This is a genomic window from Acinetobacter sp. UBA2581 (genome assembly GCF_002339435.1).
Classification (GTDB): Bacteria; Pseudomonadota; Gammaproteobacteria; order Pseudomonadales; family Moraxellaceae; genus Acinetobacter; species Acinetobacter variabilis.
Window position 1 is genome coordinate 1 of sequence record NZ_DDLD01000079.1, and the last position, 57,671, is coordinate 57,671.

52 protein-coding genes and 3 tRNA genes are annotated in these 57,671 nt (G+C 44.0%); 25 read left to right on the forward strand and 30 right to left on the reverse strand.

Translation table 11 applies throughout. The features are described 5' to 3' along the window. Positions 1-123: 123 nt before the first annotated feature. Together B3Q46_RS09560 and B3Q46_RS09565 are read right to left on the reverse strand one after the other, a co-directional pair. Positions 124-1,125, reverse strand: a complete 1,002-nt coding sequence (locus B3Q46_RS09560; RefSeq protein WP_175966661.1) for a hypothetical protein — start codon at positions 1,123-1,125, stop codon at positions 124-126. 225 nt (positions 1,126-1,350) lie between these two features. Next, on the reverse strand, positions 1,351-1,596 hold the full coding sequence (locus tag B3Q46_RS09565) for a SlyX family protein (RefSeq protein WP_005232320.1): 246 nt from the start codon (positions 1,594-1,596) through the stop codon (positions 1,351-1,353). 39 nt (positions 1,597-1,635) lie between these two features. On the opposite strand from B3Q46_RS09565, the gene B3Q46_RS09570 reads away from it, so the two are divergent. Together B3Q46_RS09570 and B3Q46_RS09575 are read left to right on the forward strand one after the other, a co-directional pair. Then, complete coding sequence (locus B3Q46_RS09570; RefSeq protein ID WP_034169862.1) at positions 1,636-3,543, forward strand: ATP-binding cassette domain-containing protein; 1,908 nt, start codon at positions 1,636-1,638, stop codon at positions 3,541-3,543. Positions 3,544-3,666: 123 nt separating this feature from the next. Next, positions 3,667-4,602 (forward strand): lauroyl acyltransferase, encoded by a 936-nt coding sequence (locus tag B3Q46_RS09575; protein ID WP_104427022.1) that lies wholly within the window; start codon positions 3,667-3,669, stop codon positions 4,600-4,602. 40 nt (positions 4,603-4,642) lie between these two features. On the opposite strand, the gene B3Q46_RS09580 is transcribed toward B3Q46_RS09575, so the two are convergent. Further along, positions 4,643-5,050 (reverse strand): GNAT family N-acetyltransferase, encoded by a 408-nt coding sequence (locus tag B3Q46_RS09580; protein WP_034169861.1) that lies wholly within the window; start codon positions 5,048-5,050, stop codon positions 4,643-4,645. A 336-nt stretch (positions 5,051-5,386) separates the two neighbouring features. After that, positions 5,387-6,517: an endonuclease/exonuclease/phosphatase family protein gene (locus B3Q46_RS09585; protein WP_034169860.1), complete on the reverse strand. Its 1,131-nt coding sequence runs from the start codon at positions 6,515-6,517 to the stop codon at positions 5,387-5,389. 188 nt (positions 6,518-6,705) lie between these two features. On the opposite strand from B3Q46_RS09585, the gene asd reads away from it, so the two are divergent. From asd to truA, 5 genes are all read left to right on the forward strand, one after another. Continuing rightward, positions 6,706-7,824 carry an aspartate-semialdehyde dehydrogenase gene (gene asd, locus B3Q46_RS09590; protein WP_034169859.1) on the forward strand — a complete coding sequence of 373 codons (1,119 nt, stop codon included), beginning with the start codon at positions 6,706-6,708 and terminating at the stop codon, positions 7,822-7,824. Positions 7,825-7,962: 138 nt separating this feature from the next. Further along, the gene (locus B3Q46_RS09595) at positions 7,963-9,567 is read left to right on the forward strand and encodes a hypothetical protein (RefSeq protein ID WP_286714998.1); all 1,605 of its coding nucleotides are present in this window, start codon (positions 7,963-7,965) and stop codon (positions 9,565-9,567) included. 65 nt (positions 9,568-9,632) lie between these two features. Continuing rightward, positions 9,633-10,961, forward strand: coding sequence for a fimbrial protein FimV (locus B3Q46_RS09600; protein WP_175966657.1), 1,329 nt, complete (start codon positions 9,633-9,635; stop codon positions 10,959-10,961). A gap of 46 nt (positions 10,962-11,007) precedes the next feature. Beyond that, positions 11,008-11,979, forward strand: a complete 972-nt coding sequence (locus B3Q46_RS09605) for an asparaginase domain-containing protein (RefSeq protein ID WP_104427023.1) — start codon at positions 11,008-11,010, stop codon at positions 11,977-11,979. 18 nt (positions 11,980-11,997) lie between these two features. Next, positions 11,998-12,795 carry a tRNA pseudouridine(38-40) synthase TruA gene (gene truA, locus B3Q46_RS09610; RefSeq protein WP_005232340.1) on the forward strand — a complete coding sequence of 266 codons (798 nt, stop codon included), beginning with the start codon at positions 11,998-12,000 and terminating at the stop codon, positions 12,793-12,795. Positions 12,796-12,921: 126 nt separating this feature from the next. Here the strand turns inward: truA and B3Q46_RS09615 are convergent, their stop codons facing one another. After that, entirely contained in the window at positions 12,922-13,929 is a 1,008-nt protein-coding gene (locus B3Q46_RS09615; protein ID WP_004781856.1) for an AraC family transcriptional regulator, read from the reverse strand. A 232-nt stretch (positions 13,930-14,161) separates the two neighbouring features. On the opposite strand from B3Q46_RS09615, the gene infA reads away from it, so the two are divergent. From infA to B3Q46_RS09635, 4 genes are all read left to right on the forward strand, one after another. Continuing rightward, a complete protein-coding gene (gene infA / locus B3Q46_RS09620; protein WP_001284370.1) occupies positions 14,162-14,383 on the forward strand; it encodes a translation initiation factor IF-1 in 222 nt (73 codons plus the stop codon). Positions 14,384-14,523: 140 nt separating this feature from the next. Next, positions 14,524-14,724 carry a hypothetical protein gene (locus B3Q46_RS09625; protein WP_005232343.1) on the forward strand — a complete coding sequence of 67 codons (201 nt, stop codon included), beginning with the start codon at positions 14,524-14,526 and terminating at the stop codon, positions 14,722-14,724. A gap of 32 nt (positions 14,725-14,756) precedes the next feature. Further along, positions 14,757-14,918, forward strand: coding sequence for a hypothetical protein (locus B3Q46_RS09630; protein ID WP_158651681.1), 162 nt, complete (start codon positions 14,757-14,759; stop codon positions 14,916-14,918). Between the two features lie 189 nt (positions 14,919-15,107). Beyond that, the gene (locus tag B3Q46_RS09635; protein ID WP_286715013.1) at positions 15,108-15,521 is read left to right on the forward strand and encodes a hypothetical protein; all 414 of its coding nucleotides are present in this window, start codon (positions 15,108-15,110) and stop codon (positions 15,519-15,521) included. A gap of 64 nt (positions 15,522-15,585) precedes the next feature. Here the strand turns inward: B3Q46_RS09635 and leuB are convergent, their stop codons facing one another. The 4 genes from leuB to leuC all read right to left on the reverse strand — a co-directional run bounded on the left by leuB (position 15,586) and on the right by leuC (position 19,463). Next, on the reverse strand, positions 15,586-16,665 hold the full coding sequence (leuB, locus tag B3Q46_RS09640) for a 3-isopropylmalate dehydrogenase (RefSeq protein ID WP_005232348.1): 1,080 nt from the start codon (positions 16,663-16,665) through the stop codon (positions 15,586-15,588). 41 nt (positions 16,666-16,706) lie between these two features. Beyond that, complete coding sequence (locus B3Q46_RS09645; protein ID WP_005232350.1) at positions 16,707-17,270, reverse strand: hypothetical protein; 564 nt, start codon at positions 17,268-17,270, stop codon at positions 16,707-16,709. Between the two features lie 87 nt (positions 17,271-17,357). Beyond that, positions 17,358-18,008, reverse strand: a complete 651-nt coding sequence (leuD, locus tag B3Q46_RS09650) for a 3-isopropylmalate dehydratase small subunit (RefSeq protein ID WP_005232352.1) — start codon at positions 18,006-18,008, stop codon at positions 17,358-17,360. Positions 18,009-18,029: 21 nt separating this feature from the next. Beyond that, on the reverse strand, positions 18,030-19,463 hold the full coding sequence (leuC, locus tag B3Q46_RS09655) for a 3-isopropylmalate dehydratase large subunit (RefSeq protein WP_005232354.1): 1,434 nt from the start codon (positions 19,461-19,463) through the stop codon (positions 18,030-18,032). A 262-nt stretch (positions 19,464-19,725) separates the two neighbouring features. Here leuC and B3Q46_RS09660 point away from each other — a divergent pair, with 262 nt between their 5' ends. The 3 genes from B3Q46_RS09660 to ovoA all read left to right on the forward strand — a co-directional run bounded on the left by B3Q46_RS09660 (position 19,726) and on the right by ovoA (position 23,358). Then, positions 19,726-19,962, forward strand: coding sequence for a DUF2061 domain-containing protein (locus B3Q46_RS09660; protein WP_286715020.1), 237 nt, complete (start codon positions 19,726-19,728; stop codon positions 19,960-19,962). A gap of 185 nt (positions 19,963-20,147) precedes the next feature. After that, entirely contained in the window at positions 20,148-21,017 is an 870-nt protein-coding gene (locus B3Q46_RS09665; protein WP_004781845.1) for a LysR family transcriptional regulator, read from the forward strand. A gap of 217 nt (positions 21,018-21,234) precedes the next feature. Next, complete coding sequence (gene ovoA, locus B3Q46_RS09670; protein ID WP_155757204.1) at positions 21,235-23,358, forward strand: 5-histidylcysteine sulfoxide synthase; 2,124 nt, start codon at positions 21,235-21,237, stop codon at positions 23,356-23,358. Positions 23,359-23,401: 43 nt separating this feature from the next. Here the strand turns inward: ovoA and B3Q46_RS09675 are convergent, their stop codons facing one another. Then, positions 23,402-23,653, reverse strand: a complete 252-nt coding sequence (locus tag B3Q46_RS09675) for a DUF2789 domain-containing protein (RefSeq protein ID WP_004781841.1) — start codon at positions 23,651-23,653, stop codon at positions 23,402-23,404. 156 nt (positions 23,654-23,809) lie between these two features. Beyond that, complete coding sequence (locus tag B3Q46_RS09680) at positions 23,810-24,460, reverse strand: HAD family hydrolase (protein ID WP_286715025.1); 651 nt, start codon at positions 24,458-24,460, stop codon at positions 23,810-23,812. Positions 24,461-24,642: 182 nt separating this feature from the next. On the opposite strand from B3Q46_RS09680, the gene B3Q46_RS09685 reads away from it, so the two are divergent. The 3 genes from B3Q46_RS09685 to B3Q46_RS09695 all read left to right on the forward strand — a co-directional run bounded on the left by B3Q46_RS09685 (position 24,643) and on the right by B3Q46_RS09695 (position 28,057). After that, the gene (locus tag B3Q46_RS09685) at positions 24,643-25,125 is read left to right on the forward strand and encodes an RNA pyrophosphohydrolase (RefSeq protein ID WP_004781838.1); all 483 of its coding nucleotides are present in this window, start codon (positions 24,643-24,645) and stop codon (positions 25,123-25,125) included. 91 nt (positions 25,126-25,216) lie between these two features. Next, positions 25,217-27,514 (forward strand): phosphoenolpyruvate--protein phosphotransferase, encoded by a 2,298-nt coding sequence (gene ptsP, locus B3Q46_RS09690; protein WP_004781837.1) that lies wholly within the window; start codon positions 25,217-25,219, stop codon positions 27,512-27,514. Between the two features lie 42 nt (positions 27,515-27,556). Continuing rightward, positions 27,557-28,057 carry a hypothetical protein gene (locus B3Q46_RS09695; protein ID WP_004781836.1) on the forward strand — a complete coding sequence of 167 codons (501 nt, stop codon included), beginning with the start codon at positions 27,557-27,559 and terminating at the stop codon, positions 28,055-28,057. Here the strand turns inward: B3Q46_RS09695 and B3Q46_RS09700 are convergent. After that, positions 28,054-28,230, reverse strand: coding sequence for a DUF7230 family protein (locus B3Q46_RS09700; RefSeq protein WP_004781833.1), 177 nt, complete (start codon positions 28,228-28,230; stop codon positions 28,054-28,056). The genes B3Q46_RS09695 and B3Q46_RS09700 overlap by 4 nt on opposite strands. A 637-nt stretch (positions 28,231-28,867) precedes the next feature. Between B3Q46_RS09700 and B3Q46_RS09705 the strand changes: the two genes are divergently transcribed. Further along, complete coding sequence (locus B3Q46_RS09705) at positions 28,868-30,388, forward strand: catalase (protein WP_004781832.1); 1,521 nt, start codon at positions 28,868-28,870, stop codon at positions 30,386-30,388. A 126-nt stretch (positions 30,389-30,514) separates the two neighbouring features. On the opposite strand, the gene B3Q46_RS09710 is transcribed toward B3Q46_RS09705, so the two are convergent. The 3 genes from B3Q46_RS09710 to B3Q46_RS09720 form a co-directional block, all read right to left on the reverse strand. Further along, positions 30,515-30,655 (reverse strand): hypothetical protein, encoded by a 141-nt coding sequence (locus B3Q46_RS09710; RefSeq protein ID WP_004781830.1) that lies wholly within the window; start codon positions 30,653-30,655, stop codon positions 30,515-30,517. Between the two features lie 81 nt (positions 30,656-30,736). Beyond that, complete coding sequence (locus B3Q46_RS09715) at positions 30,737-31,792, reverse strand: MBL fold metallo-hydrolase (RefSeq protein ID WP_286715032.1); 1,056 nt, start codon at positions 31,790-31,792, stop codon at positions 30,737-30,739. A 411-nt stretch (positions 31,793-32,203) separates the two neighbouring features. Further along, on the reverse strand, positions 32,204-33,142 hold the full coding sequence (locus B3Q46_RS09720) for a cation diffusion facilitator family transporter (RefSeq protein ID WP_004781824.1): 939 nt from the start codon (positions 33,140-33,142) through the stop codon (positions 32,204-32,206). A gap of 132 nt (positions 33,143-33,274) precedes the next feature. On the opposite strand from B3Q46_RS09720, the gene B3Q46_RS09725 reads away from it, so the two are divergent. Continuing rightward, positions 33,275-33,712: a GNAT family N-acetyltransferase gene (locus B3Q46_RS09725; protein WP_004781822.1), complete on the forward strand. Its 438-nt coding sequence runs from the start codon at positions 33,275-33,277 to the stop codon at positions 33,710-33,712. Between the two features lie 49 nt (positions 33,713-33,761). Here B3Q46_RS09725 and B3Q46_RS09730 read toward each other — a convergent pair whose 3' ends face one another. The 7 genes from B3Q46_RS09730 to hcaE all read right to left on the reverse strand — a co-directional run bounded on the left by B3Q46_RS09730 (position 33,762) and on the right by hcaE (position 40,310). Further along, positions 33,762-34,670, reverse strand: a complete 909-nt coding sequence (locus tag B3Q46_RS09730; RefSeq protein ID WP_004781821.1) for a DMT family transporter — start codon at positions 34,668-34,670, stop codon at positions 33,762-33,764. Between the two features lie 346 nt (positions 34,671-35,016). Continuing rightward, the gene (hcaD, locus tag B3Q46_RS09735; protein ID WP_286715037.1) at positions 35,017-36,246 is read right to left on the reverse strand and encodes a 3-phenylpropionate/cinnamic acid dioxygenase ferredoxin--NAD(+) reductase subunit; all 1,230 of its coding nucleotides are present in this window, start codon (positions 36,244-36,246) and stop codon (positions 35,017-35,019) included. A 4-nt stretch (positions 36,247-36,250) separates the two neighbouring features. Beyond that, the gene (locus B3Q46_RS09740; protein WP_004781819.1) at positions 36,251-37,216 is read right to left on the reverse strand and encodes a 3-carboxyethylcatechol 2,3-dioxygenase; all 966 of its coding nucleotides are present in this window, start codon (positions 37,214-37,216) and stop codon (positions 36,251-36,253) included. Between the two features lie 67 nt (positions 37,217-37,283). Next, positions 37,284-38,099, reverse strand: a complete 816-nt coding sequence (gene hcaB / locus B3Q46_RS09745) for a 3-phenylpropionate-dihydrodiol/cinnamic acid-dihydrodiol dehydrogenase (protein ID WP_004781818.1) — start codon at positions 38,097-38,099, stop codon at positions 37,284-37,286. A 2-nt stretch (positions 38,100-38,101) separates the two neighbouring features. Next, a complete protein-coding gene (gene hcaC / locus B3Q46_RS09750) occupies positions 38,102-38,428 on the reverse strand; it encodes a 3-phenylpropionate/cinnamic acid dioxygenase ferredoxin subunit (RefSeq protein WP_004781817.1) in 327 nt (108 codons plus the stop codon). Continuing rightward, positions 38,428-38,946 (reverse strand): 3-phenylpropionate/cinnamic acid dioxygenase subunit beta, encoded by a 519-nt coding sequence (gene hcaF, locus B3Q46_RS09755; protein WP_286715042.1) that lies wholly within the window; start codon positions 38,944-38,946, stop codon positions 38,428-38,430. The genes hcaC and hcaF overlap by 1 nt, the downstream gene beginning before the upstream one ends. After that, positions 38,943-40,310 (reverse strand): 3-phenylpropionate/cinnamic acid dioxygenase subunit alpha, encoded by a 1,368-nt coding sequence (gene hcaE / locus B3Q46_RS09760; protein WP_004781815.1) that lies wholly within the window; start codon positions 40,308-40,310, stop codon positions 38,943-38,945. Before hcaE ends, hcaF begins: the two co-directional genes overlap by 4 nt. A 280-nt stretch (positions 40,311-40,590) precedes the next feature. On the opposite strand from hcaE, the gene hcaR reads away from it, so the two are divergent. Further along, positions 40,591-41,499, forward strand: a complete 909-nt coding sequence (gene hcaR / locus B3Q46_RS09765; protein ID WP_004781814.1) for a DNA-binding transcriptional regulator HcaR — start codon at positions 40,591-40,593, stop codon at positions 41,497-41,499. Positions 41,500-41,874: 375 nt separating this feature from the next. On the opposite strand, the gene B3Q46_RS09770 is transcribed toward hcaR, so the two are convergent. The 7 genes from B3Q46_RS09770 to B3Q46_RS09800 form a co-directional block, all read right to left on the reverse strand. Then, complete coding sequence (locus B3Q46_RS09770; RefSeq protein WP_004781813.1) at positions 41,875-42,735, reverse strand: alpha/beta fold hydrolase; 861 nt, start codon at positions 42,733-42,735, stop codon at positions 41,875-41,877. 283 nt (positions 42,736-43,018) lie between these two features. Then, the gene (locus B3Q46_RS09775; protein WP_004781812.1) at positions 43,019-44,293 is read right to left on the reverse strand and encodes an OprD family outer membrane porin; all 1,275 of its coding nucleotides are present in this window, start codon (positions 44,291-44,293) and stop codon (positions 43,019-43,021) included. Positions 44,294-44,708: 415 nt separating this feature from the next. After that, positions 44,709-45,728, reverse strand: coding sequence for a 4-hydroxy-2-oxovalerate aldolase (gene dmpG / locus B3Q46_RS09780; protein ID WP_125279391.1), 1,020 nt, complete (start codon positions 45,726-45,728; stop codon positions 44,709-44,711). Positions 45,729-45,739: 11 nt separating this feature from the next. Continuing rightward, positions 45,740-46,636 (reverse strand): acetaldehyde dehydrogenase (acetylating), encoded by an 897-nt coding sequence (locus tag B3Q46_RS09785; protein WP_004781810.1) that lies wholly within the window; start codon positions 46,634-46,636, stop codon positions 45,740-45,742. A 22-nt stretch (positions 46,637-46,658) separates the two neighbouring features. Beyond that, positions 46,659-47,456, reverse strand: a complete 798-nt coding sequence (locus B3Q46_RS09790) for a 2-keto-4-pentenoate hydratase (protein WP_004781809.1) — start codon at positions 47,454-47,456, stop codon at positions 46,659-46,661. 408 nt (positions 47,457-47,864) lie between these two features. Further along, positions 47,865-48,533 carry an HAD-IA family hydrolase gene (locus tag B3Q46_RS09795; RefSeq protein ID WP_004781808.1) on the reverse strand — a complete coding sequence of 223 codons (669 nt, stop codon included), beginning with the start codon at positions 48,531-48,533 and terminating at the stop codon, positions 47,865-47,867. Positions 48,534-49,036: 503 nt separating this feature from the next. Further along, positions 49,037-50,005 carry an RluA family pseudouridine synthase gene (locus tag B3Q46_RS09800; RefSeq protein WP_004781807.1) on the reverse strand — a complete coding sequence of 323 codons (969 nt, stop codon included), beginning with the start codon at positions 50,003-50,005 and terminating at the stop codon, positions 49,037-49,039. A 769-nt stretch (positions 50,006-50,774) separates the two neighbouring features. On the opposite strand from B3Q46_RS09800, the gene B3Q46_RS09805 reads away from it, so the two are divergent. From B3Q46_RS09805 to B3Q46_RS09825, 5 genes are all read left to right on the forward strand, one after another. Then, positions 50,775-54,209 carry an Rne/Rng family ribonuclease gene (locus tag B3Q46_RS09805; RefSeq protein ID WP_286715054.1) on the forward strand — a complete coding sequence of 1,145 codons (3,435 nt, stop codon included), beginning with the start codon at positions 50,775-50,777 and terminating at the stop codon, positions 54,207-54,209. Between the two features lie 174 nt (positions 54,210-54,383). Then, a complete protein-coding gene (locus tag B3Q46_RS09810) occupies positions 54,384-56,225 on the forward strand; it encodes a long-chain-acyl-CoA synthetase (protein WP_286715056.1) in 1,842 nt (613 codons plus the stop codon). Between the two features lie 197 nt (positions 56,226-56,422). Continuing rightward, a tRNA-Lys gene (locus tag B3Q46_RS09815) sits at positions 56,423-56,498 on the forward strand. 21 nt (positions 56,499-56,519) lie between these two features. After that, a tRNA-Lys gene (locus tag B3Q46_RS09820) sits at positions 56,520-56,595 on the forward strand. 57 nt (positions 56,596-56,652) lie between these two features. Then, positions 56,653-56,728: transfer RNA gene (locus B3Q46_RS09825), tRNA-Lys, on the forward strand. 157 nt (positions 56,729-56,885) lie between these two features. Here B3Q46_RS09825 and B3Q46_RS09830 read toward each other — a convergent pair. Further along, positions 56,886-57,572, reverse strand: coding sequence for a hypothetical protein (locus B3Q46_RS09830; protein WP_004781802.1), 687 nt, complete (start codon positions 57,570-57,572; stop codon positions 56,886-56,888). Between the last annotated feature and the right edge of the window lie 99 nt (positions 57,573-57,671).

Consider the following 57,671-nt stretch of genomic DNA (forward strand, 5'->3'; position numbering starts at 1 on the left):
TAATAGTGCGTAAGTCCTACATATTGATATTGGGCAAGATATTGAAGGAGCTCTGTTTCAGTTTTGTGTAAGTTTTCAATATCCAATAACAGTATTTTTTTCATATGCCCTCATGAGATTATTCTAATTTAGAAACATCTCATGACTATATAACACTTCGTGACCATTCCAATAAATATATCCTTTTTCAATCAACTCTTTAAGTAAAAGACGGACATCTGATTGTGGAAATAACTGCTCGAGTAAATCACGTAATTCATAAATATCTTTAGGCTTATTTCCCTGTAATTCGCACAGCTTGCGTGCGACTTCGAGCTGTACCGGATCAATTTTATTAAAGTTTTTGAACAGACCTTGCTGGGCAGACTGGATTGGAGATTGAGCAGGTTCAACCACAGGCTCTTCAGTATTGAGCTTCGAGACTGCCTGATCCAAAGCTCGTTTTTCAGCAGGTTGGTTGTCATTGAGATCTAGTTGCACCCACTGTTTCAAAACTTTTTTACGGAAACTGATCTGCTCGTCATAACGTTTGACTATTTTCAGATTAATCAGCATGCCAACTACATGCTGCGCTTTGCCTGGTAAAACTTGCAGAATATTGGTGACTGAATTTTTTAAGGTTTCGAGCGTGGTCGGTTTACCACTCATCTTGCCGAGCGCATCACAGTACTTTTTCACCAGCTGCAAAGCCGGTTTTGCTTTAATGGCTTCAATACTTGGCAACTGGATTTTAGGTTTATCTTGAGCCCCTGTGGATGCATCCTCTGGCAGCACCTGAATCAGGCTGCAATCAATATCCGAAGCCTGAAGCATTTTCATCAGCATTTCACTGCTATCCATGGCTGAAATCAGCTCGACATGAGTATCTGCTTCTAGCAAAGCCATCAGCTGACCCACAATCAGGGCATATTCATATTCTTTATGCTCTGCTTCCAGGACATTCAGAATAATAATTTGTCCGCTGCTGATCCAGCTGGCCAACTCAGTCAGTTCTTCTAGAGCAAACTCGAATTTTCCGGCACAGTTAAACAGATACAAGGTCGGATAATGTTCAACGATGTCACGTAACAGTTTGGCTGTAGGAAAGTTATTTTCGAGATCAAGAAGGACAACTTTTTGGTGCATAAGGCAAGATTAAAAACTGAGCTAGAAAAATACTATTAGAGTAGGAAGTGTGTGAAAGGTCAAATAGTTTCCACCTTCCATGACGATATTTAGATTTTAAAGATCATCTTGGACGAAGTAAAAGTGGTGACTTGGTTTAGGTTTATCGAGCTTCACCTGCTTAAAAGAAAGCCCTCACGACTGGAGGGCTTTCTTTTTGCTTTCTTTTTAAAAATTATTTGTAAATTAATAATGCGGTGGACGGTTGGTGACCGGATCAAAAGCATCAATCCCTTCGGACAAATCTGCAGACTCAACACGTTGATATAACAACTGCATTTGTTTTTTTAAATCGGCAATTTCCAGATTCTGGCGAGTGACCTGCTGATTCAGCTCTTCAACTAAATCATCTAAAAATGCAATTCGCACTTGCAAATCTTCAATGGGTGCGGAAAATGACGCCTGATCATTTAGATTTTGTTGTTTAGTCATTTTAAGTCCTCATTTGGGATTTCAGGAAACATTAACATTATGGCCTATATTACTTTAAGGGATGTCCAACTGGCATTTGGCGGACCTGCCTTGCTCGACGGCGCCAACTTTAATTTGGAACGCGGTGAACGAGTATGTTTGATTGGCCGTAATGGTGAGGGTAAGTCTACCTTACTTAAACTGATTGAAGGAAGTTTACTCCCGGATAGTGGTGAAGTTTCGTTACAAAATGGCATCACCATTTCCATGCTGGCCCAAGACGTGCCAATGGATTCTGGCAAGGTTGCAGATATTGTTGCTGATGGCGCCGGTGAAGCTTCAGAAGTGTTGCGTGCCTATCATGAAGCCAGTGAAGCTTGCGTGCTCGGTGATATGGAAGCCTGTGACCGCATGGGACATTTGCAGCATCAGATGGATCAGCTGGATGGCTGGGCTTTGGAAACTAAGGTTAATTCAATCCTGAGTAAAATGGGATTGGATCCGGAAGCGGATCTTGCTGATTTATCCGGTGGCCGTAAACGCCGTGTTCTGTTGGCACGTGCCCTGCTCACTCAACCTGATGTGCTGTTACTCGACGAACCAACGAACCATCTGGATGTCGAAAGTATTGAATGGCTGGAAAAATTCCTGCTAGAACAGAATAACCTGACCTTACTGTTTATTTCGCATGACCGTGCCTTTGTGGACAGTATTGCGACCCGTATTGTCGAGCTGGATCGTGGCATTTTGCGTAGCTATGAAGGCAATTATTCACGTTACCTCGACCTAAAAGCTCAGCAGTTGGAAGCAGAAGAAAAACAAAATGCCCTGTTCGAGAAAAAACTGGCTGAAGAAGAAGCCTGGATTCGTCAAGGTATTAAAGCGCGCCGTACCCGTAACGAAGGTCGTGTTCGTGCTCTGAAAGAATTACGTGAAGAGTCTAAAGCACGCCGTTTCCAGCAAGGCAAAGTCAACATGTCAACTCAGGAAGCACAGCGTTCAGGTAAAGTGGTGTTCGAGATTGAACATCTGAGCGTGAAGTTTGGTGACAATGCACCGATTATTAATGATTTCTCGGCGCTTGTAATGCGTGGTGATCGTATTGGTCTGGTAGGTGATAATGGTGTCGGTAAAACCACACTAATCAAAGCCATTCTGGGAGAAATCGAGCATGGCGGTACAGTCAAAACCGGAACCCAGCTGGAAATTGCTTATTTTGACCAGCTACGTAATGTGCTGGATCTGGAAAAATCAGTTAAAGATAACGTTTCGGAAGGTTCAGATCATGTCGATGTGAATGGCCAACGTCGTCATATCTACAGCTATCTGCAAGACTTCCTGTTCTCGCCAGAACGTGCCCGTACGCCAGTTAAAGCTCTATCTGGCGGTGAACGTAACCGTATTCTGCTCGCCAAACTGTTACTGAAACCATCAAATCTGATCGTGATGGATGAACCGACCAACGATCTGGATATGGTAACGCTGGAACTGCTGGAAGAAATGCTAGCGGAATACAAAGGCACCCTGCTACTGATCTCGCATGACCGTGCCTTCATGGACAATGTCGTCACATCGACTTGGGTCTTTGATGGCAAAGGTAATATTGATGAATATGTCGGTGGCTATCAGGATTATCTGGAACAACGTCCAGATCAGACTGTGGTTGACCAGAAAATGGCAGTCAAAAAAGCTCAAGCCAAGGCTGAAGCAGCGGTTGCACCTGTAGCACCTGCGCCAAAGAAAAAACTTAGCTACAAAGATCAGCGTGAACTGGAACTGTTACCGGCTGAAATTGAAGCACTGGAAAAAGAACAAGCTGAACTTTCCGACAAACTGGCGGATGGCTCGTGGTTTGTCACAGATGCCGCAGCAGCGACCAAAGCCTCTGAACGTTTAGGCGAAATTGATGAGATTTTGCTGGAAAAAATGGAACGTTGGGACGAACTGGAAAATATGACCAAAGGTTAATCTTTAAATCGCCTAGTCACTAAGCATCTGTATTCATACAGGTGCTTTTTTATTTTGCAGTTTTTTATTTCAAAAAGCTCTTCTGCTACACTGCTGACATCTTTGATTTTAAATATTGAATTTATGAGTCGAACGCCAGAATACCAACCCGGTGAATTTCAATGGTCATTCCTGTTACCGCAATACTGGGGTATCTGGGTGGGTATTGTATTTCTGATGATTCTGGCCATCTTACCTTGGGCGATTCAGCATCGTCTGGCAGATCTACTCGGCCAGATGGCATTTAAATATTTGAAATCTCGCCGTGAAACCACGCTTCGCAATCTGGAAGTCTGTTTCCCGGAATGGTCAGCTCAAGAAGTTCAGGACAATGCCCGTATGGTCTTTATTGACCAGATGCTCGGTGTATTTGAGACCTTGAATGCCTGGTATTGCCCAGAATGGTTTAAAGGCCGGGTACAGATTGAAGGGCTGGAACATATCCAGCAGGCTCAGGCAGAAGGTAAAGGGGCTTTATTGCTTGGCACCCACTCGACTTTACTGGATGCCGGCGGTTATTTATGTGCACAGTATTTTGAGCCGGATGTGGTGTATCGACCACAAAATAATCCCTTGCTCGATATGCTGATTTACCGCTGCCGTGCCACCATTTATGTCAACCAGATTGACCATGATGATATGCGCGGTCTGGTGCGTAACCTGAAAAATGGCCATGCTATCTGGTACAGTCCGGATCAGGATTTTGGTTTAAAACAAGGCGTAATGGCGCCCTTTTTTGGGGTACCTGCAGCCACAGTAACTGCACATCGTCGCTTACTCAAAATAACCAAAGCTGCTGCCATTCCACTCTATTTTTACCGGACTGGGGATATTAAAAATCCACGCTACTGTGTATTGATCGAACCTGCGGTAGAGAATTTGCCAAGTGCGGATGAAGTCAATGATGCAACCCGGGTAAATCTGATTATTGAACGCCAGTTGCGCATTGCACCGACGCAATATATGTGGTTCCATCGTCGCTTTAAGACCCGTCCTGAAGGCTACGATAAAATCTATTAAGAACTAGAATTAATATGAACGGTATTATTGGCAAGAAAAATCAATGATCTGTTCCCTGATAAATCCACATTGCTTGTGTATGCCCTGCACGCTCAAAACCTAGAGTTTTATAAAATTCAGTGGCATGCTGATCAGCTACCAGAATTTTCTGATGAAATCCTGAATAACGTTGCAGCATTTCTTGCATGATCAGACGACCAATGCCCTGTCGCTGCACCTCTGGGTGAACCAATAAATGCGGGAAATACACCACCAGATAACCGTCTGAAATCGCATTTCCCAAGCCGAACAGCCGACCGTTGATACGTGCCGTCACCAGACTATGAGAATGCTGCAAAGCCTGTAAAAGTAATTGAGGTTTTTCTGCAGCTGACCATTGATTGACTAGATAGAGCTGTAGCACTTCGGATTCATTAACTGAATCATGATCGGGAATCATAACTTCCATTCAGGTAATATCCATTTTTTAATTTAAATTTTATTTTAATAATCAAATAATTATAATAAAAAAATGAACCAAAAATAATTTAACCCGAGTTCTACATCCTGTAAAACCCGGGTTAATGAGGTTGTGCTTTCATATATTATAATTGCTTCTTCGTTGTTGTGATTTCCCTTTCAGCATCATTTCCATGATGTTTTCATTCAGCTTCGTCTTCCTTATGAGAATATCCTTTCTCGACTCCCTGTGCTGATGAGCTTAGAATACGTGGATTCCTCTGTACTGCCCATTCGCAAGAAGCGGAAACTGCTGTAAGCAATATCGTACACTTTTCAGCTAAAACTATAAGAATTTCCCCTCATTCTTATAAGCCATCGCAATCTTATCAGTGACTTTTTTCTCTTCTTTCTCTGCCTTTTCAATTCCTTCCTGAATCGCTTCTTTGGCTTCCTGATCATCCTGATCCGTTTCTTCCAGCGCTTCCTGATGATGCTCAAATACCCGCCCAGTTTGTAAAACCAGATAAACCGGAAAATGATCTGACCCGACGTGTTTTAAACGCTCCATATGCACCAGAGCGAAATCGGTGCTGTGAAACACATGGTCAAGCGACCAGCGTAATAAAGGATAATCGGCATGGAAGGTATTTACATAGCGTCGACCGACACGTGGATCCAGCAAACCGCTGATACGCTGGAATAAACGTGTCGTGCGTGACCAGGCCACATCATTCAGATCTCCCATCACAATGCAGCTTTCATCCAGATCCTTAATCTGATCCCCTACAATCAGTAGTTCCGCATCACGTAAGGTTGAATCTTTAGCTTCAGTTGGGCTTGGCGGTTTCGGATGCAGACAATAAAGCTGTACCGGCTGTCCGGAACGTAACATGACTTTGGTATGAATCGAGGGAATTTCATCACTCAGAATAAATTTAACCTCGGTTTCACTCAGCTCAAGTTTGCTGTACAGATGCATGCCATACAGATTATCCAGAGGTACGGGCACCCGATAGGGATAATCTGGCTCAATGACGGCCAGTGCATCCTGCCATGCCTTATCGGTTTCCAGCGTTAAGACCAAGTCTGGCTGATGGGTCTGGATCTGTTCAATCAGTAAATGATATTTGGTATTGGTGGTGAGGACATTTGAGACAATCAGGGAAATCTGACGATCCGGATCCAGCTGATCCTGCTTGACCTGCTTGACCTGTTTTTTCCAAACAAAGGTATAAGGCAAGACCATTTTCAGCTGATACGCCAAAGCAGCGATCAGGCCGACAAAAAGCAGCTGATTGAAGGCCGTCCATGGGTGATCGACGAGGAGAAAAAGTACAAAGGCAATGAAGCCCAAAACCAGAATCTGTAAACGTGGAAAATCTGCACCACGAATCCACCATTCATCTCGGGGAATCAGCGACCAGAAACTTAACCAGATGACCACGATTGCCATGATCTGGATAAACCCTACCATAAGATACACTCTTCACTAAGTTATTATTTTTTCTAAAAGAAAAATTGCTTTATCAATTTTGTATGTATCATAAAGCAGATATTTCGCTCAAGAATATTGATGTTTTGATTGTGTAGCTCTTGCAGTCACGTCCCTTTTTGATACACTCGAATCCCTTTTGATTTTTTAACGCACCGAGGCAAAGTGACATGAAAGTAGGTCTGGTCGGTTGGCGCGGGATGGTGGGTTCCGTCCTTATGCAACGTATGGTTGAAGAGAATGATTTTGCTCATTTTGAGCCATTCTATTTTTCTACCAGTAATGCGGGTGGTGAAGCTCCGGCATTTGGTGGTAAGACTGCCCCAGCACTTATGGATGCAACAGACATTAACAGTCTGAAGCAAATGGATGTCATTATTACCTGTCAAGGTGGCGATTATACCACTGAAGTTTTCCCGAAAATGAAAGCTGAAGGCTGGGATGGCTACTGGATTGATGCAGCATCTACCCTGCGTATGGATGATGAAGCAATCATCGTACTTGATCCGGTGAACATGCATGTGATCAAAGACGGTCTGGTCAAAGGCACCAAAACTTTCGTGGGCGGTAACTGTACCGTTTCTCTGATGTTGATGGGCTTAGGCGGTCTGTTCCAGAACAATCTGGTGGAATGGGCAACTTCAATGACTTATCAGGCAGCTTCGGGTGCGGGCGCGCAAAACATGCGTGAGCTGATTACTGGTATGGGTTATTTATATAATAATACCAAAGACTTGCTAGATGATCCACGTTCTCCAATTCTGGACATTGATTCTAAAATTGCTGAATTGCAACGTGGTGAAGGCTTCCCGTCTGCAAACTTCGGTGTACCTTTAGCGGGTTCTCTGATTCCATACATCGACAAGCAGCTGGAAAGCGGCCAGTCTAAAGAAGAATGGAAAGGTCAGGCTGAAACCAACAAGATCCTGGGTAACCAGCAGATCGTACCGATTGATGGCCACTGTGTACGTATCGGCGCAATGCGTTGTCACTCTCAGGCATTAACGCTGAAACTTCGCAAAGACGTTTCACTGGATGAGATCGAAGATATCATTGCAAATGCAAATGACTGGTCTAAAGTTGTGCCAAACACTCGTGAAGCATCAATGACTGATCTGACTCCTGTCGCAGTCACTGGTACATTAACTGTACCTGTTGGTCGTCTGCGTAAACTGAACATGGGTAAAGAATACCTAGGTGCATTCACAGTGGGTGACCAGTTACTTTGGGGTGCTGCAGAACCTTTACGCCGTATGCTGCGTATCTTGATTGATTATAAAAATTCTTAAGTTTCCGTCAGGAAATACAGCACAAAGCCGATCTTTATTGATCGGCTTTTTTGTGTAACTATTGCGTAAGTATTTTACAAAAAACAAACATCCCGTTAATCTATAATTTTCGCTATGCGATAATGACTGAGCTCACAGATGACTGTATATAACAAATTAAAGCTTGCCATTTTAGCCATTGTTGCTTCACAAAATATTTATGCGATTAATGTAGATCCGGTACAAATCCAGTCTGCACCTGGGGAATTGCTTTATGCGGAAATGAATTTCCGTCAATCAGATATTAACTTGCCCATTGAGGTAAGTTTAGCCTCGCCAGAAGACCTGATTTCTCTGGGTGCATCGCATCAGCCACCGGGTCATTTGAATTTTTTCACCCGTCGCAACAGTAATGGTACTGGGGTTATTACCATTACCTCCTCGCGCCCGGTCACTGATCGTGAATTAAATATCATTGTAAAAATCAAGGAAGGCAATGCAGCACGCCTACAGCATATCCGTACTGCATTAAGACCTAAAACTGATTTGTTACAGGCCAGCCTGAAACAGAATGAACAGCCACTCGCGCCTGTCGTAGTCGTGAGTGAAAAAGATATTGCCCTAAACTTACCGGTGAGTACGCGCTATACCAATGCTCAATCCAAGCCAGCCACCTCGTTTGGGGCAGAAAAACCGTTAGCCTTGCAAAACACAGCACCTCCTGCATTATCAGCCAGCTCTATCTCTAAAACCGCGATAGCTGCTGTGACCCATGAGCCGACATCGAGTATTGCAGCTCAAGTCACAAGCCCAACAAAACTTAATACTGAAACTGCGGTAGCAGCGACAAGTCATAGTTCACAGCAAGCTGGTACTGTAAACACTGCGCCAGTGAATACTCCATCCAAAGCAATCAACACGGCTGTAACTCAAGTAGATGTAACGCCAAACTTACAGGCTGCAGCGACAAAAGTTCAGGCTGAAACAAAACCAGCTGAAGTTGCAGTAGTCCCAACAAATAAAAATACAGCCTCAGCGCAAGCTTCTGCACCGACAAACACTGAAAACCAGATGGTGTCCAGTGATCCACTTGTCAAAAAATATGCAGAACAGCAGGCACGCAAGCAGGCGGCATCTACCACTGCACAGGACAAACCAAATTTAGCGGCTAAAACTCAGGCACAGCTGGCAGCCATCAAGCAAAGCACCTCAACCCAGGTCAAACCGACCTATGTGGTACAGTCAAATGAGTCGCTTTGGGGCATTGCCTCCAGGATTGCCAATGAACAGCAGCGTCCAGTGAGTGAGGTCATGCAGCAGATCAAGCGTGAAAATGAACATGCTTTTATTGGGGGTGATGTCAACCGCTTGCGTAAAGGTGTAGCGCTTAATTTAGCGACCATTCATACTGCGAAAACTCCGATACAGGCCGCAGCGACTAAGTCTGTTCAAGTACCCTCCAAACCTGCTGCAAAAACCAAATATCGTCTGAATGAGGCAGAAATGAGCCTGGTTGCCGAGAATCAGCGTGATTCCGGCCAGGTTTCTGCCAACTCAAACACAAAAGAAAATCGAACTTCGAAAGAGTTGTCATTAAAAGTTATGACAGCCCGTGAAAAAACCGTTAAATTAAAGAGAAACGTAACTGAACTAGAATTGGCACTCAATCAGAAGGATCACAGAATTCAATTATTAAATGCTCGTCTTGCCCAGCTGCAGAAGCAGCTTAAAGCACAACAGGCAGATAAAAAGCCAATTAATTAAAAAGTTACACATGACGATTTATTGGGATAGGCGAACTTAAGGACTCTATCCCCAAGGGGTAAAACATGCTGATTTATGTGATTCCATTAGTGATATTGATCATCGTATTAATTGTCGTAAAAAAACGACAAGATGCTCAAGAATCAGATAAAGCAAAAACTAAAACTGTAAAAGCGAAAAAACCTGGCGCTGCGTCAAAATCCACTTCACAAAGAACCAAAGTGGTCGAGCCAGCCGGAGTCGTTAAAAAATCAGCAACGCCTCTATCAGCAGAAACACGCAAGAAAATTGAAGGTCTGATTCAGGAACGTAATTTCTTTGCAGCTGAAGCTCAAATCAATCAGGCACTGAATCGCGATAATTCTCAACATGAGTTATATTTACTGCTACTCGACATTCATATCCTGCAAAAAGATGAATTTGCGATTTCACAGCTGATTAACCATGTTCGCTCTCTGGAACTGGAAGATATTCTGGCTCAGGCTGAGGTCAAAAAGCGTGAGTTTGAAAACTCTTCGGTCGCTGTTCAGGATACTATTGATTTCCCAAGTGCTCAGCCACAAACCCCTCCTGTACAGGAAAGCAAACCTTCTACAGATGCCTTTGCAGACCTGGTTGCCACTCCTGCTTCAAACGAACAGGCATTTGATGCATTACAACAGGAACTGCAACCAAGCAAACCAGCTGCTGTAGCGGAACCAGTACCTGATATCCAACCCTTAGAGTTCAACTTTGAACCGAAGATTCCAGCGGCTGAGCCAGTAAAAACGGAAGAAGCTTCGCCTGTATCAGATAATTCAGTTGAATTTGATCTTCAGATGAGTACTGCTGAAACCCAGACTGCTCCAACAGCAGCAACTGAGTCAGCACCGGTTCTGAATTTTAAGCTTGAGCTTGAACCATCTGTATCTTTAGAAACAGAATCAGCGCCTGCAACAACAGAAGAAATCCAGCCTTTAGATTTTTCTTTCTCTCTAGACACTCCAGCACCTGCTGCGGAAAAAACAGCCGAACCTGCGACTGAGTTTGATCTTTCTGGCCTTGATATTGCAACGCCTGCAACTGAAACGCCTGCTACGACTGAAACATCTGGACTAGATTTCAAACTTGATAATATCGAAGCTGTAAAAGAAGCTCCTGTTTCTACAGGGGTGAATTTTGAGATTCCGACAGCGCCAGTAAATACAGCAACCGATCAACATGATCCATTGGTGCAGTCTTTCCCGGAGCTGATGGAAGTTAATGAAGCGAACCTTAACCTGGAGCTGGCACAGCAATATATCCAGTTAGGCGCTTATGCAGCTGCCCGTGAAGTCATTGCTGAACGTGAAGCTGAATATACAGCAGCACAACGTCAGCAAGCCGATCAGTTGCTGAATCAAATCGCATCTTAATCAATTTCCCTTTACACTAAAGCAGTCACATTTGGCTGCTTTTTTTATGATGAAAGATATTGCACTGATTTATATGGGCGGCACCTTTGGCTGTGTCGGTGACCCGCTCTCCCCTATGTCTGCCGATTTATTTATTCCAAAACTGGAACAGCTGCTTGCTACGGATCAACCGTTGATTCAGTATTACTGCGCTCCTGTGATTAAGGACAGTAGTGCCTGTACTGCTACAGACTGGTTAGAACTGGTGCAATTTATCCAAAATCTGCAATCTGAACAGCAGATACAACATTTTGTGATTATTCACGGGACAGATACCCTGAGCTATGCCAGTGCAGTATTGGCACATTTTATGGGGAATTCAGCTCATATTGTGCTGACTGGCAGCCAGTATCCCCTCCTGAATGCTGAAGGCGATGCGCAACGCGAATTTAGCGATGCCATGGACAATCTGAGCTTTGCGCTCGCTTCAGTAACTCAGTGTAATGCAAATGTTTATCTAGCTTTTCATCAGCAACTGATTCATGCTCAAACTACCTTAAAGCAGCATACCACTGAGCTGAATGCCTTTACTGGTCTGGACGCTCATATCGCTATTCGGGCCAACCAGCAAAGTTGTCAGGTTACGGCAGACGATATTACCAAAGCTCCAGATTTTAACTGCATGAGCTTGATGATGCAGCCGATTGATTTAGTCCAACAGTTCAATAACCTGAAAAATATTTTAGCCCATCCGCCACACTTCCTATTCCTGCAAGGTTTTGGAACCGGCAATCTGGCCGTCAATCCAGAGATCGTAGATTTCATCAATCAGCTCTATGCCAAAGGCTGTATCTCGGTCTTAACTACTCAAGTGCCTTTTGGTGCCACCGATCAGCGTTATGCCATTGCTGAATGGGTGCATGATTGCAAAATTCTGCTCAATGAAAGTTATGGCCATGCTGATCTTTATGCAAAAGCCCTAAAAATGTATTTACAATATGACACGGTAGAGCAATGGCATGCCCATTGGTACGATTAGTCAGGTTTTGAGGTCATTATGCAGCGTTTTGCAGTGGGAATTGAGTTTTGTGGAACGAATTATCGAGGTTGGCAGACTCAACAGCCGGGCGTAATCAGTGTTCAGGAAACCATCGAGAAGGTACTCAGCAAAATTGCCGATAAACCGATTATTCTGCATGGTGCAGGCCGAACCGATGCCGGCGTGCATGCGACGAATATGGTTGCACATTTTGATACCCATGCCTTGCGTTCTGAACGAGGCTGGTTAATGGGCTCAAATAGCCAGTTACCTAAGGATATCTCGATCCAATGGATCAAGGAGATGGATAATGGCTTCCATGCACGCTTTAAAGCACAGGCACGCCGTTATCGCTATATTGTCTATAACCATCCGGTACGCCCTGCCTTGCTGCATAAACAGGTCACGCATATTTACTATCCACTTGATGTCAAAAAGATGATTGAGGCAGCTGCAAAGTTTGAAGGCACGCATAACTTTGAAAGTTTCCGTGCAGCAGCCTGCCAGTCCAATCAGCCGGTACGTCATGTACGTCATTGCCGCCTGATCCAGCATGGGCCTTATCTGATTCTAGATATTCAGGCGGATGGCTTCCTGCATCATATGGTACGCAATATCATGGGCTGTTTACTGGAAATCGGTCAAGGCATGTATGAGGTTGACCATATTGACCATATTTTTGCAGCAGAAGATCGTAAAGCAGCCGGAGTTACCGCACCACCGGACGGTCTGTATTTTATTCAGGCTGAATATCCAGAGCATTTTGACTTACCCAAAATACCTTTGGGTCCATATTGGTTGAATATGCCGGAATAAGCTAATTATTTTTAATTTTTAAATCCCTCCTAACCTCCCTTTAAAAAGGGAGGAACTCTCCTCCTGAGCAAAGCTTAAGCACTGCTTTAAGCTGAAGCGCAAGAAAGGAGGGACTTAGGATGGTAATTAACGCTGCTTCCGCTTCCGATATTCCACTGGTGTTTCATTGGTCCAGCGTTTAAAGGCACGGTAGAAGGTACTCGGTTCCGAGAATCCAGTCAGATAAACAATACGCTCCACACTTTCATTGGTACTCGCTAATAAACGTTTAGCCAGACGACAGCGATAATCGGACAGAATCTGCTGGAAACTAGTATTAGCCTCACTGAGCTGGGTACGTAAACGACGTGGAGTAATATTCAGTTGAGCGGCTACAGTTTCCAAAGTCGTTTCACCGCTTTCTAAAGTAGAACCGATTGCACGACGCACTTCCCCGACTAAATCGTAACGAGCCAGTTCCTGTAATTTTTCAATCGCCAGCTGTTCATGTAGCTGCAACAGTTCCGGTTCTGCCTGCCAAAGTGGAAAATCCAGAATACTTGGATCAAAATACAAACGGGTTTCTTTCTGCCCCAAACTTACCGGACATTCATAAACCCGGAAATATTCTTCATCTGCCGCGCCTTTGGAAAAATTAAAATCGATATAGATCGGTTCAAAACGGCCTTCAGTAATAAATTTAAAGAAACGCAACACACCTGACATCGCACATTCGGTAAAGTGACGATTGACCAGACTTTCAGCAAAAGGCTGTTCACCATTGGTCAGATAGCAGCGATCATCTTCGACCACCAGCTTGGCATGAAAGGCATCACTGATCAGACGCTGATAAGCCAGTGCACGTTTCAAGCCTTCACCAAAATTCTCTGATGAAATAAACAGATGCTCAATCACCTGTCCGCGATAGAGTGGCAAATGTTCACCCAGATGCAATCCGATATCCGGGTCCTTACTGACCTCTTCTGCGGCAACCCAGAAGGCATACTGAGCACTAAGCGGAGTACGGTCATTGGTCTCCACCTGATTTAAAGCGACTCCTGCTTTCGTCAGAAGTTCTTCTGTTGGCAAACCTGCACGACGAATCGCCTGATAGCCTAAACGCAATACGACTGATGCATCCGTTAGCTGACTCACTCAAAAACCTTCCTTGTATGTACTTCATTTATACTTAAAAAGATTGAAATTAGATTAACTGTGATTGACCAAACTGACAACAGATACCATACGCTTTTTAGTTAAAAAAGTTTAAACTCATACTTCGCTTATTTTACTGACAGATGATCAGTCTAACGCCCATTACACCTTGTGTTTTGCGAAAAAATTGACTATAATTTGCGCCTTTCCAATTTATTCATTCAGGTAGGCTATGGCCAATAAAGAGGAACTCATCGAGTTCGAAGGCGTTGTCACCGAGACGCTTCCTAATACTATGTTCCGTGTACGTTTAGAAAACGGTCACGAAGTAATTGCCCATATTTCTGGTAAAATGCGTAAACACTATATTCGTATTTTGACTGGCGATAGCGTGAAGGTCGAAATGACTCCTTATGATTTGACTAAGGGTCGTATCACATACCGTGCGCGCTAAGTTTTAGCGGAAGCAAAAGCCACTCATCCAGTGGCTTTTTTATTGCCTTTTCTTTTATATCAATTCCCCTGCACATTCCCTATACTGCATTCGAAGATAATCATTTCTATTTTTCCTCTAATAAAAACAGTGAATCATTCATGCAAAAAATCTTGTTTTCTCTGATCCTAGGAATCAGCCTGAGTGCCTGCGCCACTACCAATTCGACAAAATCACGACAACTAGATCAGCAACTACAGCAATATATCGGCCAATCTGCAGAGTCAATTCGCAAGGATCTGGATTTAACTGCACTCGGTTTTAAGACCTCAAAAGCACCTGTACAAACGGAAAACGTCTGAGTTATACCGTACTTCGCACCATTTAACTTCCGTTGGGAACACCCGCCATTCAGCAAAGTGTCAGTATAGGTGCCCCTGTACGACTCGCAACTGCACCCGGCCCGGGTTATCAGGTTGAAATGCCTTGTCAGATTCATTTACAGCTAGAACAAGGGACTGCCCAATCCGTGCAATATAGCGGACGTGCCTGTTAATACTCATTTTTGCTTTTTATTCATTTTGAAGTGAATATAAGAACATTCTAAGTTGTCTTGGATTTGATGGCTACAGCTAACATCTAACTGCCTGATTATTGTTGTCTTACCTAATAATAAATTACAACAGTTCCTCTCACACTTTGCTACTACACTGTTTTTAAGCGTTCCTTGAGTAGGAGTGATGTGATGTTGTTAAGCAAAGGGACTCCTCTGGTATTGGGCTTGAGCATCCTGTTGCTCGGTCTGTCAGGGTGTGCACAGACACCCACGATCAGCCAGGCCGACCGTGAAGCTTATTTACAGCAATTTATTGGCCATAGCAGCCAGTATATTGATCGCAATTTAGATTTGAAACGTTTGGGTTATCAGCAAATCAGTGAACCTGAGCTCAGCTCCCAACAGCTCAGCTATGTCGTAGAACGTCCTGTGACCGTGCCCTTACCGATTGCCCAATTTCCGGCAGCAGGTACAGGCACAGTTCCGGTTCCAGTCACTGTGAGTCCTGCATCAGGGTATGATGTGAATTTGCAATGCAAGATTACCTTTTTGCTTAAAGACAATATTGCAACTTCTGTCAGCCTTACGGGTCGAACCTGTTAATCAAAATCAGTCATAAAAAAACGCAGCTCAAGGCTGCGTTTTTTACGTAGAAATACTGAGTAACTTAATTCAATGCAGTCACAACTGCCTGACCCATTTCCACCGTACCCACTTTAGTCATGCCTTCAGACATGATGTCAGCCGTACGCAGACCTTGGTCTAAAACATTACCTACCGCATCTTCAATAGCTTTTGCAGCCGCTTCTTCACGGAAGGTATAACGCAGCATCATGGCTACAGACAGAATGGTTGCCAATGGGTTTGCCAGGTTTTGACCTGCGATATCTGGTGCAGAACCATGGCAAGGTTCGTACATCCCTTTACCATTTTCATCCAATGAAGCTGATGGCAACATACCGATTGAACCAGTCAGCATTGCAGCTTCATCAGACAGGATGTCACCGAACAGGTTTGAAGTCACAATCACATCAAACTGCTTAGGCGCACGTACTAATTGCATCGCAGCATTGTCTACATACATATGAGACAAGTTAATGTCTGGATATTGCTCTTCTTTCAGTGCAGTCACGGTTTGTTTCCAAAGCTCAGTCACTTCAAGCACGTTGGCTTTATCGACTGAACATACTTTACCGTCACGCAGGCCAGCAAGTTCGAACGCAACTTTGGCAATACGCTTGATTTCAGATTCTGCATAAACGTCAGTGTTAAAACCTTGTTTTTCGCCATTTTCCAGTTCACGGATCCCGCGTGGCTGACCGAAGTAAATACCGCCGGTCAATTCACGTACGATCAAGATATCCAGACCAGAGACAATTTCCGGTTTCAAGCTAGAGGCATCAGCCAATTGTGGATAAAGAATCGCTGGACGTAAGTTCGCAAACAGATTCAACTCACTACGTAGTTTTAACAGGCCACGTTCTGGACGGATTGAACGCTCAATCGTATCCCATTTTGGACCGCCTACAGCGCCGAGCAGAATTGCATCTGCTTTTTTCGCCTGTTCAGAGGTTACCTCTGGATAAGGTGAACCGTGTGCATCAATCGCAGCACCACCTAAAAGACCTTGTTCCCATGTTAAACCCAGATTGAATTTTTCATTAACTCGTGTAAGCACCTGTTCTGCGGCTTTTACAATCTCAGGGCCAATACCGTCACCAGCTAAAATCAAAATTTGTTTAGACATGAGCTTTTCCATTTATAAGGTCAGGCATCCACCTGACTAGGTTAAATTTTTTTTTCTACAAACTCTGCAATGCCATTGATGACATTATAGGGTTTGCAAAAACGACGAATCACTTTCTGCTCTTGCAACAGGTCCACACACAATGGATCAGGTGCAGAGGCATTTAATAAACTGGTGCTACGTGCATTTCGGTCACGGAACATTTTCAAGGTATAGCGTTTATTCGCCTTAAACTGCTGGAACAGATGCAAGGTCTCAGCCTTATCCTTGCTAATCGGATAGAAACGCACCACCAGTTCATGCTGCCCTTCCGGCACAGATAAATAAATCGGATTATCCTGTTTCAGGTTTTTGGCCTGCAAACGAACCAGACGCTGATCTAGCGCTTCTGGGCTGATTCGCTTGGTGGACTCATCCACAATCATGGTCCGATCTAAACGTTCAAACTGACAATCCGGTGTGCCTGCACAATAAATCAAAGCATTGGATTTGCTTTCTGCATCTTCTTTGGCATGTTTAAGTTTGAAGGTATCAATGCTCTGACACGCGGTCATCAGCACTGATACTGCACTTAGAGCAAGCCACTGTTTCCAATACGTTGCCATGATGTCTGTATTAACCTATCAAAAAAATTAATAATCTTCTGATATTAGCAAGGCCTTCGCAGTCATGCCATGACAATTTTTGCTGTTTTATGAATGAATTTCAGCAAATACCCATGGGCGTGATTGTTTGGTTTTTTCTTCGTAGGCACGAATATCATCTGCCGCCTGCAAAGTTAAGCCAATATCATCCAAACCATTTAACAAACAATGCTTACGGAATGGGTCCACTTCAAACTTGAAGCTTTCGCCATTTGGTGTACGAACTTCCTGCGCTTCCAGATCAATCGTTAACTGATAACCTTCAGCTGCTGCACATTCCTTGAATAACTGATCAACCGTTTCTTCCGGCAAGATCACCGGCAACATGCCATTTTTAAAACAGTTATTAAAGAAAATATCAGCAAAGCTTGGCGCAATCACAGTACGGAAACCGTATTCATTCAAGGCCCAGGGCGCATGCTCACGGCTTGAACCGCAACCGAAGTTAGCACGTGAAATTAAGATCGATGCACCTTGATAACGTGGCTGGTTTAATACGAAGTCCGGGTTAATCGGACGAACCGAGTTGTCCTGACCTGGATAACCTTCATCCAAATAACGCAATTCATCAAACAGGTTTTCACCGAAACCGGTACGTTTGATCGATTTCAAAAACTGTTTTGGAATAATTAAATCTGTATCGACATTGGCACGGTCTAAGGGTGCAACAATACCTTGTTCAACGGTATAAGCTTTCATATTTCTGCTCCTGCGTACCAATTAAAATGAACGGACATCAACAAAGTGACCGGCAATCGCTGCAGCAGCAGCCATGGCTGGGCTCACCAAATGGGTACGACCGCCATTACCCTGACGACCTTCAAAGTTACGGTTTGAAGTTGAGGCACAATGCTCGCCTGGCTGCAATTTGTCAGCATTCATTGCCAAGCACATAGAACAACCTGGTTCACGCCATTCAAAACCAGCTTCGATAAAGACTTTGTCCAAACCTTCAGATTCTGCCTGCTGTTTCACCAAACCCGAACCCGGAACGATCATGGCCTGTTTAATGCTAGAAGCCACTTTACGACCTTTGATCACTTCAGCCGCAGCACGAATATCTTCGATACGTGAATTGGTGCAGGAACCGATGAATACACGGTCTAACTGAATATCTGCTAAAGCCTGACCTGCAGTTAAGCCCATATATTGATAAGCACGGTTCCAGTCATTGCGCTGTACATCATCTTTGGCCTGTTCTAAAGTTGGGACCGCTTGAGACACCGGAATCACCATCTCAGGAGAAGTCCCCCAAGAGACTTGTGGTTCAATCTCTTCACCTTGCAACACCACAACTGTATCGAAGTGCGCGCCTTCATCAGAATGCAAGGTATTCCAGTACGCAACCGCCTGATCCCATTGCTCGCCTTTCGGTGCATATGGACGGTCTTTGACATACTCAATGGTTTTTTCATCGACTGCGACCATACCGACACGTGCACCCGCTTCAATTGCCATGTTACATACGGTCATACGGCCTTCGATCGACATGTCACGGAATACCTGGCCACCAAATTCAATTGCGTGACCTGTACCGCCAGCAGTTCCGATTTTACCGATAATGGCTAAAACCACATCTTTCGGTGTTACGCCCTGACCTAATTTACCGTCAACGCGTACCAACATGTTTTTCATTTTCTTTTGAACCAGGCATTGGGTTGCCAATACATGTTCAACTTCTGAAGTCCCGATCCCGTGTGCCAAGCAGCCGAATGCACCATGTGTCGCGGTATGTGAGTCACCACATACAACCGTCATACCTGGCAAGGTTAAGCCCTGCTCAGGACCAACAACGTGCGCGATCCCTTGACGAATATCGTTAATATCAAATTCAACAATATCGAACGTCTTACAGTTGTCATCCAAGGTTTGTACCTGGATACGTGAAGTATCATCTTCAATCCCAGCCACGCCCTGCTCACGCTCTTTTTTAGAGGTCGGTACGTTATGGTCAGGTGTTGCGATGTTGGCACTTAAACGCCATGGCTTACGGCCAGCAAGTTGCAAGCCTTCAAAGGCTTGTGGTGAAGTCACTTCATGCAATAAATGACGGTCGATATAAAGTAGAGCTGAACCATCATCTCGTTGTTTTACTAAATGATCATCCCATAACTTATCGTATAATGTTTTTGCTGTTTGGGTCTCGCCTGCCATGTCGATGTGCTCCACTGGACTGGGTAAATTCTTTCGCTAATTTTGATTATATCGCTGCATTCACATAAATCTAATTTATCATTTTTATTAGTTAAAAAACTTTTTGGAATCTTTTAAAATTTAAATTAAATCATAGTTTAGCTCTCTTTTTATAAATCTAATTTTCCGATCGTTTTATTAAAAATATTCGTTTTTACAAATTAAATGAGAATTATTATTATTTCCTCATCGGCACAAATTATCTGTTTTGAGGAAGATCCACATGGCACATATTCAACGTTTCGTAGAAAACAATCAGCGCATGTTCAAAAAGACATTTAGCTATTACATCATGCACATCACCGTTGCGATGTTAGTGGGCTATTTTGTCACAGGCAGTTTAACCATGGCGATTGCCTTGAGTTTATTAGAACCGGCTGTACAGGCAGTTGCTTTCTTCTTCCACGAGAAAATCTGGGAAGCAAAAAGCCAGCAACAGGATGAGGAAATCACCGCATAATTTTTTGTCGATCTTCCTCTTTGAGCCACCTACCCTCGGTGGCTTTTTTTATGACATAAAATAAAACATTTAAAAATGTGTATTAATTCAACATTAAACCAATAGTTCTATATTTTTACTTTGATTTATTCTTAAATTATTACAATAATAAACTTAAGCATAAAAAAACTTTATAGGTGATCAAGATGAATCTCGCAGCTTTTGAAGCCTTTGTAAAAGTCATGGAAACAGGTTCGATTTCTTTGGCTGCAGATCAGCTTTTTATTACCCAACCGGCTGTGACCAAACGTATTCACAGTCTGGAAGAATATTTCGGGGTGAAATTATTTGAATCTGCGGGCCGTGGTGTTCAGGCCACTCATGCGGCACATTCCCTGCTGCCTAAGGTAAAAAACTGGCTGAACGAGCTGGGTGATATTCACTACACCCTGAGCCATGAACAGGGTCAGGTCCAAGGCAAACTGAAAATTGGCACCAGCCATCATATTGGCCTGCATCATTTACCGAGCCATCTGCGTGAATATGTACAGCAATATCCAAATGTGACGCTAGATGTACATTTTGTAGATTCTGAACAGGCGCATGAACAGGTCATTGCTGGTGATCTGGAACTGGCTTTCCTGACCTTGCCACCGCATGGTGATGAACGCCTAAAATATGTCACTATCTGGAATGATCCTCTGGTTTTTGTGGTCGCACCATTCCATCCACTGGCTCAGCAAAAAAACCTGTCTCTTGAAGATCTGGTGAATTACCCAAGCCTGCTGCCTTCTGCGCAGACCTATACTACGCAGATTACGATGGCCGAGTTTGAAAAGCAGGGCATCAAGCCGAAAACGACCATGAGCAATAACCCGCTTGAATCCATCCGGATGCTGGTTTCGATTGGTTTAGGCTGGTCAGTCTTGCCCAAAACCCTGGTCAACCATGACCTGCAAGAACTGGATCTGAATCTGGAAATGAACCGTCAGCTCGGTATGGTCTGGCATCCGGGTCGTACTCAATCGAAGGCGGCTGAAGCATTGGTTCAACTGATGCAAGGCCCGTCAATTTAAAATTAATTTTCACATTTCTCTGCTGCATCGATATCGATGCAGCATTTTGTTACCTAAATACATCGCATCAGTTGCTTCCTTTCAAGTACTTTTAAAAGTATCAAATTCATTTTCCTGAAGATGAAAAATTAAAACGTATTCAAGGAAGCACAGAATGCAGATCAAATCTTCTGATTCCAAAACTTTATTATCTTCTTCTCATGACCTGATCGAAGAAATGGGTTTATGGAAACCGCTTAAACCAACGCTACACCCGACTCCCAACCTTGATTTTGAAGATGAACCGACAGCGCGTGCCGTATTACGTGATTATTTTCTAAATACCTTTGACACCTATGAGCAACTGTTTGACTGTCTGAAAAATGAAGAAGCCTTTTATGACAAACCGATTGCCTTACGTCATCCACTGATCTTTTATTTTGGTCATACTGCCACTTTTTTTATCAATAAGCTGTTGCTGGCTCAACTGATCCCGGAACGTTTAAATCCGCATCTGGAAAGTATCTTCGCGATTGGTGTAGATGAAATGAGCTGGGATGATCTGGATGAACAGAACTATCACTGGCCTAGCATTCAGGCGGTACGTGATTACCGGCATCAGGTGCGTGCCCTGGTCTTGAAAGTGATAGAACATGCGCCGCTACAACTTCCACTGAACTGGCACAATCCCTGGTGGACCATCATCATGGGCATTGAGCATGAACGGATTCATCTGGAAACCTCTTCAGTTTTAATTCGCCAGCATCAGTTACGTTATGTACAGAATCATCCGCAGTGGCGTGCCAATGTCATTACCGGTATTGCGCCTGAAAATAGTCTGGTAAAGGTACCGGCAGGTCAGGTCAATTTACATAAAAATTTCGAACATGCTTTTTATGGCTGGGACAATGAATACGGCCACCATCATGCCGAAATTGCAGAATTCGAAGCCTCTAAATATCTGGTGTCCAATCAGGAGTTTTTAGCCTTTGTTGAAGCAGAAGGTTATCAGACAGCTGACTACTGGACTGAAGAGGGCCAGCAATGGTTAGCATTTTCTCAAGCCACACATCCTACCTTCTGGGTCAAAACGGAACTGGGTTGGTCCTTAAGACTGATGCTGGAAGAAGTTCCAATGCCTTGGGACTGGCCAGTCGAAGTGAATTATCATGAAGCCAAAGCTTTCTGTAACTGGAAATCAACACAGACCGGAGAATCCATTCGTCTGCCCACTGAGGATGAATGGTATCGATTGTATGCAGTTTCAGGACTGGATCCAAAATTACCAAGTCCTGAGCAAGCCAATATTGAATTAAAATATGGCCCTAACTCTTTTCCGGTGGATCATTTTCAGCATGGCGATTTTTATGATGTTCAGGGCAATGTCTGGCAATGGACCGAGACCCCGATTTATCCTTTCGAAGGCTTTCAAGTCCATCCTTTCTATGATGATTTTAGTACCCCAACCTTCGATGGCCAACATCATCTGATTAAAGGCGGTTCCTGGATTTCAGCCGGTAATGAAGCCCTGCACAGTTCACGCTATGCGTTCCGGCGACATTTTTTCCAGCATGCCGGTTTTCGCTATGTTGCCGCGGACGAGACATCACCGCAGTTTCACTCTCAATATGAAAGCGATCAGCTGATTTCCCAATATCTAGAATTCCAGTATGGGGCGGAATATTTTGCTGTTCCAAACTTTGCCCAAAGCCTCATTCAACTGGCCCGTCCCTATTTTCAAAACATTCCGTGTCATAAAGCGCTGGATATCGGTTGTGCCACCGGACGCGCCAGCTTTGAACTGGCCCAAGATTTTGATCAGGTCACAGGTTTAGACTTTTCAGCCCGTTTTATTCAGCAAGGTGTGGTGCTGGCGCAAGGAGAGACCCTGCGCTATAGCATTCCTGTTGAGGGTGAACTGGTGGAATATAAATCCTGCTCACTGGCAGAACTTGAACTTAAACAGGTTGCCAATAAGGTCGAGTTTTATCAGGCCGATGCCTGCAACCTGAAACCGCAGCTTAAAGATTATGATTTTATTCTGGCAGCTAACCTGATTGATCGTCTGCATCATCCTAAAGCTTTTCTAAGTGAGATTCATAATCGCCTGAATATAGGCGGCATTTTGATGCTGGCCTCACCTTATACCTGGCTGGAAGAACATACAGCACGCAGTGAATGGATCGGCGGATTTAAGCAGGCGGGAGAAAACCTGAGTACCTTAGAGGGCATCAAAGCTTTGCTAAGTCCACATTTTGAAATGCTGGACGAACCTGTGGATGTGCCTTTTGTGATCCGAGAAACAGCGCGTAAATATCAACATACCCTGTCCCAAATAACTTTATGGAAAAGGGTACGATAATTCCAAAATGAAAAAGCCAATCAGTTGATTGGCTTTTTGTTCGCTATTCCATCCCACTGGTAGCATCTTCATGCAGAGATTCATTAAGCTGATCCACCACAATGGCCCATTCTCCATCTGAAGCAATTTTTTCAGCCAGGAACTGGCGCTGTGCATCTGACCAATACGGCGCCTCCATCAGGTTTACATCTTTGGGTAATTGATGCTCATGAATAAATTGGGCAATCCCTTCTGCACTCGAATCCAGACCTAACTGTGCAAATAGATGAGTCATACGTGGTCTAACTTGGGTCATTTTCATTACCTCAGCGCTTGCTATCGTTATTGTCGACTTGCTTTATTTATTCTGAGCATAGCATGTTTATTCAGCAACGGGCATGTCAAAAAGTACCCTATTCTGCTTATAAAAAAGCACAACCGAAGTTGTGCCTGATTAAATCAAAAGAATTGCTTAAATCGACCAGTCCTGAATTTCCCAGCCCTGTTCTTTGGCCAATGCTTCCAGACGATCATCCGGATTTACGGCAATGGCATGATCGGCATATTCCAGCAGAAAACGGTCATTGATTGAATCTGAATAGGCCCAAGACTCGGTCACGTCACGACCTGCCAGCCATTGTTCCAGACGGGTCAGTTTACCTTGTTGATAGCAGGCAATATTGGTCACCTTACCGGTATATTTACCATCAACGACTTCAGCATTGGTGGCAATAATTTCAGTAATCCCAAACTCACGGAAAATCGGTGCAGTAATAAAGTCCGAAGTTGCAGTAATGCCTACAATTTCATGCCCTGCATCTTTATGGCGCTGAATCGCTTTAAAACCTTCCGGACGCATCTGGGGGCGAATGACTTTTTGCATTAACAGTTGATGTAATTCGGTCAGATAATCATGGTCATGTTGGGTCAAAAACTGGAACACAAATTCATTATAGGCATAGGGATCCAGTTGACCCTTTTTATAGTCCTCATAGAACTTGTCATTCATGGCGCGGTGATGAACGGGATCCACCAGGCCTTCATTGACCAGGAATTCCCCCCAGGAATGATCCGAATCGGTGTTTAACAGGGTGTGATCGAGATCAAATAGCGCCAATTTCATGAAAATACTCGTAAAAACTGAAATTTAAGAAAAAAATTGTAAATCTATCTCCGCTAGTCGATAGAAATTCGTTAAGATCATAGCAATTTTAACATTTTTAAACTTTGCTTTTTTTCGAGTTGGATAAAGAAATAATATTCCCCGAAAGCAAAGGCATAAATTAAACAATTTTAGGTAGCCAAATGATCGACTCAGAAGGTTTCCGACCGAATGTCGGGATCATTTTGGCAAACGATGCTGGACAGGTTTTATGGGCAAAACGCATTGGTCATAATGCATGGCAATTTCCACAAGGAGGTATCCAATATGGAGAAACCCCTGAGCAGGCACTTTATCGTGAGCTGAGAGAAGAAGTTGGCTTACTGCCTGAACACGTCCAGATTATCGCGCAGACCAAAGGATGGTTGCGTTATCGTTTGCCGTATCGATACATTCGCACGGATTCAGATCCGGTATGTATCGGTCAAAAACAGAAGTGGTTTTTACTCAAACTGACGGCGCCCGTACAGAACATTCAACTTGATCTGTCCGATCCGCCCGAATTTGATCAATGGCAATGGGTCAGTTACTGGTATCCATTAGGCCAAGTGGTGAATTTTAAACGCGATGTTTATCGCAAGGCCATGATTGAACTCTGTCAGCAATTACCACAACAAAAACCTTAAAAAAATCGCGTGCATGTGCAGATTTTTTGCTCGGCTATTGTTATAAATAAACTAAATTACCGGACTTCTAAAAAAATACGGAGCAGCTCCCATGTCGAATATGCAACTGGATACCCTGAGACGCATTGTCCAAGAGATTAATGCGTCTGCCAGTTTGCATGAATCACTCGATATTATGGTCAATCAGGTGGCCGAGGCCATGCATGTGGATGTCTGCTCCATTTATCTGCTCGATGAACGCAACCAGCGCTATCTGTTGATGGCATCTAAAGGCCTGAAGCCTGAAGCTGTCGGTCATGTGTCTCTACATACCAGTGAAGGTCTGGTTGGTCTGGTGGGTCAGCGTGAGGAAATCGTTAACCTCGACAATGCCCCTAAGCATGATCGTTTCCTGTATTTACCGGAAACGGGCGAAGAAATTTATAATTCCTTTCTGGGCGTTCCGGTCATGTACCGCCGTAAGGTCATGGGCGTACTGGTGGTCCAAAATAAAGAATCCCAGGATTTTAGTGAAGCGGCTGAATCGTTCCTGGTTACGCTATGTGCCCAGCTTTCGGGCGTAATCGCTCACGCCCATGCAGTCGGCAATATTGATGTATTCCGCAAGCCAAATAATTTACCGGCATATAAAACCTTCCAGGGCGTATCGGGTTCTGGCGGTATCGCACTCGGCCGCGCCATTGTGCTTTATCCACCTGCAGATCTGGGCGCTGTTCCGGATCGTGAAGCAGATGATATTAGCGAAGAACTGGCTTTGCTGGATAATGCCTTAAATTCGGTACGTGAAGAAATTCAGTTCCTAGATGACAAGATGCAGGATGCGCTGATGGCCGAAGAGCGTGCCCTGTTCAGTGTGTTCCTGCGTATGCTGGATGAAAATGCCCTACCATCGGAGATTAAAGCACTGATTCGTGATGGTCACTGGGCACAAGGTGCGGTTCGCATCGTGATTGATAACCATGTGGCGCAGTTTGCCCAGATGGAGGATGATTACCTGCGTGAACGTGTCGCTGATCTAAAAGATCTGGGACGTCGTATTCTGGCCAAGTTGCAGGAAGCCGATGAAAGCCATCGCGAACTGACAGATGAAAGTATCCTGATTGGTGAAGAAATTTCAACGGCTGCGCTGGTGGAGTTACCTGTCGATAAGATTGCCGCGATTGTCACCACTGAAGGTGCCATGAATTCGCACATGGTGATTGTGGCACGCGCACTCGGTATTCCGACTGTCGTGGGTGTGACTGAACTGCCAATCAATACCCTGGATGACGTCGAGATGATTGTCGATGCGCATCAGGGCCGTATCTTTATCAATCCACCACGTCGTCTGCGTACCCGCTATAAAGAAATTCAGAAAGAAGAAGAACAGATTGCCAAAGATCTACGTCAATACGAGACCAAAGATGCAATTACGCCAGATGGTACCGCTGTACGTCTGTTTGTAAATACCGGCCTGATGATTGATGTGGTTCGTGGTGTACAGCGTGGTGCCAAAGGTGTTGGCCTATACCGTTCGGAAATCCCGTTCATGCTACGTGACCGCTTCCCGGGAGAAGAGGAACAACGTGCCATTTACCGGCAGCAACTGAGTCACTTTGCCAATAAACCGGTAGTCATGCGAACGCTGGATATTGGTGCAGATAAAGACCTGCCATATTTCTCGATTGAGGAAGAAAATTCAGCATTGGGCTGGCGCGGTATCCGCTTTACCCTGGATCATCCTGAAATCTTCTCTTCTCAGATTCGCGCCATGCTAAAAGCCAGTATCGGTCTGAACAATCTGCATATCCTGTTGCCGATGGTGACCAGTGTCAGTGAAGTTGAAGAAGCGCTGTATCTATTAGAGCGTGATCATTATGCCGTTCAGGAAGAAGAGCAGGTCAAAATTACCAAACCTCAAATCGGAATTATGGTCGAAGTACCAAGCGTACTGCATCAGATTGATGAATTTTCTGAACTGGTCGATTTCTTCTCGGTCGGTTCTAACGATTTGACCCAATATTTACTTGCTGTAGACCGGAATAATCCACGTGTGGCCAATGTCTATTCACACTTACATCCAGCGATCCTGCGTGCCCTGACCCGTCTGGTAGAGGATTGTCACCGTAATAACAAACCGATCAGTATCTGTGGTGAAATGGCCGGTGATCCTCTATCGGCCGTACTATTAATGGCCATGGGATTCAATACCCTGTCCATGAGTTCCAGTAATATTTTGAGAGTCCGAAAAACGATTTGTCATGTACCGATGCCTGATGCACAGGAATTACTCAAACATGTACTAAAACTGGACAATCCACTCATGGTAAAAAGCTGGATGGAGCATTATTTTAGAACACATGGTTTAGGAGATATGGTGAAATCCACCACCCGTATGGTCAGCGCTTAAGGAGGAACTTTTCCAGGTTCCTCTGCATCAGTCGAGGTACTTATGGAATTTGTGCTTATCCTGCTTATGCTGGCTGCAGCGTTTTATTTTATTATTGTTGCACCAGCCTTACGTTCGCAAAAATCCAGATATACATTTTCTCGTGATCGTAATAACACCAGCTCCAGTCACCAGTATATTCGTGAAACTGAACGTCCTAAAGACTGTCCCTTATGGGGAATTGAAATTTCTCGTACCCAGCAACGGCGTTTAGGCAAGAATGATCCATCGGTCATTGCGGCAAAACTGTATCGGCAACAGCTAGGAAAATTTGCCAGTTTTCAGCAGACTCGGCCTATGGCTGATGCTGATCCAAATAGATCTTCGAGTTCTGCGACCCTGCCCCGTTTTTTTCAAAATATGTTTCCCGAAGAAGCTTCTTCAACCACCCGACGAAACTCACCACATTCTTCGAAAAGAAATTCATCTTTTAACTATACCCCACAGAATCCCTTAAAATCAGCTCCCGTCCAGAACAGATCCACTTCTTCCTGGCCGCCCTAAGCTGCCCATAAAAAAGGGCGATCATCTTGTTGATATCGCCCTTGTTTGTGCTTGGTATAACCACGTTTTGCATTTTTCTTCCGATCTACAAAAACCTGGCTTTTATTGACTTCATGCATATGTTTGGCCACGAAGTTTGGCATGACTGCCTCTACAGCTTTTTTCTTTGCCATCTTGCTCTCTGTTTAATTTGGGCTAAGGAAATGATCCGCTCGGGATGTGAAATAATTATAGGGGCGACTGGCCAATTTTCAAGCAGATCAGAACTTAAATATTTTCCAGAAAATAGATAATTTGGTAGATATTCTTGCTGTAAAAATCAGAAAATTGTGAGCAAGAGAATGCTGATTTAACTACCTGTTTAATCCTTGAATTTTAATCCTTAAATCTTTCTATTTAAAAAATATTTATAAAATTAATAACTTAATAAATATTTAATAAAACCTAATGAAATCTAAAAGAGATATTGAAGCATTTTTCTGACTTAGAGAAGACATCTTAAATTCTGATTTTCTTACTTAATCATTTTAAACTGAGTGAAAAATTTGCATATTTTAACATTGTCACATTTCTAGAAATATCTTATGTTCAAATTAGATTATTTATTTTCAATGACTTAATTTTTATTCATTTAGGCAGTATTTTCTGAAGTTACAGAAAAACCAAACTTATTGCCAAAACACCCAATTCAACAACTCACTTAATTAAAAATCTGTTGGAAATAAAGCCCCTAATGTTATTCCTGCGCTTATAGATGATTTTTTTGAATGCTGGAATAACGAATAAAATTCTCAACGCTTGGAGAGAAATATGAGCCAAGATATGAAAAAGTGCCCTGTCACCCATCTGACTACTGAAGCTGGCGCACCTGTAGTCGACAACCAGAACAGTATGACGGCAGGTAGCCGTGGCCCATTGCTGGCCCAAGATTTATGGCTGAATGAAAAACTGGCTAACTTTGTTCGTGAAGTGATTCCTGAGCGCCGTATGCACGCAAAAGGTTCAGGTGCATTTGGTACCTTTACCGTAACCAATGACATTACTGAATATACCCGTGCAAAAATTTTCTCGGAAGTCGGTAAAAAAACTGAACTCTTTGCCCGTTTCTCGACCGTCGCTGGTGAACGCGGTGCAGCTGATGCAGAACGTGATATTCGTGGTTTTGCCCTGAAATTCTATACCGAAGAAGGGAACTGGGACCTAGTCGGTAACAATACACCGGTATTCTTCCTGCGTGATCCACGTAAATTTCCTGACTTAAACAAAGCAGTAAAACGTGATCCGAAAACCAATAAACGTAGCGCCACCAATAACTGGGATTTCTGGACTTTATTGCCGGAAGCACTACATCAAGTTACCATCGTAATGTCCGATCGTGGGATTCCGGCTGGTTACCGTCATATGCACGGTTTCGGCAGTCATACCTACAGTTTTATCAATGCCCAAAATGAACGCTTTTGGGTAAAATTCCATATGCGTACCCAGCAAGGTATCAAGAATCTGACTGATGCTGAGGCAGCAGAGTTGATTGCTAAAGACCGTGAAAGCAGTCAAACCGACCTGTTTGATGCGATTGAACGTGGCGATTATCCGAAATGGAAAATGTACGTTCAGATCATGCCTGAAACAGATGCCGAGAAAGTGCCTTATCATCCGTTTGACCTGACCAAAGTCTGGCCGAAAGGTGATTATCCACTAATTGAAGTAGGTGAATTCGAACTCAACCGTAATCCGGAAAACTATTTCCAGGACGTAGAACAAGCCGCTTTTGCGCCAAGCAATCTGGTACCAGGTATCAGCTATTCACCGGATCGCATGCTACAGGCACGTTTGGTCAATTATGCTGATGCAGCGCGTTACCGTGTAGGTGTGAATCATGCCCAGATTCCGGTCAATGCCGCACGTTGCCCGGTACATTCAAATCACCGTGATGGTTTGGGCCGTATGGATGGCAACTATGGTTCATTGCCGCATTATGAGCCGAACAGTTTCAGCCAGTGGCAGGAACAGCCAGAATTCAGAGAGCCCCCCCTCAAAATCACGGGTGATGCAGATTTCTGGGATTATCGCAAAGATGATAATGACTACTTCAGCCAGCCACGTGCCCTGTTCAACCTGATGAATGATGAGCAGAAACAGGCTCTATTTAATAATACCGCAGCCGCAATGGGTGATGCGCTTGATTTCATCAAGTACCGTCATATCCGTAACTGTTATGCCTGTGATCCCGCCTATGGTGAAGGTATTGCTCAAGCTCTTGGGATGAGCGTAGCTGATGCCCAGATGGCTCGAGCAACTGATCCAGCTAAAGGCCTACCAAGCTTTCTCTAAATTTTTTAGCTTGAACTGAGCGAATAAAAAACCACCCGAGGGTGGTTTTTTTATTGGTGTTAAATTAAAGCATTAGGAATATGAATTGCAGTTCATTTCAGGTCATGTGTTTGACGGTCACGGATTTCAAAAAGGTTCTTCTACCAGTACCCAGATCTTTTTCATATCCATCAGATTCACGAAGAAATCATTGCTCAACATACCCACCCGATCAGTCAGTATGCCATGCTTGTTTCCACCACGATTGGCACCTGTACCCTTCAGCATAGGATTTAATCCTATACAAATGAGAGCTACTCTATATGCTAGCTAACGACTCAATCGTTATACAGGAGTGATCTTAAGCCCTTAGACAATAATCCGTTTGCCCTCACGAATACAGTAAAACGGGTTAATCAGCTTGGAGGAATGCTGGATAATATGCTGCAATTCATTTTCAGGCTGGTCACGTGCTTCATCGGTGAGCTGGAAGGTCCGATAATGAATGGCCATAGAACAACGTGCCATTAAGTCCTGATGGGCATGAAAAGCATCTTCCGGATTCATATGAATATTGCGCATCAGTTCACGCGGTTCATAGGCACCGATCGGCAACAGCGCAATTCGTGGTGGTCCAAGGCGTTTGCGAATTTCCTTGAAATGCGGCGCATAGCCGCTATCCCCAGCAAAATAGCAATGATCCTTGCCATTCAATAAGGAAAAACCGCCCCATAATGCGCAGTTCTGGTCACGCATTCCACGTCCTGAAGCGTGCTGTGCTGGCGAATAGACAATCTGGATATCTTCAAAAAATGCATTTTCCCACCAGTCCATTTCAATGACATTATAGTCTTTAGGCAGGTACCAGCCATTACCAAGGCCGGTATAGATCGGCATTTGATAGGTCTGATGCAGCCAGGCCAAGGTCGCCAGATCCATATGATCATAATGGTTATGGCTGAGCAATACGGCATCAATATGCGGCAGCTCATCCAGGGCAATGCCAGCAGGAATGACGCGCTGTGGCCCTCGGGATGCAGAAGGACTGGCATATTCACACCAGACCGGATCAGTCAGAAAATTATACGGCCCGAGCTGGATCAGAGCGGTAGCATGCCCAATAAACCAGATTTGCCAGTCATCTAAAGTGGCTTCCGGCCGATTTTGTGGTAAAGCACGCGGACGTGAAAAAAACTCGGCACGTTCCTGTTCCAGATTTACTTCCCAAGTTCTGGATTTTCTGGTGAATAACCATTTATACAAGTCAAAGCGACTCTGCTCGAGCGAATGATGCTCCAGATTCTTAAACCGCTCACCATCAAAATGATCGGAATGTAGATAATCAAATACCGGCTTGGACCAGAGATGTTTCCAACTGGACTCAGTCTCAAGCTGAAATTTTTTAGTCTTGAAAAGATCTTGCATAAATATCCACTATTTATTATTTGTTATATGCAAGACAGCATCCACCTGGAATTTTCAAACGGAGCATCTCTTTAAATCGCATACAAACTTATATACTTCGGTATTTCAGCATAGTATGAAATACGTGCCTAAGATTCATTTATGTTTTTGTTATTTTTAGCAAAACATCGAGCCCATGGAAAGACTAAAACCGATGAAAAGCTTCTAAAAAAATGAATACTCGAGATCAAGTTTGTGTCCATTCTTCTTTCTAAAAAGACAGGAGAATGATCGATATTCATCCGACAATTCTCACTCCATACCTGACTGTACATGATTTCATGACCTAAATTTTTATTCCGTATTCATGTAATCACGCTTGATGCCCTCCTGACTATCCGACGAAAGTTATCTGCTGAAATCTTCACTTCCTCAAATACGACCTTGGGTCCGTTCCAGCCATACCGCTTTGGTTTGAGGTTTCACAAACAGAGTAATAATTTCAGGGTGTAGCTGTTTGATCTGCGCTTCAATCCGGTTGACGCAAGCTTCGATTTCATCAGAAGTAAGATCATCTTTAAATTCCAGACTTAAGGAGGCAATCACCTGATGCGCGCCCATCTGCTCGGTGAGTACACCATTGGCGCTATAGACCGCAGCATCCTGCTGAGCAATGTTAAGTACATTTTCACGCAGTCTAGGATCTGCTGTTTCACCCAGTAATAGGCCTTTGGTTTCACGTGCCAGCAACCAGGCCGATACCGCCAGCACAACACCAATCAGAATTGAAGCTGCGCCATCCAGCTCAGGAATATTCAGTTGATGTGCCAGGAAGATACCGGTCAAGGCAATAAACAGACCGATCAATGCAGCTGTATCTTCAAATAACACGGTAAAGGTTGTTGGGTCTTTGCTGCGTCTAAAGGCTTCAAAATAGCCCATTTTCCCTTTCATTTTTCGGAATGTTTTCAATGCGACAAACCATGAAAAACCTTCACATAGAATGGCAATACCGAGCACCACGTAGTTGATCATCGGATCCTGCATTTCTTCAGGATGAATAATGTGCTGGATGCCCTGATAGATCGACACAATGGCACCTAGAGCAAAGACCATCAAGGCCACGATAAAGGCCCAGAAGTACAGTTCACGTCCATAGCCGAAAGGATGCAAGGCATCAGGGCGCTGCTCAGCCTTTTTCATACCGTGCAGCAGCAGAATTTCATTCAGGGTATCCACTACCGAGTGAATCGCCTCACTCAGCATGGCAGAACTGTTGGTGATATAGGCTGCGACAAATTTCACCAGCGCGATTGCCAGATTACCAAACAGCGCTGCATATACCACAATTTTATTCGATTCAGACGACATTCAAATTTGTCCTAATTTTTTTCTCAAACAGATGGATCTATTTGATTTTTCATTTTATCTCTTTGCATCTTAATAAACTGCTGCGATAAATTGTTTATTGTTTTGTTGTTCTCATTTTTAATCGGAATCTTCATGCCTGTAATTGTCCATACTTCTGCCGATCGGCATCCTCAGCTCCTAGAATTGTGGGAACAATCCGTCCGTGCTACGCATCATTTCCTAAATGACGCGCAGATCCTAAAGATCCGTCAGCAGATTATTGATCATAATTATTTCACCCACGTGCAATTGTTCCATGTGGAACATCAGCAGCAGATTCTGGGTTTTATGGGCATTGCAGGCAACAAACTGGAAATGCTGTTTGTCTCTCCTGCGGCATTTAGAAAAGGCATAGGCAGCCAGTTATTACAACATGCGCTTGCTCTAGGTGTGACTGAAGTTGATGTGAATGAGCAGAATCCTGATGCGACTGCTTTCTATTTAAAACATGGTTTCGAGATGATCAGCCGTTCAGAAACCGATGCTGAAGGTAATCCCTACCCAATTCTGCATCTAAAACTGCAAAAATAAAAAAGGAAGCCAAAGCTTTTAGGTCTGAATTTAACTTGAACAATCTATTTTAAGATTTAGAAAAATACTGCTCGCGCCATTCTTTCCAGAAGTACATCACGATCCCGAACATCACCACGGCAATTCCGGCAAACGCATGACTGCTGATCACTTCGTTATTCAGGGTTGCACCGAGAATCAGGGCAATGATTGGCGTCATCACATTGCTGAGGGATACGGTGGATGCAGCCAGACGGCGAATCAGCCAGAAGTAACAGAGCATCGCCACAATCGAAGACAGGATCATGGTAAAACCAAAGCCGAACAGCGCCTGCATACTTGGCATTTGTGTTGGGAAAGATTGCCAGATAAATGGAATGATTAGCAATGATCCCAATGAGGAAACAATCAAAGAACCGGTGGCTTGGGACATCGGTTTTAATGGCGCATTGATCTGCTTCACCCAGAAAATCGAGCTGATATAAGACACCATGCTAATCAGCATCAGGACCACGCCCCACGGATTCACCTTACTATCTGCTGACTCCGCAAAGACAAAACTTAAACCACCGACGGCAACTGCCATACCGAGCCATTGCAGCCAGATCAGACGATTGGTTTTCAGGATGACATGCCCGATCAGACCTGCAACCAGTGGTGAGAAACCGAAAATTAAGGCCATTAAGCCAGAGGTCAAATAATTCGCAGCCAGGTAGATAAATAACTGCGCGCCGATCAAGTTCAGGCTACCTGCTACATAGCTCATCATGGAGGTTCGATCGAATGGCAAAGGATTACGCATGGCAGACAAGATCGCCAGCGCCAGCAGAGAAGCGCCGAAATAACGGATGATCAGCACCCACATCGGGTGCACTTCCTGCACGCTCCAGACAATCGCCAGTGGCGTTGCTGCCCAGATCAGCACCAGCAAGGCATAAATACTTGCCGTCACCAGCATGGGAGATGAATTTGAATTCATAAAAGACTCAATTAAATTTTTTTAGAAAGAATTGAACTAACTTCTCGTTCAAATCCACAATCGACAATACTGATGGTGGCAGGGATGCCGCTCGAGCTTTTGGGATACAGGGAAGTAGCCTCAAATGCTCAAAAGATTTTTGTTACCTTGCGCCATATATGGCTCATCTTTTAAAAGTAAAAGCACCTACTCTATAACTTATATAAGTAGAATCAAAATTGGAGGTCATGATAACTGCTCATCACAATCAAGTCCCTACATCTTTCAATATTTTTTAATACTCATAAAAAAGCAGACCCAAGTTGCCCAAGGTCTGCCCTTTTGTAAACTTATCAATAAAACAAAGTTATTTCACAAGTTTACGAAGATCCTGGCTGAGATCTAAATATTTGTCTGCTTCAAACGCTGCATTCTTGCTGATCAGCTTTTTCAGGTGACGCATTTCTTTTGCCGCATTCACCGTAATACCGCCAACAATAACGCCATCAGTCACACCAAACATCACGAATGATGATTCAGCGCGAAGCTCTGGATTGATTTCACCGCGAACTTGCCATTCAGCAGCAGCCATGTCACCCACGAACTGGTAGTTGATGTCCAACTGATCTGTCCAGAACCATGCTGGATTTGGAGTCGGATGCTCAACGCCCATCACATGGCGCGCAAAGATGCCTGCTTGAAGGTTGGCATTTTCCCAGGTTTCTACACGACGGTGGTTACCGCAGTTACGAAGTTGAGTTGCCACATCACCCGCTGCATAAATGTCTGCATTTGAAGTCTGGCAGTTTTCATTTACTTTAATCGCGAAATCAACATCCAGGCCAGCTTCTACAGCCAATTGTGCATTTGGCACGATACCAATACCATAAACTACAGCATCAGCATGAAGCTCTTCACCACCCTCAAGAGTAATAACCACTTCTTCACCGTCAAGTTTGCAGTCTGCAATCTTGGTTTCCAGACGAACGTCGATCCCTGCCAAACGTTGTTGTTCAAGCAGGAATTCGCTCAGGATACGAGGTGAACAGCGACCCATCACCATAGGACCCATTTCGATCACAGTTACCTGACACTCTTTGAAACGTGCTGAAGAAGCCAGTTCCAGACCGATCACGCCACCACCAATCAGGACAATACGACGGCCTGATTGCAATACTGGAACCAGTGCTTGTGAATCTTCTAGGTTACGTAGCGTATAAACATGTTTACCCAACGCATCGAAGTTCGGCAGACGACGAGCTGCGCCGCCTGTAGCAAGCAACAGTTTGTCATAAGCAACAACGTCACCATTTTGAAGTTCAACCGTTTTCGCTTCAGCGTTGATTTTTTTCACGCCATTGCCACGAATGGTTTCTACACCAAGTTCCGCCAGTTTTTCTTCTGACAGGATTTCAATCTTGGTTTCTTCAGGTTTTAGAATCACATCTTTAGACAGTGGTGGACGCTCATAAGGAAGATGCGTTTCATCACCGATCAGAATGATTTTACCTTCGTATTTGTTGCCACGAAGTTCTAAAATCGCGCTTGCACCTGCCTGGCCAGCACCTACAATTACGATGGTTTCGATGTTGCTCATGTCATTAACCTTTTAACTCTGCAGATACGATGCCGAAGCCCGCAATCCATTCACTGATTTCTTCATAACAGTGCGTTGTCATTTCGTACTCGCCCATTTCGCTTAAAGCAGCAAATGCCGCCATCCACGAACGGACTTCCTGACCACCACGGCCACCATCACGGCGGATTTCAGCTTCAGTCATGGCTTCTAGTGCAGCGAAATCAGCATTCTTGAATTTTTCAAGCAATGCGATATCCCATTCAGCATTCAGAGGAACTGCAACAGAGGTGTCGCCCGCTGCCAGTTTTTGTCCCACTGCAATGATTTTTGACTGACGCGCGTTACGTGCTTCAGGTGTCGGGTTACGACCTGCAATCAGGAACTCTTCCACTTCTGGTGGTACAGAACCCATTTGCGGAGTTGGTGGATCGTGTGACAGACCACCTGTACCTAGGACAAGTACACGCTCATTTTCAAGGTTCAGAGATTTGATGAACTGACCTACAGCACGGCCTAAAGCGATGGTACGCTTCGTAGTTGGCATCGGTGCTGCAGCGCCATTAATGAAAATTGGAATCGTTGGATAACGATCAAGTTTGCCGTCGCACAGGAAGTGCAATGGCTGAGTCACACCATGGTCAGCTTGCATACGGTAAGAATACGCAACGTCCACGCCCTCATCGAGTACACGACGCACTAAGCCCAGTGCTTTGTCTTCTGGTACATCAATGTGTGCATTGTCTTTACCATAGTCCCAGTCACCTGCAGCAGTCGCGCGAATGCCCACACAGAAGCTCGGCATCAGGTCATAGAAGAAACCATTGAAATGGTCAGGACCAAAGGTAATGATCAGGGTTGGGTCGTAAGCTTTTACTTCAGCAGACAGTTTTTCAAACGCTTCACGAACAGCCTGTTCTTTGCGTTTTTCCTGCGGTGAAGCAAATTCCATTAAAGGACTGTGCGATGCACAAATAAGTTTAACGGCCATGAGAGACTCCTTAAAAGGAAGGCAGCCTTAGAACAGGCTGCCGAAAAGTCCATTTCAGACTAGATTTTTATTCGTCAAAGAAACCGGCACGTGGCTGACGTAGACCACGAATACCCAGACCGCATTCTGCATTGATCAGAACACCAGTCAAAGGACGGTTATTTTGACGAGATGCCAAGAGCACATATGAACCTGTCATATCTTCCGGCTCAGGTAAGAAATTCAGTGGCATGCCACGTGCGATTTTCTCAGGATCACGTGCATCGAGCAGGCCAAGATTTTCCTGACCCAAAGATGCAGCACCTTTGATGTTCACATTCATACCTGATGGCGCAACGGCATTAACTCGGACTTTAGGCGCTAGTTCGTAAGCCAGTTCTTTCATAATGCCTACACCGGCATGTTTCGATGCTGTGTAAACTGGACCGCCACCTGCAGAATAAAGTGCAGAATTTGACAGTGTAAAAATGATCGAACCTTCAGATTTCACGAGCTCATCAAGTGCAGCTTTCGCACCCAAGATCAGAGATTTGGTATTAATCCCCATAATCTCATCAAAGGCTTTTTCCAGCTGCTCACCTGAAGTATTGACGATATCTGCATAGTGATCCCAGATACCGGCATTACCCACGAAACAGTCGAGTTTACCGTAACGTTCTACAGTTGCTTTAACAGCGCGGACGTTGTCTTCATAGCTGGCCACATCACCTGCGATTGCCAGCACGCGGTCACCAAAATGTGCATTCAGTGCATCGACTTTAGACTGTGAACGTTGAAGAACGGCCACTTGTGCACCCTCTTCCAGGAAACGTTCTACCAGTGCCCAACCGAGACCTGAACCACCACCAGTGATCAGTGCAACTTCGCCTTGTAGCCAACCCATGATTACTCTCCTGCCATCTCTACGTATAACGCACCATCTTCAAGTACAACCGGGAATGTTTGAATTGGGTCAGTTGCTGGTAAGCAAAGTGCCTGACCTGTTTTCAAACAGAAACGAGCTGCATGAAGTGGACATTCCACTGTACCGTCGTCTTCAAGGTAGCCTTCAGACATAGAAGCATTACCGTGTGAACAGCGGTCGTTCATTGCGAAGAATTCGCCACCGTTGTTGAATACTGCAAGCGCTTCGATACCGTTTACGCCGCAATCCACTTTTAACGCTTCGCCTTCGTCTAATTCGTCAACTTGGCAAACAAAAATCTTATTCATTAGAAGAACACACTCAGGTTATGTGAGTTATAGGTAACTTGGTCAAGCGTGATCTTACGGTTGAAGATCTGGAAGCCCAGGCCGCCTTCAACTTTGCGGATCTTGTCATGACGTTTACCACAGTAAATCGTAACGTCTTTCTCTTTCTGGGTACGGTACAGTAGGTATGTCACGTACACATCGTATTCGCCTTCAACTTCAGTCGGCTCAACAATCACGTTGCTCACCATGTGAGTGGTACGTGATGGAGGCTCTTCAGCCCAAGCCATACCAGTTTCCAGACGTGCAACACGACGTTCCAGAAGATCTTTCGTATCGTTGAATACCCAGGTAGTAGGTGGTTCAACTGAACGACGACGGTCACGCGTTTGAGCGTTTGGTGTAGTACGTAGCGTGTAAGAAATATCTTCAGCTAGCATGTCTAACCACTCGCGGAATTTCCAGTCATCAAGAAGCTTGGCTTCTTGATACAGGAACTGACTAATTTGGTGATGAAGTTCTAAACTGATTTGACTCATTTCATAAGCTCCTTCTCATATTCGTCAGCCGCAGCTTCAACGTCTTCCCATTTTTCATGAATCAATAAATCTGCCCAACGGCGGTACATACCACGTGCTGCAGTTTCAGAGAAAATATAGTTAGTGATACCCGGGATACCATCTTCACGTACTTTCTCGTTACCTTTACCCATTTCCATAATGAGTTTGTTTTGACGCGCTTTGTAACCACGTAAAACTTTTTGGATTTCGATCCAGTTTTCAGAGTCATCTTGCTCTAGGAAACCAGCAGGACCGAAGGCACGAGTTGCAGAACGTTCAAATGCTGCTTGTACATCTTCTGGCGCGTCCGCATCACAGATACAGAATGCCCAAACTTCAGTTTTGTTTGGACCACGTGGGTGCCATACACGAAGAGTCGCAGTACCGTTCAACCAAGACAATGTAGGGAACATGGTGTTGTGACCTGCAAGACGCAGCGCACGAGTTTCACCTAGGCGTTCTTTCACTTCTTCGTAAGTTTCGCGGAAGTAGTTTGCTACTTCACCATCAACCCATACGTTTGCATCTGGTTTCTCTGTGAAGAAGAAGCCTGAACCGTGACCACGTGAACCGTATTGGATCGCGTCTTTCGCAGTTTCCCAAACTGGACGAGCAGTTTGTGCAGCACCTAATTTCTTAGAAGATTCGTCGTCTGGTTTCGCACCAAGCACCTGAATTGCAGATGCGTGAGAGAACAATGCGTGGTATTGGTCAGATGCGAACTGTTCAGCTGCAAATTTCCAGTTACACTCGATTTCCCATTTGTGTACACCACCCACAATCACAGTACCGCCTTCACGACGATCGACAACACCGTCCAGGTACCAAGCGATATCGCCCATGTATTCTTCTAGATCTGGAGTCGTTTCATCCCAGCATCCGAAGATCAGGCCTTTGTATGATTTAACACGGTTAACTTCTACCAGACCCCATTGCTCTTTACATGCACCATGTGGGTAAGCACGATCTTCAAGCGGGATGTCTTTTAGAGAACCATCAATACCATATGACCAGCCGTGGTATGGGCAAGTAAACGCACGTGTATTACCACAGTCTGCGAAGCTTACGCGCATAGAACGGTGACGGCATTGGTTTAAGAATGCTTTGATTGAGCCATCTTTTTGGCGTGCCACGATGATTGGATCTTCACCCATGTAGGTATTGAAGAAATCGCCAGCCTTAGGAATTTGGCTTTCATGGCAAAGGAATAACCATGTACGACCGAAGACACGTTCAAGTTCTAATTCGTAAATGTCAGGATCTGTATAGATAGATGGCGTGATACGTCCATTTTGTGCATCGACTAAAGCGTCGATTTCGCGCACATCAATTTTTCCACTCATGAAAAGCTCTCCTGTGACCAGTTATGGCACAAAGTAATAGACTCAACTTTTCAACGATGATGGATTTTAGGGCGGTTTTGGGGAAATATTTTTTTTGTTTCAATTAATAGTTTTAAGCAATTATTCTAGGCGTGTATTTTTATATTAAAACACTAATCAATCCCTCCAAAGCATTTACTTTCTAAATGACAAAATAATCTTCACGACATAGTTGTTTATAGATTATACTCTTCTGAAATTATAGTAAGACATTTTTTGGATTACTCGACGGGCTGATGATATGGAATTACGACACCTCCGCTACTTCATTACTGTGGCTGAAGAACTCAACTTCAGTAAGGCAGCACTCAAACTTTACACGGCTCAGCCATCACTTAGTCAGCAAATCAAAGATTTAGAAGAAGATGTCGGTGTCAAACTGCTACACCGTACCAAGCGTAAAGTCGAACTGACCGAAGAAGGTGCTGTATTCCTAGAACAGGCCCGCCTGACGCTGGCACAAGCTGATAAGGCGATTGCCATGGCCCGTCAGGTCTCACAAGCCAAGCAGCAGATGCTACGCATCGGTTTCGTCCCTGTCGCGGAAATGAAAATCTTCCCGTATATCCTGCCGAATCTGCGCGTGCAAAACCCTGATTTAAAAATTGAATTGCTCAGTCTGAACAATAATGAGCAAATGCGATTATTGAAGAAAGGTGAACTGGATCTGACCTTTACCCGTCACAATTTCCATAGTGATGAAATTGAAAGCCAGTTTGTGATTCGTGAGCCATTGATCTTCATTTTGCCGAAGGATCATCCTTTAGCGAAATACGACCGTATTCCAGTTAAATTACTGAATGGTATAGATTTTATTATTCCATCTGCAGAACAGTCACAGACCCTGCACAATACGATTATGGAATTTGCCAAGACCAATGGCATTGAGCTTAATATTGTGCAAAAGGCGGATAATATCCTGTTCAATATCAACTCGATTGGAATGGGCTTGGGCTGTGCCATCCTGCCAGGCTATATCGCGCCATTGACCATGAACAATACCGTGATCCGCCCGCTGGATGTAGAACTTCCCTTTTTAGATCTTTATGTTAGCTATCGCAAGGATAGTAATTCAGTCGCAGTGAAGAAGTTCCTGGAACTCCTGACTCGCGTATTCTACCTAGACATTAACCGCGACGAACCACATTAATTTTCTATTTTTATAGCAGCACACGTAATTTCCTCTGAGAATACGTGTGCTTTTTTGTTTTTATTTTTTCTAATCAAAATTTCATTTTATATTCATTTTTCCTATGACAGACCACATCTAGCTTGGCTTCCAACATCTCCGACCATGGCTTATTAGGTTTAATTTTTGCTCAAATTAGGCTTCTTTTACAACTTAAGTCTAATAAGAAGTCTAAGGCCCATTTTAATTTTTGAAATTCTGATTAATAGCTAAAAAGCATTAAAAATGTTTAAAAAATTCACTGAATGAAATGGTGTTCATTTGGCAGCTGTAAATTAAATATTTTAGAAAGAAAAAAGGATGACCGAAGCCATCCTTTTTTAAACTGAGTACGACTTATTTTACGCCGTGTACAGCCAGGTAATTTTTGATCACAGTGTTGAACTCATCTGATTTTTCAACTTGAGACCAGTGACCACATTGACTGAAGATGTGTGCATCAGCATTTGGCACGATGTTCAGGATGTCCCAAGTACGAGAAACCGGAATGACAACGTCTTGAGTACCATGAATCAATAATACAGGTACAGTGATGTCTTTCATTTTTTCGAAGTCTAACGGGAATTCGAAACGGTCACGGTCACGTGCGCCCACTACATCCATCAAACGATTTGATGCATAGTCATTTGCAGCAGAAGCAAAACGTACTTTCACCAGTTCGTCAGTGATCAGATCTTTGTTCACGACAAACATAGAAAGTGTTTTCTTAATACCTTCTTCAGTCAGTACAGGGTTTGCATGCGCTTTAAGTGCAGCAGTCTGTTTTGCACCGCCAGTACCCATAGACACGATACCTAGAACACGTTCAGGATAATCAAGTGCCATCTGGAATGCCAACCAGCCACCCAGAGAGTTACCCACTAACCAGGTTTTTTCGATACCTAAAGCGTCTAAAGTACGTACAGCGTGATCGACCCATGCACGGATACCATAAGCAGTACCTGGTGCAACCACAGTTTGACCATAACCAATGGTATCGATTGCGATACAACGTGCTTGTTCACCAATTGAAGGTAGGTTTAACCACCAGTTTGCAGCAGCAGATACACCCGTACCTGAACCGTGCAGGAACAGAATAGGCGTACCTTCACCAATTTCATGGTAGTGAGTCAACTCACCTTCTGCAGTTTCAATCCATTTGTCTTCTAAGCCGAAGAAAGGATCTGTTTTATAATCAGGGATTTGAACAGTGCTCATCATGATTCCTCTTACAGTTTCTTGCTTGCGTGTTCCTCGATGACGAGAATTCGACGTCAAGTTGACTCATTAAAAATGATCTTTTTACCGTCTTATATTAACCGCTCTACTGTCTTCAACTGATATAAAATTACGATTGCATACTACAAAAAATATATTATTTAAGTATTTGTTTTAATTAATTATTTTAAATTTAAAACCCTGTTTAATTTAAGGCTTTGATTAAGTTCTTAACTCAAAAAAAAGCAGTCAGAATACTGACTGCCCTTAAAATGCGCTTAACTTAGAATTTATGGGTATAAGTCGTCGCTACGCGGTATTCTTGAAGATCTGGTTTAGTAGGATTAGCAAAATTCACATCGATATACATCGCTTGAATGCCTAATCCTTTTAACTTACCCTCTGGAACAGTGTAATTCGCAATCAGATTTAACTCATCAGTATTAAAGTTTTGATCACCTGATTGAGCATCATAACCTTTGAAATAAACCGCAGTTGCGTTTAATCCTTTGGCACCCATTTCAGAGAAGTCATAGCCATAAGAAACATTCCATGACTTTTCTTCTGGTGCAGTAAAGGTTGCAACGCCCCAGTTCACCAGATAAGGCTGCGGCACCCAGCCACCGAGTGTTGGAAATGCAGTATCACCAAACATTTGCTGATAACCCAGACCTACGGTATGCGCACCATGATTAACTTTTGCCCCTACTGACAATGCCTGATTATCAATATCACCATACAGCTTGTCACCTGAATCTGAGTTATCAAAATAACGCACATGGCTATCTAATTTGGTTTTTTCGCCTAGCGCAGTTTTGTAATTCACACCCAAGTAATGCTGTTTGTAGATGTCTTGAACATCTGCATACCAGTAGCTACCATCAATTTCAGGCGTGAACTGGTGATCTACACCGGCAATCCACATACCATCAGATTCAGGACCTAAGTCATAATGACCTTGTGTACCATCAGGTAAAGTTCTACCTGGAGAAAATAAAGCTAAATCACGGAACTGATTGTCGTAACGGTTATTAATTTTATCAATATAAGCCAAAGTCAGTTTGGTATCTTTAATCTCTTTAGATTCTAACCATGCACCGCTATAAGTAGTGATGAGCTGACGGGATGGATCAAATACCAGCACTGGAGATACAGGCAATAACTCACCCACTTTCAGCTCAGTCTCAGAAACTTTAGCTTTTAAGGTTGCGCCAACTTTACCAAAATGATCTTTAGATTCTTTACCATCGTGAGGCAACACCCAATCCGGATTTTGATCACGGCCTTTGAGTTTAACTGCATGTTGAACCAGAACATCTGCACCAACCTGCACCCCACCACCAATATCGTGATAGCCTGACTTCGCATCCAAAGTCACACCTTGTGACCAAGAACCCCAATTACGTGAAGAAAAATCATCTTGATACTGACGATCTAGATAAAAGTTTTTAAATTTAAGCTGGACATTACTATCGTCAATAAAATCTGCATTCGCTGCAGTTGTTCCTAAACTTGCTGTTGCAGCAAGCATTGCTATCCATAAGTTTTGACGACGCATGGCTTATTCCTAGTAATCAAATTAAGCTATGCCGCTATCATGCTCAACTCTAGTTTTTTTAAAAATCCGACTACAGTATTAAAATTTTTCTATTAATCTCTATAGATAGAATAAGTATGCTGAAATTTGAAAAAGACTTATATTTATAAACAATTAACTAAAATAAAAAATTAACCAGATAATCAATATAAATCCATGTTTTCTCTTATATAAACAGCCATTATTTTTTTATAATTTAAAAATAAATTTTTATTTATCGTTTTTATGTTTAAGGAAATGTGTTTGATTATTTTCTTAAAATAAATAGTAATAATTAAAATATCTTATTCTATCGTTTTAATATCTTATTCATTTTATTCAAATAAATAAAAAAGCGCCCTTTCGGACGCTTTTTTTAAAATTTAGCTTTTAACTATTAAGCTTGAAGCTCTTTCGCTTTAGACATAGTCAATGCCAAATCTTCAATCATATCTTCCTGACCACCAACGGTACCACGACGACCTAGCTCAAGCAGAATTTCACGAGCAGATACGCCATATTTTGCTTCAGCACGTTTAGCGAACAATAGGAATGAAGAGTAAACACCTGCATAACCCAGAGTTGCAGCATCACGGTCAGCACGGATCTGATGAGTCATCATTGGAATGATCAGATCTTCTGCAACGTCTTGTACTTTAAACAGGTCAACACCAGTTTCCATTTGCATACGGTTTGCAACCGCAACAAACAGTTCAAGTGGAGTATTACCCGCACCAGCACCCAGACCGGCAGATGCCAAGTCAACACGTGTTGCACCGGCTTGTACAGCAGAAACAGAGTTAGCAACACCCATACCTAAGTTATGGTGACCGTGGAAACCGATTTCGATATCTGAACCCAAGTTAGCACGTAAGATACCTACACGGTCAGTCACGTCTTGCGGAAGCATATAACCAGCAGAGTCAGTCACATAGATACAGTTAGCACCGTATGACACCATTTTTTGTGCTTCTTCAAGTAATTTTTCAGGTGTTGCCATGTGAGCCATCATCAGGAAGCCCACAGTGTCCATACCCAGTTTACGAGCAGCAGTAATGTGCTGTTCAGAAACGTCTGCTTCAGTAGAGTGAGTCGCTACACGAATAGTTGCTACACCTACATCATGTGCCATTTTCAGGTGATCAACCGTACCGATACCAGGAAGTAAAAGTGCAGATACTTTCGCTTGTTTCAGGTTTGGAATCACCGCTTTCAGGTATTCTTCATCAGTTGCAGCTGCGAAACCGTAGTTCACAGAGTTACCGCCAAGGCCGTCACCGTGTGTTACTTCAATCAGCGGTACACCTGCATCATCCAGCGCAGTTGCAATCGCAACCATTTGCTCAGGTGTAGTTTGATGGCGCATGGGATGCATACCATCACGTAAAGTCATATCATTAATAATAATCTTAGACATGAAGGTGCTCCTTAAGCTTCAACTGCATTTAAAACACGTTCTGCAAACATCTCTGCGGTACGTGCAGCTGCTGCAGTCATAATGTCGAGGTTACCTGCATATTTCGGCAGGAAGTCACCCAGACCTTCAACTTCAAGGAAGATCGATACGCGGTTGCCATCAAATACTGGACCATTGACCAGTTTGTAACCTGGTACGTATTTTTGAACCTCGAGGATCATCGCATGTACAGATTCAGTGATCGCTGCCTGATCTGGCTCACCTTCTACTAGACAGTGAACAGTATCACGCATCATCAGTGGTGGCTCAGCCGGGTTAATGATGATGATCGCTTTACCTTGTTTCGCACCACCGACTTTCTCAATTGCACCAGCAGTCGTACGCGTGAATTCGTCGATGTTTTTACGTGTACCAGGACCAACTGATTTAGTAGATACAGTCGCAATGATTTCGCCATAGTTCACAGGCTGAACGCGAGAAATCGCTGCAACCATAGGAATCGTTGCCTGACCGCCACAAGTTACCATATTGACGTTTGGCACTTCACCTTGTTCAAGCAATGCTTCAAGGTTGACAGGTGGTACGCAGTAAGGACCAATTGCAGCTGGTGTTAAGTCAATCATTAACACGCCAAGCTCGTTCAGCTTACGGCTGTTTTCAGCATGTACATAAGCAGAAGTTGCATCGAAGGCGATTTTGATGTCATCTTCAACTACGTGAGGCAGCAAACCGTCTACGCCTTCAGCAGTGGTTTTTAAACCCATTTTTGCTGCACGTGCTAGACCTTCAGAAGTTGGGTCAATCCCCACCATCCATACTGGTTCTAACCATTCGCTGCGTTGCAGTTTATAAAGCAAATCAGTACCAATATTACCTGGACCGATCAATGCACATTTAATCTTTTTCATGAATGTACTCTCTTGTATTCCCTTATTCAGCAGCAAAAGCAGCTGTTACTGAACCAAAGCCTTCAATTTCAACTTTGAATTCGTCGCCAGGCTGAGCCACGACCATTGGACCTAAAGCACCAGTCAAAATAATGTCGCCTTTTAGCAATGGACGGCCACGGCGTACCATTTCATCTGCCAGCCACACAGCAGCATTTAACGGGTTTGCCAGACATGCTTTACCCACGCCTTGAGAAACCACTTCGTCGCCACGTGTCATGACCATCTTGCAGTTCACAAGATCAAGGTTTTCCAGTTTGACAGGCTTAGAGCCCAGAACGAATGCAGCAGAAGATGCGTTATCAGCTACGGTATCAATCAGGCTGATTTTCCAGTTTTCGATACGGCTATCGACCACTTCTACAGCAGGAAGTGCATAGTCAGTTGCACTAATGATGTCTGCATACGTATGTTTTGCTTTAGTCAGATCTTCTTTGATGACCAATGCGATTTCAGCTTCAACTTTCGGTTGAATCAGCAAACCTGCAGGGATTGCTTCACCATCGCCATAGGCCATGTCGGCAAACAACATACCGAAGTCAGGCTGATCTACGCCAAGCTGTGCTTGAACCACTTTCGATGTCAAACCAATTTTACGACCTACCAGACGGCGACCTTCCGCCAGAGCACGCTCGGTATTTACTTCCTGAACGGCATAGGCAATATCTACGTCAGCACTTTCACCACCAAGTTCCGGGCGAATCGGTGCGATCGCAGTTTTTGAGAGTTCAGCAGTACGTAATGCTTGTGCAACTGATTCAACAACAGCAGAATTCGACATCAATGTTTCCTTAAACTGCAAAAATGAGGCTTATGCCGAGAACTAAGACAGGCAAAATGTTCTGACCTGATCATTTCGATCATTCCAATAAACAATTGCGCCTAGTACGGGCATATGAATAAACAGTTTTAGGATGGGAAAAATACGACGTGAATGCCAATAGTTATTTTATTTTTTGCAATAGCTATTATCTATAAATTAAATTTATAAAAATCAATTAAAAACATAGCCTTATAATTATGAATTAAGTTGTATCCAACTAAATAACTCAACAATCATGACAGAACAAAACCACTGTAATCACAACTTTAGACTAAAAGATAAGACCAGTTGTTCAAATCTACAGCATTGATCCGCATCTTCTATTTCAGAAAATGCCGGATCTTGAAGAATGACTAAGATACTGAATTAAATGGCTTCTTTCCATTGGACTTTAGCCAATAAAAAGTCATGCAAACTGCTGACATCCTTTACAATCGACAGTGGATTAAACTGTGCCAAAGTTTCCGGTGTATGTACGCCATAAGTCACACCTACACTTGGCATGGCAATGTTCATCGCCATTTCCAGATCATAAGAAGTGTCACCGACCATAATCGCTTCATGCGCACTAATACCAGTTTCAGTCAGAATTTCAGCCAGCATTAAAGGATCTGGTTTAGAACGGGTTTCACTGGCAGCACGAGTGGCATGGAATAGTTCCAGACTATTCGTTTGTTTTAGTACCCGGTCTAAACCTTTACGGCTTTTACCTGTTGCCACCGCTAGCTTAATCCCTTCATCTTTTAAGCTATACAGCATCTCAGCTACGCCCTCAAACCAGGCATCTTCAACAGAATTCGCCACATAGTGTTCTGAATAGGCCTGCAAAATATCCGCATGTAATTCTGGCACACTTGGGAATAGCCGTTGTGCGACTTCTGGCAAACCCAGCCCGATAATGCTTTTCGCATCTGCATCAGTCAGCGGTTGCTGAAACTGTTGCGCAGCAAACTGTAAACTCGACACGATCTGACCCACTGAATCAAATAAAGTGCCATCCCAATCAAAAATGACCAGTTTTATAGGTGAATTCATATAAGGTTCCTAGTATTTGATTCAGTACTAATCCACCCCGACCCTCCTTTTTCAAAGGAGGGAGAGTTTTATCACAAAATAACTTTTATTGTGATATCACAACAGCTATTGGCTATCCAATGGCGACATGGATGTCGCCGTTGATCTGTGGCATAGGGACATGCCATCAGATCAACAGAAGGGGTTTTGTTACTTTTGCCCCCGTCAAAAGTGAAACACTGCCTACGCGATAAAATTTGAATTTATAACTACAAAACTCGGCTGTGCTTTACTTTTACCTCACCTCAGCCCTCTCCTAAAAGGAGAGGGAGATTCATTACTAAATAAATGAAGGAGTAAACCTAATTAGCAATAAAATTTACTACACCTAACTCATGAATAAAGTTATTTAAATAACGTTCCCTCTCCTGAACGAGTTTAAAGCACTGCTTTAAACGATGTGCAAGAAAGGAGACTTGCGTAGCAATGCTACTCAGCGAGAGGATTAACTTAAAAGCTAAAAATTACTCGTCATCTTCCGTAGGTATTACCACCTTATCCGCCTTTTGCGCACGAAGCTGAGCTACAAGACTCTGCATATCTTCAGGCAAAGGCGCTTCAATCGTCGGATAACCCGGAATTTCTAAGCGCATCGCATGCAGACATAAACGACGTGGTTTTGGTCCACGATATTCAGTCTCGTGACCATATTTCTCATCACCCACTAACGGATGACCAATGCTGAGACCATGTACACGAATCTGATGGGTACGACCAGACAGTGGAGAAGCATACACCAGTGTCGCATGCATAAAACGCTCTGCCACATTCCACTGGGTTTTAGACTCTTTGCCTTCTTTAGAGACACGGACACGGCGCTCACCATTAGAAAGTTCATAACGATGCAAAGGTGCATCAATGAGTTGCTTATCCAGCGTTACCTGTCCTTTCACGACAGCGGCATAAGTTTTTTTAATCTTATGTTCACGTAATAAATCTTGTAGTGTTTTTAAGGTACTACGCTTTTTCGAGATCATCACCAGACCCGATGTGTCACGGTCAATACGGTGAATCAATTCCAGGTATTTTTTACCTGTTGCAGCACGTAGGCCTTCAATCAGGCCATACGCCACACCGCTACCGCCATGCACAGCAATACCCGATGGTTTATTGACAACCATCAAGCCTTCATCTTCATATACCACACGTGACAGAAGACCTTGAGCCACCTTGTCCGAAATCGGCGCTTCTGATTCATCTTTTTGTTCATAACGAATAGGTGCCACACGAATCTGGTCGCCAATCGCCAGTTTGGTTTCGGCCTTAATGCGTTTTTTATTGACACGAACCTGTCCTTCACGAATCAGACGATAAATCCGACTTTTAGGCACCCCTTTCAGACGACTGAACAAGAAATTATCGATTCGCTGTCCATCTTGATGTTCATCCACTTCAAACCAAGTGACGCTTTGCCATTGTTGTGTAGAATTCATACAGTTACTATGACCCAAAAATTACTAAAATTGATTAAAAACTGATCACTTAGGTTATGCTTTACACAAGAAACATAAGCTTAGCCCATAGGCAGATGATGCAAGGTTTGATATAGTCAGCGCACGGAAACCATCGTTTGTGAGTAAAAGTTGAAGCATTTCAGATTTCTCTGAACTTGATTATTCAATTAAAGACTCACATGATACGGGAAGGTCCCAAAAGAATTATGCCGACGCCGAAGGCTTATTATATCGGCAAACAAAGCAAACTGTTGCGTTTAATTGTACCTCAGGTACATAAATCAGTTTGTCTGAAAAAATATGTCGCCAACCTAGTTGGTTTTTAAACGTAAACTGATACACATCAGATTAGTCGCACCCTGAAGACGACTTCAGGCTACAGCGTTTGATGCATTGGATCTGCACAGTTTGTAAAGATACGACGACAATTCCGTATCAAGACACTTTCTATAAAGAAGGGATGATCTTCGAGCAATGTGACAGTGAAAGTTACTCACATCTAATGCACCGCTTGTCCGCCAGTGAAACGTTCAGGTGACTTTAATCGTTTAAAGATTGAAGCCGTATTGCCATCATCAATACGTGAATCAAAATACCGAAGCTGATCTATATTCAAGTAGACGCCGGGAATAAAAGACTCAGACCACAATGCCAAGCATTGGAGATCTGGGCCATTGATCCGTGATGTGTGATGTTCGCTACGTGAATAGCGATTTTTTGCTGTGTATCACTATAAGGTGTTACACCCATGAAACGTATGTTGATTAATGCAACACATGCCGAAGAAATTCGCGTTGCACTTGTCACTGGTCAGCGTCTTTACGATTTCGATTTAGAGAATCGTACCCGTGAACAAAAAAAATCTAATATCTATAAAGGTCACGTGACTCGCGTTGAACCTTCTTTAGAAGCTGTATTCGTTGAATACGGCGCAGGTCGCCAAGGCTTCCTGTCTATGCGTGAAATCGCAAACTCTTATTACAAAGCCGATCCTCGCCAAACTTCAAATATCCGTGAACTGATTACTGAAGGTACTGAACTTCTGGTTCAGGTGGAAAAAGAAGAGCGCGGCAATAAAGGCGCTGCTCTCTCAACTTTCATCTCTTTAGCTGGTCGTTATCTGGTTCTGATGCCAAACAACCCGAAAGGTGGCGGTATCAGCCGTCAGATTTCTGGTTCAGTACGTGAAGAACTGAAAGAAATGCTGGCCTCTTTAAATGTGCCACGTGGTATGAGCGTCATTGTTCGTACAGCAGGCATTGGCCGTTCTCAAGAAGAATTACAGCTTGATCTGCAACATTTGCTAGATCTTTGGGCACAAATCCAAAGCACTGCAAATTCAGGTCCATCACCTATGCTGGTCCATCAGGAAGCAGGTGTGGTAACTCGTGCGATCCGTGATTACCTGCGTGACGATGTAGCAGAAATCCTGATTGACTCTGAGCAAGCCTATAACGAAGCCTATAACTTCGTTAAAGCAGTAATGCCGCTTCAGTTAGACAAACTGAAAACTTATACATTGAATGAGCCTTTGTTTGCGCATTTCGGTATCGAAAGCCAGATCCAAACTGCTTATGAACGCGAAGTAAAACTGCCTTCAGGCGGTTCGATCGTGATCGACCAAACTGAAGCTTTAGTTTCAATCGACATCAACTCGGCAAAATCAACTCGTGGTCAGGACGTTGAAGATACAGCGTTAAATACCAACCTTGAAGCCGCTGAAGAAATTGCACGCCAGTTACGTTTACGTGATATCGGTGGTTTAGTTGTCATCGACTTCATCGACATGACCAAAGACCGCAACCAGCGTATGGTAGAAGCGAAACTGCGTGAAGCAACGCAAAGCGACCGTGCACGTATCCAGTTCGGCCAATTGTCTCGTTTCGGCCTGATGGAAATGAGCCGTCAGCGTCTGCGCCCATCGTTAGAAGAAGCGACTGGTTATGTCTGCCCACGCTGTCATGGTACGGGTATGGTACGTGACCTGCGTTCTCTATCCCTTTCAATCATGCGTAAAGTAGAAGAAATCGCGCTACGTGAACGTCATGGTGAAGTTCAGGTTGAAGTACCAGTAGAAATTGCAGCATTCATGCTCAATGAAAAACGTCACAGTCTGGTATATCTGGAACAAACTTCAAATACACGTGTAACTGTACTTCCACATCCACACTTGGAAACACCTCACTACGAAATTTCGTATAACCCTGAAGGTTTCGCACCGACAAGTTACGAGCGTACTGAAGCAACCCGTTCAAGCGAAAAAGAACTGGGTTATGAGTCTTCTGAGTGGCATTTAGAAGAAGAACATACGCATACCGCTGCACCAGCACCTGCTCAGCAGCAAAACAACGGCAAAAACAATAAACGCCGCAATAACCAGAATCAGCAAAACGTACAGCAAGCACCTGCTGCACAACAGGCACCTGCTCAAGTTGCCGCACCTGCTGCCAGCCCATGTGCATGGTTAGAAAACCTGTTTGTACAAAAACAGGCAACTACTGTTGATCAATCTCGCACAGCGAACAATGCTGCTGCTGCTATTGAACAGATGGTGAATGGCGGTGCAGTGAGCCGTGGCCAGTTCGGCCAGGTTGCTCCTGTAACACCAGCAGTATCCGCACAGCCAACAGCTGTTGCAGCACCAGCAACTACCGGCAATGCTTATCTGGCGCCATCGACTGTAGTCCATAAACCAGAGCGTGATCAGTCTGAAAAAGCTGAACGTGAAGAGAAATCACAGCGTCATAACAAGAAAGCACGTAGCAACAAGCACAAAGAGCCACGTGAACAGACGCAGTCTGATAATGCATCACAACATCAGGTGCATGAAGAAGTGGTTCAGGTTTCTCGTCAGGAACAACGTCAGGAAGCGCGTGAAAACAAACGCAACTCTCGCCGTCAGCACCACAATGAGTCTGCACAGCAAAGCGATACTCACGGCAATGAGCAACAGCAAAACGTGCCACGTCGTGACCGTCGCAACCAGCAACGTCCAGAACGTCCAAATCGCCACCGCGATCCAAGTGTTCTGAATGAACAAGCTGCACCTCAAGCACCTGCTGCCGTTGAAGCGCCAGCAGTCAATGAAAAGCAAGTTCGTGTGGAACTGGTCGATGCTCCTCGTAAAGAAGTGATGCCAACAGCAATGGTGGTAAATATTGACGAGGCGAAAAGCGAAATTGTGGCATTGAATGACACTGCTCCAGTCGCAAAACCTGCTGTTGAAGTGACTGCCCCTGCCGATGCTCCTGTAGAAGCACCAGCTGCGGAAGAGTTCCTGGCTGAAGTGACTGCATCTGCTCCTGCAGAGAAAACGCCTGAAGCTCAGTCATCATCAAAACAGCGTGCCAGCAATGACCCACGTCAACGTCGTCGCGACCGTCGTACTGCACAAGGCCAACAGGCGAAAACTCAGCAATTGACACCATCACAGGTGCCAACACTTGGCCAATACACTATTGGTAGCCTGATTCGCCATGTTTATGGTGAAGACTGTTCAGTCCTGATTGAACAGTTCGGTCTGTTACCAACATTTAACCGTGCATTGCAAAAGTTCACGCAGGAATATAATGCGACTTTAGCAACGGTTTCGACCGCGGCCACAGAGAAAAAACCTGTAACTCGCGATGTAGAAGTCAGCAAAGCGCAACCTGAAGCAGAACCTGCACCTGTGCTGGATTTAACTCCGCCTGCACCGGTTTCAGAGAAACGTGTGGCGAATGATCCACGTGAGCGTCGCCGTCTTGCTAAACTGGCTGCCGAGCAAGCGTTACAGCAGGCAAAACAGCAAGCACAAGCTGAAGCAGAATCTACTGCGGTTGAACCTGTTCCAGAAGCAACGGCTCCAGCAGAAGAAGCGAAAGCTGAAAGTGCTGAAGCTACACCTGCTGAAGCTCCGGTAGCTGCAGTAGAAAGTGCTGATACAACTGAAGCGACTCAAACTCCTGAGCCAGCTGCGAAAGCATCTGTAGAAACTGCGAAAGCTGAACAGGCTCCCGCTGAAGAAGTCACTGAAACAACTACAGTTGAAGTAACTCCAGCAGAAAGCGAAGCTACGCCTACCGAAACTCCGGAAGCCGATAAAGCTGAAGAAGCTGTAGCAAAAGCTGAAAAACCGGCTGCCCGCCCACGTCGTCCACGTGGCCGTCCACCGAAAAAAACCAATACTGCAACTGAGTCATAATTCGCCCAATTGCAGTTAACTAAAAAACCTAGTCATTTCGGTGGCTAGGTTTTTTTTTGCTAGATTTTGTCAGAATAGGTTGATTACTCTAGTTTCAACACGCTAAAAGATGGCTATCATCCGTTTATTGCATATAAATTAAACGCATTGGATACGAAAAATAATAGGACGCCCATGACCCAGACGAACCAACCCGATCTTATTGGCATTGCAGATGTCGCAGCCAAAATCCCTGCCTTCATCAGTAAGGTCCCTAATCTGCTGAACGGACTGCGACAGGCTTATTTACGTACTCCCAATACGCCCGCAGGCCTGGGTTTGGCTTTTGAAAAAGCAACGCAGCGTAATCCTGAAGGTATTGCATTACGTTTTGAGGATCAGTCCTATACCTATGCTCACCTAAATGGCTGGGCGAACCAGATCGCACATTTCTACCTTTCTCTCGGTGCACAGAAAGGTGATGTGGTGGCTGTAATGGTCGAGAACCGTCCGGAGTTCATTGCCAGTGTGATTGGTCTGGCCAAGCTAGGCATCACGATTGCGCTGGTGAATACCTCTCAGGTCGGTAAAGTCCTGACACATAGTATTAACCTGGTGAAACCGATTGCAGTCATTGTCGGTGAAGAGTGCCGTGCTGCCGTTGATGAAATCCATCATGATCTTAATATTGCCGCTGACCGTTTCCACTGGTTTGCCGATCAGAACACACAAGAAAATACCGGACAAGCACCTGAAGGGTTTATCAACCTAGCAGAGCAGATTGACCAGTTCCCGAAATTCAATACACCGACTACGCATTCGGTACAAGGCAAAGACGGCCTGTTCTATATCTATACTTCAGGTACTACCGGCTTACCTAAAGCGGTGATCTTTACCAATAGCCGCTGGACACTCGCCTATGGCACCTATGGCCATGTCCTGAACCTGAATAAAGATGACGTGATGTACTGCACCCTGCCGCTTTATCATGCGACAGGTATTGTGGTGTGCTGGTGTGGGGTGATTGCCGGAAGCAGTACTTTTGCCATCCGCCGTAAATTCTCCACCTCTTCCTTCTGGAAAGATGTCAAAAAATTTGATGCTTCAGCGATTGGTTATGTCGGTGAACTTTGCCGCTACCTGATGGATGCCCCACCGTCTGAACTGGAAAAAGGCCATCGTGTCACCAAGATGATTGGTAATGGCATGCGCCCGAATATCTGGGATAAATTCAAATCCCGTTTTGGCATCAAGGAAGTACTGGAACTGTATGCCTCAAGTGAAGGTAATGTCGGTTTCAGCAATGTCTTTAACTTTGACAATACTGTCGGTTTCTCACCAACACCTTATGCCATTATCGAATTTGATAAAGATAAAAATGAGCCTGTGCGTGATGCCAAAGGTCGCTGCAAACGGGTAAAAAAAGGTGAAACCGGTTTATTGATCGGTAAAATTACCCGCCGCTCCCCTTTCGATGGCTATACCGATCCGGAAAAGAACAAGGCAGTCATCATGCATGACGTGTTCAGTAAAGGTGATTCCTACTTCAATACCGGCGATCTGGTGCGTAATATCGGTTTCCGTCATGCCCAGTTTGTTGATCGTCTCGGTGATACCTTCCGCTGGAAAGGTGAAAATGTTTCAACGACTGAAGTCGAAAACATGCTGACCGAGTATGACAAAATTATCGAAGCTGTGGTTTATGGCGTAGAAATTCCAAATACCAATGGCCGTGCCGGTATGGCTGCAATTACCCTGCAACCGGGAAGCACCCTGGATGAGCAAGACCTGAAAAATATGGTCAGCACCTTTAAACGCTGTCTGCCTGCATATGCAGTTCCAGTTTTTCTGCGCATTCAAGAACAGGTAGAAACGACCGGTACCTTCAAGTATCAGAAAAACAAACTGAAAGAACAGGCTTTTGACCCAAACAAAACCGATGAACGCTTGCTGGTTTTATTGCCAGGCAGCGATGCGTATTGTGAGCTGACTCAAGAAATTTTTGAGAACATTCAAGCCTATCAATATCGTTTCTAAGTGCTGAAGTTGCCTATTTTTTGTTTAGATAAAGCAGAATTGTTGTATTTATAATCAAACATAGGCAACTTTGTTATTTTTTACTTGCGCTGCAATGAGATCTTGCTACAATACGCTCCATCAAACAAAGTGGTGCTTTCAGAACTCTTTAGTTTCTTTTGCACTGCACAATTAAGCCTTGCTTGATTGTTGGTTCAGGGCCGTTAGCTCAGTTGGTAGAGCAGTGGACTTTTAATCCATTGGTCCCGCGTTCGAGTCGCGGACGGCCCACCATTAAATTTGATATCCCCTGATGGGCCGTTAGCTCAGTTGGTAGAGCAGTGGACTTTTAATCCATTGGTCCCGCGTTCGAGTCGCGGACGGCCCACCATCATTTCTAAAATCTCTTTTTAGAAACTTCAATCAAAGCTACTTTGATTACCCGAATGGGCCGTTAGCTCAGTTGGTAGAGCAGTGGACTTTTAATCCATTGGTCCCGCGTTCGAGTCGCGGACGGCCCACCATTCTCCCCTCTATATTTATTTCTTCTTTCAATATTCTTATAATATTTCCTATATTATTCAGTTCATTCTTTTTATTTAAGCGCAATTCATCCTGACAATTTTAGAATCGCCATTTCCATTTACTCTGTTTTTAAATTTTTTACAGATTTTATCGCTTTTATTCTGTCATCTTAAATTCAGAATCTTTGACCAGCTCATACGCTTTAGAAGGTGCAGGATAACCCTGATCAAATAACTGCTGGTTTGCCCGTTCTTTTTCGTCATAAATTTTTTCCAGATTCATGACCAGATGGGTTGGGCTTTTAATTGTATAATAGAATTTTGCCCCCTCTTTATGGTCCACGATCAGTTCAGTTTGTTCCGGATTAATCATCCAGCGGTCCTTACGATAGTTCACATTACTTTCGGTCTGAACCCGTCTGGAATTATTCACAAATACTTTGCCATAATGTACGATACTGCGATGCACTGTACCATCTGGCAATAAAGTCAAAATAAACACTGACTTCCCTTCCGTACAAGGTGCAAACCGCCCGTCACAATCAATCTGGGTAAGATAACGCCCGACATAGCTTTTGGCATAATCCGGTACAGGTTTAGGATCGACATTTGGTTCTACAGGCAATGCCTTATAGGTTGCAGTCTGGGTGAGCGATTTAGCATTACGGGTGTCATAACTTTCATTGGCGGCGGAGATCACAACGCCATCTTGTGCCAAAGTTTTCGCAGTATCAGGTAAGGGTTTGCTTTGATAGTCATCACAGGCAATCAGTCCTGCAACACTTCCCAGCACAAACCCAAGCCGGCATAAACCACTTAAATGATGCGATACATTCGATTTCATTTTAAAAACATACCTGAAGAGGTGCACATCTATATAGGCAGACGACTCACTGAAAACTTATAAATTTTAATAATGAATTCAATGGAATTTTTATGATCT

Excerpts from the sequence above, each read along its gene's own strand:
- B3Q46_RS09830 (WP_004781802.1), bottom strand. The coding sequence starts at position 57,572 with ATGAAATCGAATGTATCGCATCATTTAAGTGGTTTATGCCGGCTTGGG.
- hcaC (WP_004781817.1), bottom strand. The coding sequence starts at position 38,428 with ATGAATAAGATTTTTGTTTGCCAAGTTGACGAATTAGACGAAGGCGAA.
- leuB (WP_005232348.1), bottom strand. The coding sequence starts at position 16,665 with ATGTCTAAACAAATTTTGATTTTAGCTGGTGACGGTATTGGCCCTGAG.
- B3Q46_RS09585 (WP_034169860.1), bottom strand. The coding sequence starts at position 6,517 with ATGGTAGGGTTTATCCAGATCATGGCAATCGTGGTCATCTGGTTAAGT.
- B3Q46_RS09715 (WP_286715032.1), bottom strand. The coding sequence starts at position 31,792 with ATGCAAGATCTTTTCAAGACTAAAAAATTTCAGCTTGAGACTGAGTCC.
- B3Q46_RS09685 (WP_004781838.1), top strand. The coding sequence starts at position 24,643 with ATGATCGACTCAGAAGGTTTCCGACCGAATGTCGGGATCATTTTGGCA.
- leuD (WP_005232352.1), bottom strand. The coding sequence starts at position 18,008 with ATGAAAGCTTATACCGTTGAACAAGGTATTGTTGCACCCTTAGACCGT.
- dmpG (WP_125279391.1), bottom strand. The coding sequence starts at position 45,728 with ATGTCTAAGATTATTATTAATGATATGACTTTACGTGATGGTATGCAT.
- hcaE (WP_004781815.1), bottom strand. The coding sequence starts at position 40,310 with ATGAGTGGAAAAATTGATGTGCGCGAAATCGACGCTTTAGTCGATGCA.
- B3Q46_RS09770 (WP_004781813.1), bottom strand. The coding sequence starts at position 42,735 with ATGAGCACTGTTCAAATCCCTGATTATAAAACAGATCCTTTCTTCGGC.
- B3Q46_RS09665 (WP_004781845.1), top strand. The coding sequence starts at position 20,148 with ATGAATCTCGCAGCTTTTGAAGCCTTTGTAAAAGTCATGGAAACAGGT.
- B3Q46_RS09660 (WP_286715020.1), top strand. The coding sequence starts at position 19,726 with ATGGCACATATTCAACGTTTCGTAGAAAACAATCAGCGCATGTTCAAA.
- B3Q46_RS09720 (WP_004781824.1), bottom strand. The coding sequence starts at position 33,142 with ATGTCGTCTGAATCGAATAAAATTGTGGTATATGCAGCGCTGTTTGGT.
- truA (WP_005232340.1), top strand. The coding sequence starts at position 11,998 with ATGCAGCGTTTTGCAGTGGGAATTGAGTTTTGTGGAACGAATTATCGA.
- B3Q46_RS09645 (WP_005232350.1), bottom strand. The coding sequence starts at position 17,270 with ATGGCAACGTATTGGAAACAGTGGCTTGCTCTAAGTGCAGTATCAGTG.
- infA (WP_001284370.1), top strand. The coding sequence starts at position 14,162 with ATGGCCAATAAAGAGGAACTCATCGAGTTCGAAGGCGTTGTCACCGAG.
- B3Q46_RS09790 (WP_004781809.1), bottom strand. The coding sequence starts at position 47,456 with ATGTCGAATTCTGCTGTTGTTGAATCAGTTGCACAAGCATTACGTACT.
- B3Q46_RS09635 (WP_286715013.1), top strand. The coding sequence starts at position 15,108 with ATGTTGTTAAGCAAAGGGACTCCTCTGGTATTGGGCTTGAGCATCCTG.
- B3Q46_RS09580 (WP_034169861.1), bottom strand. The coding sequence starts at position 5,050 with ATGGAAGTTATGATTCCCGATCATGATTCAGTTAATGAATCCGAAGTG.
- B3Q46_RS09710 (WP_004781830.1), bottom strand. The coding sequence starts at position 30,655 with ATGCTGAAGGGTACAGGTGCCAATCGTGGTGGAAACAAGCATGGCATA.
- B3Q46_RS09680 (WP_286715025.1), bottom strand. The coding sequence starts at position 24,460 with ATGAAATTGGCGCTATTTGATCTCGATCACACCCTGTTAAACACCGAT.
- B3Q46_RS09570 (WP_034169862.1), top strand. The coding sequence starts at position 1,636 with ATGGCCTATATTACTTTAAGGGATGTCCAACTGGCATTTGGCGGACCT.
- B3Q46_RS09675 (WP_004781841.1), bottom strand. The coding sequence starts at position 23,653 with ATGACCCAAGTTAGACCACGTATGACTCATCTATTTGCACAGTTAGGT.
- B3Q46_RS09600 (WP_175966657.1), top strand. The coding sequence starts at position 9,633 with ATGCTGATTTATGTGATTCCATTAGTGATATTGATCATCGTATTAATT.
- hcaR (WP_004781814.1), top strand. The coding sequence starts at position 40,591 with ATGGAATTACGACACCTCCGCTACTTCATTACTGTGGCTGAAGAACTC.
- B3Q46_RS09605 (WP_104427023.1), top strand. The coding sequence starts at position 11,008 with ATGATGAAAGATATTGCACTGATTTATATGGGCGGCACCTTTGGCTGT.
- asd (WP_034169859.1), top strand. The coding sequence starts at position 6,706 with ATGAAAGTAGGTCTGGTCGGTTGGCGCGGGATGGTGGGTTCCGTCCTT.
- B3Q46_RS09795 (WP_004781808.1), bottom strand. The coding sequence starts at position 48,533 with ATGAATTCACCTATAAAACTGGTCATTTTTGATTGGGATGGCACTTTA.
- B3Q46_RS09565 (WP_005232320.1), bottom strand. The coding sequence starts at position 1,596 with ATGACTAAACAACAAAATCTAAATGATCAGGCGTCATTTTCCGCACCC.
- B3Q46_RS09805 (WP_286715054.1), top strand. The coding sequence starts at position 50,775 with ATGAAACGTATGTTGATTAATGCAACACATGCCGAAGAAATTCGCGTT.
- B3Q46_RS09595 (WP_286714998.1), top strand. The coding sequence starts at position 7,963 with ATGACTGTATATAACAAATTAAAGCTTGCCATTTTAGCCATTGTTGCT.
- B3Q46_RS09730 (WP_004781821.1), bottom strand. The coding sequence starts at position 34,670 with ATGAATTCAAATTCATCTCCCATGCTGGTGACGGCAAGTATTTATGCC.
- B3Q46_RS09705 (WP_004781832.1), top strand. The coding sequence starts at position 28,868 with ATGAGCCAAGATATGAAAAAGTGCCCTGTCACCCATCTGACTACTGAA.
- ptsP (WP_004781837.1), top strand. The coding sequence starts at position 25,217 with ATGTCGAATATGCAACTGGATACCCTGAGACGCATTGTCCAAGAGATT.
- B3Q46_RS09725 (WP_004781822.1), top strand. The coding sequence starts at position 33,275 with ATGCCTGTAATTGTCCATACTTCTGCCGATCGGCATCCTCAGCTCCTA.
- B3Q46_RS09800 (WP_004781807.1), bottom strand. The coding sequence starts at position 50,005 with ATGAATTCTACACAACAATGGCAAAGCGTCACTTGGTTTGAAGTGGAT.
- ovoA (WP_155757204.1), top strand. The coding sequence starts at position 21,235 with ATGGGTTTATGGAAACCGCTTAAACCAACGCTACACCCGACTCCCAAC.
- hcaD (WP_286715037.1), bottom strand. The coding sequence starts at position 36,246 with ATGAGCAACATCGAAACCATCGTAATTGTAGGTGCTGGCCAGGCAGGT.
- B3Q46_RS09625 (WP_005232343.1), top strand. The coding sequence starts at position 14,524 with ATGCAAAAAATCTTGTTTTCTCTGATCCTAGGAATCAGCCTGAGTGCC.
- B3Q46_RS09785 (WP_004781810.1), bottom strand. The coding sequence starts at position 46,636 with ATGAAAAAGATTAAATGTGCATTGATCGGTCCAGGTAATATTGGTACT.
- hcaF (WP_286715042.1), bottom strand. The coding sequence starts at position 38,946 with ATGAGTCAAATCAGTTTAGAACTTCATCACCAAATTAGTCAGTTCCTG.
- hcaB (WP_004781818.1), bottom strand. The coding sequence starts at position 38,099 with ATGGGTTGGCTACAAGGCGAAGTTGCACTGATCACTGGTGGTGGTTCA.
- B3Q46_RS09560 (WP_175966661.1), bottom strand. The coding sequence starts at position 1,125 with ATGCACCAAAAAGTTGTCCTTCTTGATCTCGAAAATAACTTTCCTACA.
- B3Q46_RS09575 (WP_104427022.1), top strand. The coding sequence starts at position 3,667 with ATGAGTCGAACGCCAGAATACCAACCCGGTGAATTTCAATGGTCATTC.
- B3Q46_RS09695 (WP_004781836.1), top strand. The coding sequence starts at position 27,557 with ATGGAATTTGTGCTTATCCTGCTTATGCTGGCTGCAGCGTTTTATTTT.
- B3Q46_RS09740 (WP_004781819.1), bottom strand. The coding sequence starts at position 37,216 with ATGGCCGTTAAACTTATTTGTGCATCGCACAGTCCTTTAATGGAATTT.
- B3Q46_RS09700 (WP_004781833.1), bottom strand. The coding sequence starts at position 28,230 with ATGGCAAAGAAAAAAGCTGTAGAGGCAGTCATGCCAAACTTCGTGGCC.
- leuC (WP_005232354.1), bottom strand. The coding sequence starts at position 19,463 with ATGGCAGGCGAGACCCAAACAGCAAAAACATTATACGATAAGTTATGG.
- B3Q46_RS09810 (WP_286715056.1), top strand. The coding sequence starts at position 54,384 with ATGACCCAGACGAACCAACCCGATCTTATTGGCATTGCAGATGTCGCA.
- B3Q46_RS09775 (WP_004781812.1), bottom strand. The coding sequence starts at position 44,293 with ATGCGTCGTCAAAACTTATGGATAGCAATGCTTGCTGCAACAGCAAGT.